Source organism: Flagellimonas taeanensis (assembly GCF_003584105.1).
Classification (GTDB): domain Bacteria; phylum Bacteroidota; class Bacteroidia; order Flavobacteriales; family Flavobacteriaceae; genus Flagellimonas; species Flagellimonas taeanensis.
The window spans coordinates 173,014-219,717 of record NZ_QXFO01000009.1 but is presented as its reverse complement, the minus strand read 5'-3'; the positions used below and the strand labels follow the sequence as shown (position 1 = coordinate 219,717).

Genomic DNA, 46,704 nt, shown 5'->3' with positions numbered 1-46,704 from the left:
TCATTGACCATTCCTGCCGGAACCGTGATCAAGGCCTCTGGAGGTACTGCCGCTTTCATCGGTGTTGAAAGAGGTGCCCAGATTTTCATCAATGGTACTGCTGAAGCTCCTGTGGTGATGACTTCTTCTAGCGAGACTCCTGCCCCTGGCGATTGGGGTGGATTGGTGATTGCAGGTGATGCCCCTACCAACAAAGGGGTGGACGTGACCACTGAGGTAGGTGACCTTACCTATGGTGGTGCCACTGCCGATGACGATTCTGGTTCCATCACCTACCTTCGTGTGGAATATACCGGGGCCACTTTCTCCAACGATAAGGAGTTCAACGGTGTATCCCTCTTCGGTGTTGGTTCAGGAACCACTTTCGAATATGTACAGTCTTTGAATGGTGGTGACGATGGTATCGAGTTCTTCGGAGGCACCGTAAGCGGTAACTACCTTGTATCCATAGGAAGCGGTGACGATTCCATCGACTTCGCAGATGGTTGGACCGGTAACGGAAGCTACTGGTACATCGCTGGTGGTGCAAAAGCAGGTATCGAAGGTTCCAACAACGGGGACAATGGCGATGCCACCCCTGTGACCACGACTACCTTGAGCAACATCACCGTGGTAGGTCCCACCAGTGATGAAGGTGCCCTTTTCTACAAAGAAGGTGGGGGCAGCTTTTCCATCGACAACTTTTATGTGAGCAATGCTATAGTCGGTATCAACGTAATTGCCAGTGACGCTGCGGCCGGAGTACGTATTGAAGCTGGTGATCTGGATATCACGAACATTCAATTCGCAAACAATCCAGTAGGATTCGTTATAACCAATTATACTGGTGCGAACCAAGCCTTCTATACCGAAGGTGTTGCAACAGGAGCCGGCAATGGTGCCGACCAACCTGATTGGGCCACTGGTTGGACCTCTGGTTTTTAATACGAAAACAGCTTATAATTAGCGAAGCCCCCGAATGATCGGGGGCTTCTTTTTTGCATTTTATCGAAAAGTAACCCCTTATTCATCAAACGGTTACTCAACCGCATCGCATTTTTTATATATTTGTGGCACAACCTTTGCCATAAATAGATTTATGAAACACTTTTACCTTGTTGCCTTTCTTTTTGTCTGTGCCCTTGGATTTTCTCAGGAAAATGCCAAAGGAAGTGCGGATATTGAAGGTTTCAAGCTGTATCCCAACCCCGTTACGCAAGGCAAAGTCTATATTGAAACCAAGCTGAACTCCCCCAAAAAAATCCTCGTATTTGACGTATTGGGCACCCAAGTCATTGAAACCACCCTTTTGGGCAAGGAACTCAATCTTTCCAATCTGGACAAAGGAGTGTACATCCTCAGGGTTTTTGAGAACAATAAAGTAGCTACCAGAAAGCTCATTGTCAAGTAGTTTCCCTCTTTTTTGGCCCATTGAGGCCACCCAAACCACAACTTTTCCCTTTTTACCTACACTATTGTCGCTTTCACAACATTTTGTAGCCCTTTCATAGGTGTTTATCTACTTTTATACTGCACATATACCCCAAATCAGCATTTATGAAGAAAATCTACTTTGTCTTTCTTATGGCCTTACCCTTACTAACTTACGGTCAAGAACTGGTCAGTGTGAATTCTGAGCCGGTCCAGGAACTCAAGGGATTCAAAATGTATCCCAACCCAGCGTATGGGGATGAAGTGTATATTACAACAGAATCCAACGGTACCAAACAAATCAAAGTCTATGATGTTTTTGGAGAGGTTGTGCTCACTGACAGGATCACCACCAATACCTTGGACATCTCACGGCTCGTTCCCGGTGTGTATGTGCTCCAAGTAACCGAAGAAAAGAAAACCATGACCCGAAAATTGGTCATCAAATAAAAAACACGGTCTTTCAAAGCCTCTTTTCAAAAGGGGCTTTTTATTTTTGGGTACTTTTGTGGCCCATGGACACCAACAATTTTCAACGGATTTTTTCCATTTCCAACGCTACTGAGTTTGAAGACATGGCATTGGATATCTTTAGGTTCCAGTATGCCAACAACCCAGTTTACAAGAGCTATTGCAACCATTTAGGGAAATCCCCTGCAACGGTGTACAGCCTTTTGGATATCCCCTTTTTGCCCATTTCTTTTTTTAAGACGCATCAAATAGTGTCCACCACAAAATCGCCAGAGACCGTTTTTGAGAGCAGTGGCACCACCCAGAGCACAACCAGTAAGCATTATGTGCCCTATCTCGATATGTACAACAAGAGTTTCTTGAAAGGATTTTCCACTTTCTACGGCGATGTCGAGGAATACTGCATCTTGGCATTGTTGCCCGCCTATCTGGAACGTGAAGGATCATCGCTCATCCATATGGTCAATGACCTGATTTTGCGCACGGGCCATCCGCATAGCGGGTTCTACCTCAACAATTTGGAAGAGCTCCACCAAAAACTTAGGGAACTGGAAGAGAAAGGGACCAAAACTTTGCTCATTGGGGTTTCCTTTGCCCTTTTGGACCTGGCCGAACACTATTCCCTTTCGCTAAAACATACCATCGTCATGGAAACCGGGGGGATGAAAGGCCGGAGAAAGGAACTGATTCGGGAAGAGCTACACTCCATATTGAAAGAAGCCTTTGGCATCCCCAAGATACATTCCGAATATGGGATGACGGAACTATTGTCGCAGGCCTATTCCGATGGTGACGGACTGTTCCGGACACCCCCTTGGATGAAAGTACTGGCACGTGACACCGAGGACCCCTTGAGCATGCAGCCCATTGGAAAGACAGGGGGCATCAATGTCATCGACCTTGCCAATGCATATTCCTGCTCCTTCATCGCCACCCAAGACCTTGGGAAAACATACCCTGATGGCTCTTTTGAGATTTTGGGCCGTTTTGATGATTCCGATATTCGGGGCTGTAATTTGATGGTCATCTGATCAATACCAAATATTATGTTATATTTATTTTTATATAAAAACCAGCCAACCCATGACCAAAAATTACGGATGTTTCCTGGCCCTTTTTTTAATTCTCTCCCAAGTATATTCCCAAAAGATTGAAAAGCTTCCTCCTCCGTACTGGGTGGAGCCTATCCAGGTTGAAAACCATGACAACAAATCAGAAAACGGGGCCTATAAGTACCTACTGCTGGATTTCCAATACAACATCGAAACCGAAGAAGCTTACGATCACTATGCCATACAGGTTTTCAATAGCGAAGGAATACAAGAATTCTCGGATATCAGCATTTCATATGACCCCACATACCAATCCTTGGTCTTTAACTCGATCAATGTACTGAGGAACGGACAAAAGATAGACAAACTCATAGAAAGCAACATCAATACCTTCCAAAGGGAAACCAATTTGGAGCGTTCTTTATATGACGGATCCATCACCGCCGTGGTCAACCTAACGGACATCCGAAAAAATGACATCATTGAATATTCATATACCGTTAAAGGTTTCAACCCCATCAACCAAGGAAACTTTTCCACGGTTTTTTACCAACAATATACTTCTCCGGTAGATAGGATATACAATCGGGCCATATCCCCTAAGAAAACCCCGATATACTACAAGTTGTTGAACAATGCCCCTGCTCCTACCATAAATGAATCGGCTACCCATATAGCTTATGTCTGGGATGTAGATGGAACGGATTATTTCCAATATGATATCAATGTACCCTATTGGGCCAACTACCAAAAACGGGCATCCATATCCACCTTTAAGGACTGGGAAACCCTTACAGAGCTGGTCCAGCCGCTCTATACCATAAGTTCTGAAAAATTGACCGGGCCCTGGGACAAGGGCTCCAACGAAGAAGAGACCATTTTGGATTTGATACGGTTTGTACAGGACGATGTAAGGTATCTCGGTTTTGAATCGGGAATAGGGGCCTACAAACCACATAACCCGTCCAAGGTGTTGCAACAACGCTATGGGGATTGCAAGGATAAATCCCTCTTATTGGTGAACCTATTGCAGAATGCCGGCATAACTTCGTATCCATTTTTGGTAAATACAGAATCGGGCGAATCTTTGGGCGACCTTCTTCCTGGTCTCAACCTATTCAATCACTGCATTGTTTACTTTGAGCATGGGAACAAATCGTACTATGTAGACCCAACAATGACCAACCAAGGTGGAGACCTTGACAATCTGACTTTGCCACAATACGGTGAAGGCCTATTATTGAAACCCGATAGCGACGCACTCACACGAATTCCCAAAAACCAGATTGTCCCAAAGGTGAAGGTGGAGGAGACCATCACCACTGATTCCATAGGGGGAAATGCCCTTTTTTTGTTGAAGACCACTTATACCGGTAGCAAGGCCGATTACATGCGGGACTATTTCAAATCGAATACCCAAGAAAGCATAAACAATGAATTTGTAAACTATTATAGCAGTATTTATCCAAGCATCCAATCCGCCCAACCCATAGTTTTTTCGGATGATGACCGCGGCAATCGCAATGAGGTCGTGATCGAGGAATATTACAACATTCCCGATTTTTGGATAAAGGACGAAGATACCGGGATTTTTACGTGTGAAACCCAGCCCTTAGTGCTCCAAAATCTTATCAATTACACAAATTCACCGCAGAGGACCATGCCCTACTACTTGGGTGAACCCTACAAATTTGAACAGGAAACTTCGATTGCCCTTCCCGATTATTGGAACATTTTGGACAGTGAATTTTCCAGTGAAAAGGAAAGCTATCGCTATTCAAAAAATGTTCGCGCTGTAGGCAGGACCATTGTAGTAAAACACAATTATCATCTTAAACAGAATTTTATAGACCCTTCACTTGTGACCACCTTCTTAAAGGACCATGAAAAAATAAACGACCAGATTGCATACCAATTGTCGCACACGGGAGATGCTTCGGCGGGTGAATCCGGGGTGAGCACAACCTCCATCATTATTTCACTGGTGCTATTGGCCCTATTTATTTTTGGCGCAAAAAAGATTCATGACAACTATAACCCCAAACCCCAATCGGACCAAAACCTGAACATTGGCGGCTGGCTTGTTCTACCAGGAATTGGTTTGGTCCTATCCCCTTTTCTTCTGCTTTTCCAAGTTGGTTCGCAAGGTTATTTTGATAAAGGGGTGTGGTCACTGTTCAAAAATGCAGGATACGAGAATGCCAATGCCCTGACATTGTTTCTTGGTTTTGAGCTGGCCATGAACATCGCCTTATTGGTGTTCGCCGCGTTGCTCATCATCCTTTATTTTAAAAAGCGCACAAGCCTACCCAAATTGATCATTATCATGTATGCCTCAAGTTTTGTTATTCCGATTTTGGACCTCGTCCTGTACAACGCCCTATTCCCAAAAGACTTGTTGGATGCAGCCGATGACCAGGAAACCTATACACAAATTTTCAGGGGTTTCATAAGTGCGGCCATATGGATTCCCTACTTTTTGGTTTCAGAAAGGGTAAAGAATACCTTTACAAAGGTTCGGGAAACAGAAATAGGGGAAGAAGTGGTGCAAGCATAGAAAAAAAGCCATCTATAGATGGCTTTTTGGTTATTCGACTACCAGTACAAAATAATTCTTCTTGCCCCGTTGGAGCAACACAAACTTATTGTTGATCAGGTCTTCCCCGGTAATAAGGTATTCTTCCCCTACCTTCTCCTTGTTTACTGAGATGGAGTTCTGCTTCAGTTCCCTACGGGCCTCTCCGTTGGACCCCAAAAAGTTGGTTTTGGCGGCCAAGGCACCGATCATGTCCAGACCTGGTTCAAGTTCGCTTCTGGAAATCTGTGCTTGGGGCACCCCTTCAAAGACATCCAAAAAAGTCTTCTCGTTCAATTTTTTTAAATCTTCGGAGGTCGATTTCCCAAAAAGGATATCACTTGCTTGAATGGCATTTTCCAGCTCCTCCTTGGAGTGGACCATGGTGGTGATCTCCTCGGCCAATCTCTTTTGGAGCGTCCTCAAGTGGGGAGCTTCCGTGTGGGCCGTAACGAGATCCTCTATTTCCTTTTGATCCAAAAAGGTGAATATCTTGATGTATTTTTCGGCATCCTCATCCGAAGTGTTCAACCAATATTGGTAAAACTTATAGGGCGATGTCCTCTCCGCGTCCAACCACACATTGCCGCCTTCAGTCTTTCCAAATTTGGTGCCGTCCGCCTTAGTGATCAATGGGCAGGTCATGGCAAATCCCTTTCCCCCACCAATTCTGCGGATCAGTTCCGTTCCCGTGGTGATGTTGCCCCATTGGTCACTCCCCCCCATCTGAAGGGTACAGTCGTGGTTTTGGTAGAGGTAGAGAAAATCATATCCTTGGACCAATTGATAAGTGAACTCGGTAAAGGACATCCCTTCCTTCGCGTCCGAAGAAAGTCGCTTCTTCACGGAATCCTTGGCCATCATATAGTTCACTGTGATGTGTTTCCCGACATCCCTGATAAAACCAAGGAACGAAAAGTCCTTCATCCAATCGTAATTGTTCACCAAAACGGCAGAATTGGGTGCTTCGCTCCCGAAATCGAGAAAACGGGCCAACTGGGCCTTGATTGCCTCTTGGTTGTGCCGAAGGGTCGCTTCGTCCAACAGATTGCGCTCAGCAGATTTTCCGGAAGGATCCCCGATCATTCCCGTCGCACCACCAACGAGTGCAAAGGGTTTGTGCCCTGCCAATTGAAAATGCCTCAACATCATCACGCTCACCAAATGACCAATGTGCAGGGAATCTGCCGTAGGGTCTATCCCCACATAAGCGGCCCGCATTCCTTCCATAAGATGCTCCTCGGCCCCGGGCATCACATCATGCACCATTCCCCTCCATTGCAGTTCTTGAACAAAATTCTTCTTCATCATTACTTTTTGAATAGGTGCAAATATAAAATGATGTTGCCAGTTCTCTGAATAAATCGGTTACAAATAGGTATTTTTACAACATGATATTGGTTACCGGAGGTACAGGGTTGATAGGTTCGCACCTACTGTTCCATTTGACAAAAAATGGGGAGCGGGCAAGGGCCAACTATAGGACAAAAGAATCCTTGGACAAAGTCTCCATGGTCTTTGCCTACTATACGGACGACCCATCCGCGTTGATGGACAAAATCGAATGGATAGAGGCCGACATCACCGATATAGGCCAGATGGAACGTCTTTTTGAGGGCATCAAAAAAGTGTACCACTGCGCGGCATTGATCTCTTTCGACCCAAAGGATTACAAGACCTTGGAAAAAGTCAATGTCGAGGGAACGGCCAATGTGGTCAATCTCTGCCTAAAACATGGCATCCAAAAACTCTGTTACATCAGTTCCATTGCCGCCATTGGCCCAGCTGCGAAGGGAAAGGAGAGCACAGAGGAGAACGAATGGTCGGACACCCACGTATCTGTCTATGGACTTACCAAGCGTGATGCCGAGCTCGAGGTATGGCGAGGGTCGCAAGAAGGTCTTTCTGTGGCCATAGTCAATCCCGGAGTGGTCATTGGGCCCGGTTTCTGGAGGTCGGGCAGCGGTTCCTTTTTCACTTATGCTGCAAAAGGAAAAAAACACTTTATACCCGGCGGAACGGGTTTTGTCACCGTGGACGATGTGGTGAATGCCTTGGTACAATTAATGGAATCGGATATCAAGGGCGAACAGTTTATCCTTGTGGGTGAAAATTTGACCTACGGACAACTCTTCCAAAAAATTGCAAAGGGACTGGGGGTGGAACCTCCATCAAAAAAAATAGCTTTCTCCGCTCTGGAATGGTTCTGGCGATTGGATTGGTTGCGGAGCAAGCTCTTGGGAAAAAGGAGAAGACTTCCAAAGGCCGTCGCCAAGGGGCTGTACCTTCAGGAACACTACAGCAGCGAAAAAATCAAGAACACCCTCAACTTTTCATTCAGCGATCTGGACCAGGCCATCCTTTTTTGCTGCTCCAAATTTAAGGCTCGGGTATAATACTGTCTTTTAGGATCTTTGCTGACCTTATCGAGTCGCTACGCTTTTCATTGGCCTTACGGATACTGTCATTTTTTTTCTCCGTTGCTTCCTCCATCGCTTTTTGCCGCTTATCGAGCCTAGTCTCCACTTCGGTATAAATGGCTTGGTATTCCAAGGGCAGGGAAGCGTAGTACAGATCGCTCTCCGAAAATTGGGTGCTGTCAATCTGGTATTTCTGGTAGAGAAACTCCATGATATCGATGCCCGATTCGTCCAATTTGGCACCTATTGTGGTCTTGGTGGCATTCAAGATGGCCAGGTCGTGGAGAATGTCGACCATTTTCTCCTTCGGGATAAGGTTATCCGGCTCTTCCACTACCTTTTCGGCACAGGAAACCACCATCAAAAAAACAAGAAGGAACAACAGCTTTTTCATTTCCTATCGATTAAAGGTGAGCCTTTTCGCATTTTTCTCCCCGGCAAAAACACCATCATCATACGCCAAGAGGCCATTCACAAAAGTTCGCACCACTTTGGAGCCAAAAGTAACACCTTCAAAGGGAGACCAGCCACATTTGTAGAGAATATTAGATCTTTTAACCTCGTTTTGGGAATTGCGGTCCACTTGGACGAGATCTGCGTAATATCCTTCCCTGACAAAGCCGCGACGGTCAATATCAAAAAGCTTGGCGGGGTTGTGGCTCATTTTCTCCACGATTTTTTCCAAGGAAATGACCCCTTCCGATTCCTTTTGGAGCATGGCCAATAGGGCGTGCTGTACCAACGGTCCACCGGACGGTGCCTTGGTGTACGGATTGTTCTTTTCTTCCAGAGTATGGGGTGCATGGTCCGTGGCCACCACATCGATACGGTCATCCAAAAGGGCCTCCCAGAGTTTCGCCCTATCCGTTTTGGTCTTCACGGCCGGGTTCCATTTGATGAACGTTCCCTTTTCGGCATAGTCCTCATCCGAAAACCACAAGTGGTGGATGCAGACCTCCGCAGTGATCTTTTTTTGTTCCAGCGGAACGGCATTGGTGAAAAGGTCCGTCTCCACTCCCGTGGAAACATGGAACACATGCAAACGGGCCCCGGTCCTTTTGGCCAAGGCAATGGCCTTGGAAGAGGACAGGTAACAGGCCTCCGCGCTGCGGATGATGGGGTGCATGCCTATGGGAATGTCTTCCCCGTACATGGCTTCATATTTGGCCATATTGGCCCTGATGGTGCCCTCGTCCTCGCAATGTGCCGAGATCACCATTTCCGTATTGCTAAAAATCTTTTCAAGCACCGCTTCGTCATCCACCAACATATTTCCCGTGGACGAGCCCAGGAACAGTTTCACTCCGGAGCAGGCATTCTTGTCCAAACGTTTCAGTTCTTCCAGATTGTCGTTGGTGCCCCCAAAAAGAAAGGAATAGTTGGCAAAGGAATCCTTGGCCGCAATGGCCATTTTTTCTTCCAGCTTTTCTATGGTTGTCGTCTGTGGATTGGTGTTGGGCTGCTCCATATAAGTGGTGATCCCACCAGCAATGGCTGCCCGGCTCTCCGTGGCAATGTTCCCCTTGTGGGTGAGCCCTGGTTCCCGAAAGTGCACCTGGTCATCGATGGCACCGGGCAACAAAAGGTCACCGTCCAAGTCAATCACCTTGGCATGGGCATCGGAAATATTGGGGTCGATTCGGGCAATGAAATCCCCATCGAGCAGTACATCCGTTTCAAAAATGCTGTTCTCATTGACAACCTTGGCATTCTTCAACAGTATTTTCGACATAACTAAAAGTTCTTTTTAAAGAATATGCTCCTGAATTTCATGGCGATGACCCCAAAAATAGCCTCGCGAATAATGGCGGAATTCATTTTGGACTTTCCATTGACCCTATCCGTAAATATGATGGAGACTTCCTCAATATTGAATTTTTTCAGATAGGCCCTATATTTCATTTCTATCTGGAAGGCATAACCAATGAACCTGACGTTATCCAGATTGATGGTCTCCAACACCTTCCGTCTATAGCACACAAAACCGGCAGTGGGGTCGTGCACCTTCATCCCGGTGATGATCTTCACATAAAATGATGCACCGTAGGAAAGCAAAATCCGGGCGAGTGGCCAGTTGACCACGTTCACTCCTTTTTTGTACCGTGACCCCACGGCCATATCGGCTCCGTTCACACAGGCCCTGTGCAGTCGGGAAAGGTCGGCAGGACGATGCGAAAAATCGGCATCCATTTCAAAAATGTACTCATAGCCATGCTTCAATGCCCATTTGAACCCGTGGATGTAGGCAGTGCCCAATCCAGATTTCTCTTTGCGCACCTCAAGGAACAACTGTTCGGGAAATGTTTTCTGCAGCTCCTGCACGCATGCTGCCGTCCCATCGGGAGAATTGTCGTCCACCACCAGGACATGAAAATCCTTCTTCAGGTCGAAGACCGTTTTCACAATGGCCTCGATGTTCTCGATTTCATTGAAAGTGGGTATGATCACCAAGCCGTCCGCCATTCACATTGGATTAGAATGTGTCAAAAATACGGTTTTCTGTCTTGCCTGTGCAAGTTGCCCCTAGCTTTACGTGGACCCTGTTTGCCAATATTTGTACCTTTGCGCCATCTAAAATCTATTTGATGTCTCAAAAGTTTCCCAGACTTTTTATTGTATTGCTGGCCGTTCTTTTTGTGCTGAACCTCGTACAGGCCTCGATCACGGAGCTCATCTATGATGAGGCCTATTATTGGTACTATGCGCAAAATATGGCGTGGGGGTATTTTGACCATCCACCCATGGTGGCCTTTCTCATCAAGTTGAGCAGTTTTCTGTTTGATGGGGAACTGGGGGTCAGGTTCATGAGCTGTGTCCTTTCCGCGGGCACCTATGTCCTGTTGTGGCTGCTCATCGACAACCCTAAGAAAAAGGACTACGTGGTGCACTTTTTTCTGTTGGTGTTCTCCTTTACATTGATGAACGCCTATGGTTTTTTGACGCTTCCCGATACGCCTTTGCTATTTTTCACGGCCCTGTTCCTCTGGCTCTACAAACATTTTTTGAAAGAACCATCCGCTTGGACCACCGTGCTCATGGGCATTGTGATGGCCTGTCTGATGTACAGCAAGTACCATGCGGTCTTAGTGATCTTGTTTGTCTTTCTCTCGAACGTGAAGCTCATAGCGAACAAAAAGGCTTGGCTGGCAGTGGCCATTGCATTGGTCTGTTATGTTCCACACTTTGTATGGCTCTACCAGAACGATTTTGTGTCCATCACTTTCCATTTGTATGAAAGGCCCAACCAGGCCTATTCTTTTGAGGGCTTTACCTTGGGCTACTTCCTGAACCTTATTGTCATCATCGGGCTTTTGTTCTATTGGGTCTATACCTCATTCTTTAAATTCAGGGCCACCGACCAATTCTCCAAGGCACTGGTGTATTTGGTGTATGGTGTACTCATCTTCTTTTTTGTTTCCAGTTTCAACAGAAGGGTGCAGGCACAATGGGCCATTGTGATCTCCATCCCATTGATCGTGATCGCTTTCAACCATCTTTTGGAGCATGCCAAGAGCAGGAAATGGATGTACCGCATCGGTATCGTGAGCTTGGTGCTACTTTTCTATGCAAGGGCCTGGTTGGTGTATTACCCCCTCTTCCCGAAAGTCTATGAGACCCATGGGAACAAGGAGTGGGTAAGCGACCTTCATTCCAAAGCGGGAGATGTACCCATCATTTTTGAAAATTCGTACCGCCGCGCGCCCATGTATGAGTTCTATTCGGGCATGCCTGCCATTTCGCTGAACAATTTCATGTACCGGAAAAACCAATATTCCATTGATGGTTCCGAGGAACGGGTTCGCGGAAAAAGGGTGCTCTACATTTCCCAATATCGAAAAAGCGGGGACATCAATTATATGCACTTGGACAGTACGCTCTTTTATGGCATTTTTATGGACGATTTCCAATCGTACCGATCGTTACAGTGCATTGTGGAAAAGCCACAGACCGGCATCCAGCATACCTTGAAAGTCTATAATCCATATCCCTTTGATGTTCCCTTGGAAGGTTTGAAATATACCATTTCCTACTCCAATGAGCACAAACAGGTGCAACAGATGCTCCCCTTAAAGGTGAACATGGACCCTATCCAAAGGACATTGAAATCCAAGGACACGGTGTATTATTCTTTTGAGCTACCGTTGCCGAAAATGGAAAATCCGACGTACTTTAGAATTGGAATTTCGGAGAACGGCCTGCCCCCTGGCCTCAACGGGAAACCTATCAAAATCCACGAATGAACCCGATAGCAAAAGTTGCGCCCTCCTTGGATTGGATGACCATTGTGCTGTTTGCCAGCCTTGTGGTGATGGCATTGGGAAAATACCTGTACCATGCCAGGTTCCTCAACTTTATCATCTTGCCGTTCAATGACAAATATGTGCTGTTGTACAACAAGAAGGGACAACTGCTGAACTGGTTCCATATCCTCTTGACCTTGTTCCAAGTGGTGAACCTTTCACTTTTTGTCTTCTTCGCCCTGAAAGCTTTTGGAGCACTGCCCGGGGAAGATCCCTTATGGATCTTTTTTATGGTCTTGGGCGGTTTGGTCCTTTTTCAGTTGGCCAAATTGGGACTCCAGTCCTTCACCGGGTTTGTTTTCAATGCGCAGGAACTCATTGTGGGGCTCATTTTCAGCAAAACCACCTATCTCAATTACAGCAGCATCATTTTGTTCGTTGCCAATGTGATTTTGACCTACATCCTGAAGGACTCCAAAACCGTAATTTATGGTGCTTTTATCTTAATTATCCTTATAAATGGTATCGGTGCCATAAAGCTGTTGAAGAACTATCAAAAAGCTATGTTTCCGTATTTTATGTATTTTATTTTGTACCTTTGCGCACTCGAAATTGCGCCCTTGGTGTTAATTGGAAGCTATCTAAAAGGTTGAAAACTTATGAAAGTAAAAACAATTTTGGTTTCCCAACCAGAACCCAAAGTCGAAAATTCCCCCTACTCACGTTTGATCGAGAAAGAAAAGATAAAAGTGGATTTTAGGCCTTTCATACATGTGGAGGGGGTTGAAGCCAAAAATGTTAGGCAGCAAAAAATCGATTTGAACAATTTTACGGCAATCATCCTGACCAGCAGAAATTCTGTGGACCATTTTTTCAGGATTGCCGAGGAGATGCGCTTTAAGGTTCCGGACACCATGAAATACTTTTGCCAGTCTGAGGCAGTGGCCTACTACCTGCAAAAGTATGTAGTGTACAGAAAACGAAAGATCTATGTGGGCAAAAGGACTTTCAATGAATTGATCCCGTTGATGAAAAAGTACAAGGACGAAAAATTCCTTCTACCTTCTTCGGACCAATTGAAACCTTCCGTTCCCGAAGCTTTGAACGAGCTTGGCGTAGATTGGAAACGAGGTATTTTCTACAAAACAGTGATCAGTGACCTGTCCGACCTTAGGAATGTTTACTATGACATATTGGTATTCTTCAGTCCTTCCGGGATAGAGTCCCTTTTGAAGAACTTTCCCGATTTTGAGCAGAACAATACCCGTATCGCCGTATTTGGTAACAGTACCGTAAAAGCGGCCACAGATGCTGGGCTCAGGATAGACATCCAAGCGCCCACTCCGGAGACTCCCTCCATGACCATGGCCCTTCAGAAGTACATTACCAGCGTAAACAAGTAAGAAAACTTATTGGAAAAAAGCAACGCCCCCGTTTGGGGGCGTTTTTTGTTTCTAGAAAGCATACCGTTGTGGTCCACCACGCCTGATTTCCTCGCTGGCGTAAGCTTCAAACTTTTTAAAGTTTTCCCTGAAGGCATTCGTCAACTTGAAAGCGGTCGTGTAATAGGCCTCATCATTGTTCCATGTGGCCCTTGGACTGAGAACCTCGGTAGGAACCCCTGGACATTCCCTAGGTTGTGCTACCCCAAATACGGAGTGAATATGGTATTTATCATAACAGTAAAGCCCAAGATCGCCCCGAAGTGCAGCACTGATCATGGCCCGAGTATATTTCAGTTTCATACGGGTCCCCACCCCATAAGGTCCTCCGGTCCACCCAGTATTGATCAACCATACATCCACGCCTGATTCCTTCATCTTCCGACTCAGCATTTCTGCATACTTGGCAGGGTGCAGCGGCATGAAGGGAGCTCCAAAACAGGCAGAGAAGGAAGGTTGTGGTTCCACTACGCCGGCTTCGGTGCCGGCCACTTTGGCCGTATAGCCCGAAATAAAGTGATAGGCCGCTTGGGCCGGGGTCAGTTTGGAGATTGGAGGCAATACCCCAAAGGCATCGGCCGTGAGGAAAAAGATGTTCTTCACATTCTTGCCTATGGAGGGCTCCTGTATATTTTCAATGTGCTCTATGGGATAGCTCACCCTGGTGTTCTGGGTAATGGAGGTATTTGCAAAATCCACCACACCGTTTCCGTCCATAATCACATTTTCCAGAATGGCCCCTCTCTTGATAGCTCCGTAGATCTCAGGCTCATTTTCTTCGGAAAGGTCAATGACCTTGGCATAGCAGCCTCCCTCAAAATTAAAAACGGTATTTGCCGCGGTCCATCCGTGCTCGTCGTCGCCGATCAGTTTTCTGTCCGGATCGGTGGAAAGCGTGGTCTTCCCTGTACCGGAAAGGCCAAAAAAGATGGCCGTGTCACCTTCTTCGCCCACATTGGCGGAACAGTGCATGGGCAAGGTGTTCTTATAAACGGGCAGGATGAAGTTCAATGCCGAGAAAATCCCTTTTTTGATCTCCCCTGTGTATCCAGTACCCCCGATCAGGGCAATTTTTCGCGTAAAATTGAGAATGGCAAAGTTGTGCTGGCGTGTTCCGTCCACTTCTGGAACGGCCTTGAATCCCGGTGCGTTCACCACGGTCCATTCCGGTTCAAAATCTTCCAGTTCCGCTTCTGTGGGCCGCAAGAACATGTTGTACGCAAACATATTGGACCAAGGGTATTCGTTGATGACCCTGATGTTCAACTTGTAATCTGGGTCTGCACAGGCATACGAATCCCTGACGAACAGTTCCTTTTCGTTCAGGTACTGGATGACTTTGTCATACAGTCTGTCAAACTTTTCACTGTCAAAAGGAATATTGATATCCCCCCACCAAACTTTATCTTCCGTAATGGCATCTTTCACGATAAAACGATCCTTGGGAGACCGTCCTGTAAACTCTCCCGTGTTCACGGCCAAGGCACCCGAGGAAGCCTCTTTTCCCATCCCTTTTTCCAAGGTGATGTCGTGGAGCTCATCCGGTGAAAGTTGATACTGGAAATTGTCATGCTTGATTCCGTAGGACCTTAACGAAATCGTTTTCGATGTTGAAGCAGAATCCTTCATCTGTTTGTTTTAATGTTAGTGCAAAGCTAGAAAATAATACTTTTTCGACCTTCTATTTGTCTTTGTATTTCCAATACTTTAAGATGAAATACCGTTAAATTATTTTTTCCATCAAAACTGTAGATGTTGATCAATAGTCGATTATTGACCCAATCTTGCCCATCCGTCAACCCAAACACATCATCCGTCAATTTACAGCGGTGCCATTTCGGTGCTATCCCTATATTTTGCCCCTAAAACTTTATCTATGAGAACATCAAAAAAAACATGTATCATCTATTTTCTTCTTGTGCTTGGGTATGGCTGCAATTCCACGCCCAACAAGAACACTGAACTGAATTCAGAAGCAACTTGGTCCGACGATTCAAAAACATCGGAAGAAACCGGCGCGGAGCCATATGCTACTTGCCTATGGCCAAAGGTTGGTTTACGTGACAACCCAGGCAGAAAAGATGCGAAGTACATCACTACCATTTATTTTGGGGAAAAAGTAGAGTTCCTTGACGAAAAACAAATTGCCGACGATGACAAGGAATATATAAAAGTGAAGCTGTCCGATGGAAACGAAGGCTGGGTCTATGAGCACTTATTTGCCATTGGTGGAAAGTTGGGTATTGTGAACGGGCAAAGGGAATTGTATAAAAGGCCGGATATCATGACCTACGTGGGCGAAAAGTTGGAGCCTATGGACATGGTGGTCATTTTTGACGGAGAACAGGAAGGGTGGAATGAAGTCGTGAGTTTAAAGAAAGAGAAAAAAGGTTGGGTCCAGGGAGAAACGAACATCATCCAAAATGAACTCGATGTGAAGTTGGGGATACTATATTGGCGTGCCATGGAAGAAGGAGGTGACAAGAAATATGAACTGCTTGAAAATATCATGGACAATCCCAACTTTAAAAAGTCCAAGCTCATTGAAGAGGTGAGTAAGGCATTGTATGGGAATCCGGGTTCAGAAGAAGCTTTCTATATTGATGAGTTGGATCAGTTCCAAAATCTACCTTCCAATAAACTGGGCATCACTTCCAAAACTGTTAACGTCGTGGATGAGCCTAGCACAAGTTCTGAAGAAGTCCTATTTCAAGTCGAAAAAGGGGACATCTGTGACATCATTGAACAAAGCTCTTCTTTGGAAGAAGTCAACGGTAACACTGATCGTTGGTATAAAATCAATTTTAATGGAAAGGTAGGTTGGGTTTTTGGCCATCATACTTCCAAAAAAAGAAGCTGACCCTTTTTATTCAACCTCTTTCATTCCTTTCGCTTTCAACACAAAATATCCCAAAAACACCCATCCCAAAATCAGGAAAACTCCCCCAATCGGCGTCAAAAATCCTATGCTTTTAAAGTCGAACGAGGTCAAACTGTTCAGGGCCAATAGATAGATGGAGAACGAGAACAGCACGACTCCCACGACAATCAAGGTAAAGACCCTTTTTTTATGGGCCTCTGCCAAGTTTGGCCAAATTCCCAAAAAAAGAAGAAAAAGGGCATGGTACATCTGGTAGCGGACCCCCACCTCAAAGGTCTCAATGGAGGACGCATCCACCAACTTCTCCAGTCCATGTGCCCCAAAAGCACCCAAAATAATGGCCAAAGCTCCCAATAGGATACCAATCAACACAATTGTTCTGTTCATAACTTTATATGCTAATTTTTTTAAAAATATAACAATTTGATACCTTAGTATCCATCTAACAAAAGTAAGCAAAACCTATGGTCCGTACTATTTTGGTCATTGGCGCTGGAAAGTCAACCTCATACCTTTTGGATTATATCTTGAAGAAATCCAAAGAAGAAAACCTTCATCTGAAAATCGGTGATCTTCATCCAGAACATATTCCCAAAGAATTCACCTCACATCCCAATTGCACTGCATTTACATTGGATATCTTTAATGATGGGGAACGCAAAAAGGCGGTCTCCGAAGCATCCATTGTGATTTCGATGCTGCCCGCCAGTCTGCACATCAAGGTCGCAGAGGATTGTATCCAGTACAAAAAGCATTTGATCACGGCCTCCTATGTGAGCAAGGAACTGGAAGCCCTTGATGGCGAGGCCAAGAAAAATGGGCTGGTCTTTATGAACGAAATTGGTTTGGACCCGGGCATAGATCACATGAGTGCCATGGAGGTGATAGACCGTATTCGCGACAAAGGCGGTAAAATGCTTCTTTTCGAGTCCTTTACCGGGGGACTGGTGGCGCCGGAGAGCGATTCCAACCTCTGGAACTATAAGTTTACGTGGAACCCCCGCAACGTGGTCCTGGCCGGGCAGGGCGGAGTGGCCAAGTTCATTCAGGAGGGCACCTATAAATATATCCCCTACCAAAAACTTTTTAGAAGGACGGAATTCATGAACATTGAAGGTTATGGCACCTTTGAGGCCTACGCCAATCGGGATTCCTTGAAATATCGGGAAGCCTACGGTCTGCAAGATGTGCTGACACTTTATCGAGGTACCATGCGGAGGGTCGGGTTTTCGAAGGCTTGGCAAATGTTCGTGATCCTTGGCATGACGGATGACAGCTACACCATTGAAAATTCGGAGGGCATGTCCTATCGCGAATTTGTAAACCTGTTCCTGCCCTATTCGCCCACCGATTCCGTGGAGCTGAAACTGAGGCACTACCTCAAAATAGACCAGGACGATATCATGTGGGGAAAATTGCTGGAGCTGAACCTTTTTGATCGTCATAAAAAAATTCCCCTGAAAAATGCTTCCCCCGCGCAGGTGCTGCAATACATCCTCGAGGATAATTGGACCTTGAAGGAGCATGAAAAGGACATGATCGTGATGTACCACAAATTTGGCTACGAACTGAATGGCGAAAAAAAACAGATTGATGCCAATATGGTCGTCATTGGGGAGAACCGCACCTACACGGCCATGTCCAAGACGGTGGGGCTACCTGTGGCCATGGCCACGCTCCAGATCCTGAATGGAAAGATTAACACACCGGGCGTACAGATTCCCATCAAAAAGGAAGTATATGCCCCGATACTTTCAGAGTTGAAGTCGCATGGGATACATTTTAAGGAATATGAAGTGCCCTATTTGGGCTATAATCCCGATTCGGTGGCAAGTTAAATTTTGATGGATTTTGAATATCTTTAGCTACAATTTCAAACTGTTGATGTGAAAAACAATAACAATTCGGTGAAAATTGATGGTATAGACAAGAAAATCTTAAGATTTTTGATGGAGGATGCCCGCAGACCCATCCTTGAAATAGCCCGCAGCATAGGCATTTCTGGGGCGGCCATACACCAAAGATTGCGCAAATTGGAAAGCGCAGGACTCCTCACAGGCTCCAAATTCATCATAAATCCACGGGTTTTAGGCTACACCACCATGGCCTACATCGGCATCTTTCTGGACAAGGCCATGTCCAACCCCATGGCCGTGAAAGAACTGGAAAAGATTCCTGAAGTCCTGGAATGCCATTATACCACGGGTAACTGGTCCATCCTCATCAAAGTGCTTTGCCGGGACAACGAACACCTTATGCAGGTACTCAACAAAAAAATCCAACAAATTGAAGGAGTGTCCCGTACCGAAACCTTCATTTCCCTGAACCAACAAATTGATCGACAAATACAGATCTGATATTTGTATTCAATCTAAATAAATATTACATTTGGACCATGAATGTAATAGTTCAATCCACATATTACACCCTATACCAAGACACCCAGCAACGGTGCTTCTTTGTCGATTTTGGCCAGAAAATGGTCCGTATGTCCCTTTGCCAGTTGTTATCGCTCCGGCAGAAGGTCATGTCCATTTCCATTGAGAGCCATTTCGATAGCGACCTGAACAAGCACGGGTTTGAAGTACTGATGCTCTGCAACAAGGAACATCTTTTTATCCTGAACACTTTTGAGATCTTGGACCTTAAAAAAATGGTAGAGCAGGGTTTTGTGGCCATGGGCCTATCCGCGGAAGGCGAGCTTGTCAGCGCCTGATCCGACCTTTTTTCCTTATTTTTATTCAGTCTTAAATTGGCTTAAAATTAAATACTTAGCCTTCGTATGCCGTGAAAATTCAGTATTTTTACACTATACACAACTTCAAAAAATCAATTATGAAAGATATAGCTAGACAAAGCATGAGCATCAAAGTGGAATCCATGGATATGCTCAATGCCCAGATAAAAATGGAAGCCCATGCCTCCGCCACCTATTTGGCGATGGCATCTTGGTGCGAACAAAACGGATTTTTTACCAGTGCCAAGTTTTTCTTCAAACAAACAGAGGAAGAACGTGCGCACATGATGAAGATATTCAACTTTTTGGTGGACACTGGAGGTAGCCCTGTTTCCCCAGAAGTGACGGACATCAACCACGATTATTCCTCCATTGTGGATGTGTTCGAAAGCACGCTGGAACATGAGGTGGCCGTGACCAAGTCCATCCACAACATCGTGAAAAAAGCGAGGGAGATAGGTGACATTGCCACGGAGCGGTTCTTGGATTGGTTCGTTATGGAGCAGGTCGAGGAAGAAAACACTATCAGGGACATTTTGGATATGATCGAAATCACAGGCACGGAAGGTGTAGGTCTTCAAATGATCGACAACCAAGTTGCCAAATGGATCGATTAATTTTTCATCCAACTATAAAATAAAAAAGGGGCCTAAAGGCCCCTTTTTTTGTTGATATACTATTTTTTAATCCCTACTTCCAAAGACCTGAAGCGCCCAGTAAAGCAAGGATGCCAATGCACCGATTGCGGCCACCAAATAGGTCCGTGCCGCCCATTTCAGGGCATCTTCCGCCCCGGCATATTCCTGTTGGCTCACCATGTTCTTTTGCTTCAACCACACCAATGCCCTTTTACTGGCATCGTATTCCACGGGAAGGGTGATGAAACTGAACAAGGTGGCAAAACCCATCATGATCAATCCGGCCACAGCAATGTAAAATCCAATACCACCAGCCACTCCTGTCGCGGCCATCAAGGCGATACCCCCGAACACCACCCAAGTGGACATCCCAGAGGTCACGCTCACCACGGGCACCAATTTGGACCGCATGGTCAGCCACTCATACGCTTGGGCATGCTGTACGGCATGCCCGCATTCGTGGGCGGCCACCGCTGCTGCGGCTGCATTCCTTTGATTATAGACCCCTTCGCTCAGGTTGACCGTCCTGTTCTTTGGATTGTAATGATCCGTCAACATTCCTGGAGTGGAAATGACCTTGACATCCCTGATTCCATGGTCGTCCAACATTTTTTGGGCAATCTCGGCACCGCTCATCCCATTGCGCAGGTGCACTTGTGAATATTTCTTGAACTTGCTCTTCAATTGATTGCTGACCAACCAGCTGACCAGTGCGATGGCACCTATCAATATATAATATGTCATCATAGCTTTTCTATTTTGGTATCATAAATATACCATATTAAAGCAAAAACCCCGCCAATATTTGACGGGGCCTTTTATCTGACAAAATGTAAGTTTCAGGCCAAGACCGGCTCCCATTGGAACGCCTTGGCTATCTCTTTGTAAACGATATCGCCTTCCACAATGTTCAATCCCTTGCCCAGGGACTTGTCCAGTTTGCAGGCGGTTCGCCATCCTGTATTGGCCAGTTTTAGCACATAGGGCAGTGTTACATTCGTCAAGGCAACTGTAGAAGTATAAGGCACTGCCCCTGGCATATTGGCTACACAGTAATGGACCACATCATCAACGATATAGGTAGGGTTCTCGTGGGTGGTAGGCCTGGTGGTCTCCACACAACCTCCTTGGTCCACGGCAACATCAACGATCACCGTGCCCGGACGCATGTCCTTGAGCATATCCCTGGTGATCAGGTTGGGTGCTTTGGCCCCTTTCAGGAGAACTCCGCCTATAATCAAGTCGTGGGTCTTTATATGTTTTCTGATATTGAATTCGTTCGAAAATTCGGTGACTACGTGTGGTGGCATAATGTCGTTCACATGGCGTAGGCGTTTCATGTTGACATCCAATATGGTCACATGGGCCCCAAGTCCCGCTGCCATTTTAGCAGCCTGAATGCCCACTACACCTGCTCCGAGTACCAAAACACGCCCTGGCGCCACACCGGGTACCCCGCCCAAGAGCACTCCGCGCCCCTTTACAGGTTTTTCGAGGTATTTGGCCCCTTGTTGAATGGCCATCCTTCCGGCAACTTCGGACATGGGGGTGAGCAGTGGAAGGGTCCCATCCTCATCTTCCACCGTTTCGTAGGCAATACAAATGGATTTACTCTCGATCATGGCCTTGGTGAGGGCCTCGCTGGATGCAAAATGGAAGTAGGTAAACACGATCTGCCCTTTTTGGATGAGTGCATATTCCTCGGCGATGGGCTCCTTGACCTTTACGATCATATCGCTCATGGCATACACCTGACCGATGGTATCCAAAATAGTGGCCCCGGCCCGCTGGTAATCGTGATTGAAAAAACCACTCCCTTCGCCCGCTCCGGACTGTACATATACGGTGTGGTTGTTCTTTACCAATTCAAAAACCCCGGCTGGTGTCATCCCAACCCGACTTTCGTTGTTCTTGATTTCCTTTGGTACCCCTACTATCATTTTGATATGTTTTGTAGTTAATGCCCCAAAGGTGATATAAAAAACAGAATCCAAGAAATAAAATCGACAAAAAGTAGGGGTCAACAGTCATAAATGATGTTTTTTTAACTTTATACCCTATTTTTTATAGGGGTTATTTTATTTTTTACTGTTTTTAAATTGAATTACCCTGTATTTTTTTGGGGTTAAACGGATATGAAATAAAAATGCACGCCGAAAAGCGTGCATTTTTAAGGACTGTCCTTATTTATGGAAAGGCTAAATTTTTCGTCAACCTGAACTTGTTTCAGGTTCTCATTAAACTATTTATAGATATGGATGAGATTCCGAAATAAATTCGGAATGACGACAAAAAGATTCTCCAAAAATCCATTTTATAGCTATCCTACTATATTGACGATCTTGCCCGGTACCACGATCACCTTTTTGGGAGCTCGGCCCTGCAACTGTTCCTGCGTCTTTTCATGGGCCAACACGGCGGCTTCGATCGCCATGCTGTCCATGTCCGTTGGAAATTCAAGTTTGAACCGCATTTTGCCATTAAAGGAAATAGGATATTCCTTGCTGCTCTCCACCAAGTACTTTCCTTCGAACTTGGGGAAAGGCACCTCGGCAATGGACTTGGTATGGCCCAATCGCTCCCAAAGCTCTTCGGCAATGTGCGGCGCATAGGGCGACACCAAGACGGCCAAGGGTTCCAAAATGGCCCTGCTGGTACATTTTTGTGCCGTGAGTTCGTTTACACAGATCATAAAGGTGGACACCGAAGTATTAAACGAAAAGTGCTCGATATCCTCCTCCACCTTTTTGATGGTCTTGTGCAGGGTTTTTAGGTTGTCGGCGGTGGGTTCCGCTTCGGTGACGCTTCGACTACGCTCAGCGTCCGAATCGAAAAAGGGCGTATAGAGCTTCCAAAGTTTCTTCAAAAAGGAAGATACTCCGGTGATACCTGCCGTGTTCCAAGGTTTGGATTGCTCCAACGGGCCCAAGAACATTTCATACAAGCGAAGGGAATCCGCTCCATACTCCTCACAAATGGCATCAGGGTTAACGACATTGTATTTGGATTTGGACATTTTTTCGACTTCCCGACCTACAATATATTTTCCATCTTCAAGAATGAAAGTAGCATCCTTAAATTCTGGAATCCAACTTTTGTATGCCTCTATATTCAATTCATCGGCAGAATTAATCATAGAAACTTCAGCATGTAGCGCTTGAATTTTATACATCAAATCCCGCTCTTCAGGATTATCAAATTCAATTTGCACCAACTTTTCTAATTCATAACCATACAAAGCATTCTTTTCATGGTCAAAAAGGTTTTTAGAAACGAAATAGGCTTTTCTGTTTAATGTATGTATTCTATAAACAAAAGCACTCGTCCCCGTGATCATCCCTTGGTTGATCAGCTTTTTAGCATATTCCGCTTTGGGCACATAGCCCCTATCGAACATAAAGTGCTGCCAAAAACGGGAATACAACAAGTGGCCCGTGGCGTGCTCGCTACCACCAATATAGAGATCCACATCTTGCCAATAGTCAATGGCTTCCTTGGAGAAAATGGCCTCGTTGTTTCGGGGATCCATATACCTATTAAAGTATTGGGAACTTCCCGCCCAACCCGGCATGGTGTTCAATTCCAAAGGATAGATCCCGTCATGCTGAACTTGATTCAGCATCCCATCCCCCTTGTCCGACCCTTCGACTGCGCTCAGGGTGACAAGGTCATTGGAAACTACTTTTTTGTTCTTAGCGTCCCAGGCCCAATGGGTGGCATTGCCCAAGGGTGGTTCGCCTGTTTCAGTGGGAAGGTATTTTTCCACTTCGGGCAATTCCAACGGCAAATGTTCCAAGTCGATCATCTGCGGCATCCCGTCCACATAATATACAGGGAAAGGTTCTCCCCAATACCGCTGACGGCTGAACACCGCATCCCGAAGGCGATAATTCACCTTGCCCTTGCCGTGACCTATTTTTTCCAGTTCTGCAATTGCTTTTTTGGTAGCTTCTTTATAGGAAAGTCCATTCAAAAAGTCTGAATTGGCAATAATCGTACTTTCCTTGTCGGCAAATGCCTCTTCTGAAATATCCACACCCTCAAAAATATTGGGGATGGGTATGTTGTAGTGTTTCGCAAAATCATAGTCGCGCTGGTCGCCACACGGAACGGCCATCACGGCACCTGTTCCATAGCTGGCCAACACGTAGTCCCCTATCCAGATCGGAATAGGCTCCTTGGTAAATGGATGCTCTGCATAGGCTCCGGTAAAGACACCAGAAACGGTTTTCACATCGGCCATACGGTCCCGCTCGGAACGCTTGGCAGTGGCTTCCACATAGGCTTCGACCTCAGCTTTTTGTTCGGGTGTCGTAATTTTGGCCACCAATTCATGTTCCGGGGCCAAGGTCATAAAACTCACCCCAAAAATGGTATCGGGGCGGGTGGTGAAGACTTCTATTTGGTAGGGGTGATTGAGCGGAGTCGAAATCACCTCTTTTTGAGATTTCTCGACTGCGCTCGAAGTGATATTGTCACCCGAAATCACATTGTTGTCGCTTCGACTACGCTCAGCGTCCAATACATTAAAAGTAACTGATGCCCCTTCAGAGCGACCGATCCAGTTGGTTTGGGAATCCTTCAAGGGTTGTGGCCAGTCGATGTTGTCCAGTCCGTCCAACAAACGCTGGGCATAGGCGGTGATACGCATGCTCCACTGCGTCATTTTTTTACGGATCACAGGGTGGCCCCCGCGTTCCGAAACGCCGTTAACGATCTCATCATTGGCCAAAACGGTGCCCAAAGCCGGACACCAGTTCACTTCGGTATCCGCCAAATAGGTCAACCTGTATTTTAAAAGGAGCTCTTGTTTTGTCTTTGCTGAAAAGCCATTCCAGTCTTCCGCAGAAAAAATAGGGGTGTCCTCGTCACAGGCAGCCTGGACATTCGCATTGCCCTCTTTTTCAAATACGGAAACCAAGGTTTCAATATTTTCTGCCTTATCGGATGTTTTATTGTACCATGAATTGAACAATTGGATAAAAATCCACTGTGTCCATTTGTAATAGTGTGGGTTGGAAGTACGCACCTCACGGCTCCAGTCGAAGGAAAAGCCCAATTGATCTAACTGCTCCCGATATCTTTTAATGTTGTTCTCGGTCGTTATCGCAGGATGCTGTCCAGTTTGGATGGCATACTGTTCCGCAGGCAATCCGAAGGAATCGTAACCCATGGGGTGCAGCACGTTGAACCCTTTGTGCCTTTTGTAGCGCGAATAGATATCCGTGGCAATATAACCCAGTGGGTGCCCTACATGCAGTCCCGCCCCAGATGGATAGGGAAACATGGACAGCGCATAGAACTTGGGTTTGTCGGAGTGGTTGGAAGCCTTAAAGGTTTCATTCTCTGCCCAATACTTCTGCCACTTGGCTTCAATTTCACGGAAATCGTAGTTCATCATACTTCTTTAGGTAATTTGTCACATCGAGCCCATCGACTACGCTCAGGGCAAACTCTGGTCGAGATGTCTCAAACATATTGGAAGAGATTTCTCGCCCTAAATTATCAGGACTCGAAATGACAATAAACTGTATCTCTTTTCGAGTTGCAAAAATAGGTTTAATCCCCTAAATACAATTTACTTTTCTATTTTTACATATTGATTCCACTCTATGAGCCAATATATTGAAAGATATCAGCGAAGAAAACTGATCTCCTCCTACTTTTCCGTGGTACTGAGCATTGGACTTGTGTTGTTCCTTCTCGGTGCGCTTGGTCTTTTGGTGCTGAACACCAAGAAGCTGGTCGACCATTTCAAGGAGCAGATCACCATTTCCGTATTCCTGAAGGACAGTGCCAAGCCCGTAGAGATCGATCAATTGCAAAAAAGTCTGGCCTTGGCCGAATACACCAAATCCGCCGAATATATTTCAAAAGAGGATGCCGCGGAACAGTACAGTGAGGACATTGGTGAGAATTTTGTGGAGTTTTTGGGATACAATCCCCTTAAAAATTCCATCGATGTGCACTTGAAAGCGGATTTTGTGTCCCCGGAACAGATCACCGAGATTGCCGAAGGGATAGCGGAAAAAACCTATGTGGACGAAGTGAGCTACGACAAGCCCTTGATAGAACTGCTCAATGACAACGCCCGAAAAATAGGGCTTTGGATCTTGGTGGCCAGTATCATTTTCACCGTCATTGCGGTTTTGCTCATCAACAGCTCCATACGCTTGTCCATTTACTCCAAGCGATTCATTATCAAGACAATGCAAATGGTCGGGGCGACCAAAAAATTTATCCGAAGGCCGTTCATCTGGACCAATATCAAACTGGGCATGATCGGGGCCTTGGTGGCCCTCATTTCCCTAGGCATTTTACTGTACTACCTCAACAAAAATTTCCCGGAACTGAACCTCTTGGATGACTACCCCATCCTTATCCTCCTATTTGTGGGCGTGTTCGGATTGGGGGTTGCCATCTCATGGGCCAGCACCCATTTTGCGACCCAACGTTTCCTCAATCTGAGGACGGACCATCTGTACTATTAGACAAAAGATATTGGGCCGCTCCGCTGAAAGATGCGAGACTCCTTTCTCCACTGGATTGATTTTGCACTTATTATGGGAAAGTTTTGATTAAATTTGTGCCATGAGCAAGAAAAACAACAACGATCAAAAACCCAACAAGGAGTTTGTTTTCCAAAAGAAAAATTACCTCTTTCTTTTTATCGGCATTGCCTTCATTGCCCTGGGTTTTATTTTGATGAGTGGTGGCGGGAGCGATGATCCCAATGTCTTCAACCCAGAGATCTACAATTTTAGACGGATCCGTTTGGCCCCCACTTTGGTATTGATCGGCCTCGGCATCCAAGTATATGCCATTTTGTTGAACCCCAATAAAAACAAGCACTGATTTGGAGTTGATAGATGCGATCATCCTTGGTATCATTCAAGGATTGACAGAATTCCTGCCCGTGTCTTCCAGCGGCCATTTGGAATTGGGAAAAGCCATATTGGGAGCGAATGCCCTTCCCGAAGAAAGTCTTTTGTTCACGGTGATCCTGCACTTTGCCACGGCATTGAGCACCATTGTGGTGTTTCGAAAGGATATTCTCGAAATTTTTAAGGGTCTTTTCCAATTCAAATGGAACGAACAGACCCAATTTTCCCTCAAAATCATCATTTCCATGATTCCCGCGGCATTGGTCGGGCTCTTCTTAAATGATTTTATTGAAGTATTTTTTGATGGTGCCATTATCATTGTAGGGATCATGCTCATCATCACTGCCATTTTGCTCTATTTGGCCGACATGGCCAAGACCACGGACAAAGGGGTGTCTTTCCGGAGTTCCTTTGCCATCGGTATGGCCCAGGCCGTAGCCATCCTGCCCGGCATTTCCCGAAGTGGGGCCACGATTTCCGCGGCCGTGCTATTGGGCGTTGACAAGACCAAATCCGCTCGTTTTTCGTTTTTGATGGTGGTTCCGTTGATCTTGGGCAAAGTGGCCAAAGACCTTATGGGGGGCGAGATCAATTTTCATGGGGACCAGGCCGTGGCCATGGGCGCAGGGTTCATCGCTGCCTTCATTGCCGGATTGGCCGCCTGTACCTGGATGATCAAACTGGTTCGCCAAAGCAAGCTTACCTATTTTGCCATCTATTGTTTCATCGTTGGGCTTATTGCCGTGGCTTGGAGCATTTGGGGATAGATCAGTACCTTTGTCAAAACCCAAAGCTTAGCTTTTGAAGACCAAAGAAGATTTTTTGAACGGTCAGATCCTTCTGATCGATAAACCTTTGGAATGGAGTTCGTTCCAAGCCGTAAATGCCTTAAAGTGGGCCATCCGGAAAAAATTCAATCTCAAGAAGATAAAGATTGGCCATGCCGGCACCTTGGATCCATTGGCCACCGGTCTGCTGGTCATCTGTACCGGAAAGTACACCAAGAAAATCCCTGAACTCCAAGGCCAAGTAAAGGAATATACGGGTACGTTCACCCTAGGCTCCACTACGCCTTCCTATGACCTGGAAACCGAGGTGGACCAGACTTTCCCCACCGAACATATCACCGAGACGGCCATTAAAGAGACCGCAAATCAATTTTTGGGGGAGATAGCACAGGTCCCCCCGGTATTCTCCGCATTGAAAAAAGACGGCAAACGGCTCTATGAACTGGCGCGGGAAGGCAAAGAAGTGGACATAAAACCAAGAAAAATAACACTCTTGGAATTTGAAATTACCAGAATCGCCCTCCCCGAGGTCGATTTCAGGGTGATTTGCAGCAAAGGGACCTACATCCGCTCCCTGGCCCATGATTTTGGCAAGGCATTGGGCTCAGGTGCCTATCTTTCAGCCCTCAGAAGAACCAAAATAGGGGATTTCAACGTAAATAATGCTACCAGCCCTTTAACTTTCAAAGAAAGTCTGGAGTAAAATATTTTTTGAAAAATGCGGTTATAGTATGACCATGAACCTGAACAGAAGCCAATTATCACTCTTGATCACCTTCTTTTCCATGGCCATTGTGATCCTGTTGTTGTTCAACATTCACTTGGGCGGGATGAAAGAGGATGAATACGTCATTGAAATGAGCTTGGCCGATGAGGACATAGAAAAGTTGCTCGAAGAGGAAGAAAAAAAGTTGGAGGAGCTAGCTGCCAACAGTGACCCCATCAAAAGCCACATGGCCCTGAACGAAACGGCAAAACCTACCGTCGGGAACCCCGAACCCCTGAAAACCTTGGAAGAACTTATCGAAGAAAGGGCTCTGAGCAGTGAGACTGGGGAATATTCCGGAGACGACAGTTTTTCGAGCCAGTTGAAGCAGCTCCGGCAGCAACGGGACGAAAAAAAACAAAAATTGGGCGAGCGTGATGCCCAAAAAGAAGAGTTCACCAACTATTTAAAGGATAAACGTACCTCCATTTCCTACTCCCTTGTGGAAAGAAATGCCTACTCGTTGCCACCGCCCATTTATACCTGTATCGAAGGCGGAAAGGTGGTCATCAACATCAACGTGGATTCCAATGGCTATGTCACGGATGCCAGTTTTAACGACAAAAGTTCCACGACCAGCAACGGCTGTTTGGTGGACAACGCCATCAACTATGCACTAAAGGCGCGTTTCAGCCCCGATTCCAAAAGTTCGCAAATCGGGACCATCACCTATTTATTCCAGAGCAAGTAGTTGTAGGATATCGCCGAGGATATTTTTGCCCTTGTCCTTGTTGTACCAAACTTGGAGGTCCTGTTTGAATCCATCGGTCAGTTTGCCATGCGCTGCCTTGAACGCCTCTACCATTTCCGTGGCGACACTGGGTCTAGGGCCCCACTCTCCCACAATTTGCTCCTTGTTCTTGTCCAAAACGATGAGCTTGGGAATGGAACGGCTCCCTTTGGTCAAAAAGGCATCCATAAGCTCTAGGTTTTCATCCCGGAGAACAATCTTTAGTTCTATATTTTTAGCTTTCCTGGCTATTTGGTCCATGATGGGCAAGCTGGCAGCGGCATCCCCGCACCAACTCTCCGTCAACACCAAGAAGACCAGTTTTGAATCCAATTTGGAAAGCTTTTCGTGTACATCTTCCGGCATCTTAAAAGTTTTCTCCCATCGGCGCATACGTTGGTCGTTGAGTTGGGTAAAATTGATACGGGCCTCTGACTGTTCCGGTCCCGTGGTCTTGCCCTCCTCGGCCAATCTATGTACCCGTTCACGATATTCTTGATAATCCTTTCCTTTGGAAAGGGCTTCTTCAGCCAATGACAACCTATCTTTTTCGATGACTTCCATACAGATTTATTTTTTCAAAAATACAATGGGCCAATGGCCCATTTTGTGACTTTTGTCATTGGTAGCCCTTTTTATGAAAACCTTGCAAACCAAGTAAAATAATTCTTGTTCCATTCTGTATTTGTGAATAATCCAGCCGTCCATCTCAATTTTATAGTCACTATCTTTATGGTCAAATTTTTTCTATGGAAAAACACAGGTGTGGGTGGTGCGTTGGCGACCCCTTGTATGAAGCATATCATGATACGGAATGGGGTGTTCCAGTAAAAGACGATGACCTTCTCTTCGAATTTTTGACCTTGGAGACCTTCCAGGCGGGACTGAGTTGGATCACCGTACTAAGGAAACGCGATAATTTCCGCAAGGCCTTTGACCAGTTCGATTATAAAAAAATTGCAACCTACAAACAGCCCAAGATCGATGCCCTTTTGGAAGACCCGGGCATCATCCGCAACAAATTGAAAGTACACGCCACCGTGTCGAATGCAGTTGCGTTTATGGAAATCCAAAAAGAGTTTGGAAGTTTCAGCAACTATATCTGGGGATTCGTGGACGGCAGTCCCATCAAAAATACACTGGAAAATTACAGGCATGCTCCTGCAACGACCCCTATTTCCGATGCCATCAGCAAAGACCTGAAAAAACGCGGCTTCAAGTTTGTGGGAAGTACCGTGGTCTATGCCCACATGCAGGCCACTGGTATGGTGAACGATCATGAAATCCATTGTTTTAGATATCATGAAGTGTAGGGCTGGTCTATTATTGCTGCTCTTTCTACCCTTTTGGGCAATGTCCCAAGAAAAGCGCGAACAAGAATTTAGGATTGACAGGACGCAATTCCCTGATGTGGCATTTTCCCAAATCGAGGAATATCTGACAAATGCCAAAAGAATACGCTTCTACCAAGAAATGGACAGCACCAAAAAAAGCTACGAGGCCAAGTTCAAGAAAGGGAGGCTGCACTATAGTGTGGAGTTCAGTGAACAAGGGAAATTGGAAGATGTGGAATTTATCATCAAGGAAAGGGACATGCCCAAAGATTCCTGGAATGCGATTATGGACCACCTCCATATGGAATATCCCAAGTTCCATATCAAAAAAATCCAACAGCAATATCCGCTGAACGACCGTGATCCCCAAAAAATGTTGCACGAGGCCTTCCAAAACCTGATTTTGCCCTACATCAATTATGAATTTGTTTTTTCTGCCAAAAAAGACAAAGGGTTCCAAACCTATGAGGCCCTGTTCAACGCCGAAGGTACCCTGATCCATATCCGTAAATCACTCCCCCCAAGCTACGATCATGTCCTATATTGAAAAATGGCCTTCCCTTCTTTTCTTCTTTTTGTTCTTCGGCGCCATCCATGCCCAAGACAACCTCACTGGTTATTGGCAACCTCAATTTGCACTGAATTATGATGTCACCGGGATCTATTCGCATAATTTTTCGGTGGCCAACCGAAATTATATCATTGAGGACAGCGAAGTATTGTTGAAAATAAGACAGATTGATCTGGTCCATTTTTCAACACTCAAGATAAAAGACAATCAAAGCATAGCTTTGGGCATACAGTATCGGTTCAGGAACAATTTTGATGGTGGCGATAACGAACTTCGACTCACTCAGCAGTACAACGTGACCAGCAAGCCTCTGTCCGTCCGTTATGGTCATCGGTTCCGGTCGGAGCAGCGCATCACCGAATCACTCACCACCCACAGGTTCCGATACCGTTTCGCAGTGGATTTTCCATTGATGGGCGAAAAGTTGGACCTTGGGGAGCCTTACTTTGTGGGCAGTTTTGAAAACTTGCTCAGTGTGGCCAAAGGCACTTCTTCCCAATACGATGCCAGGCTGAGCGGACAGATAGGGTGGCAACTGGACGGCGGGCTAAAGCTTCAGGCCGGTGTGGAATACCGTATGGAGGAATTCACGTCAGGGCAGCCCCAAAATGTGGTATTTTTACTCACCAGTGCCCAATTGTCCCTGTAAAATTTCCATAAACCTATTTCTTGGGATCAATTCGGCACCAAGGCTTTCCAAATGATCGGTATGAACTTGGCAATCAATGAGCTTGTAACTTTTTTTCTCCAGTTCCTGTGCCATTTTGATAAAGGCGTATTTGGAGGCATTGGGCCTTAAACTGAACATGCTTTCCCCACAGAATACATGGCCCAGGTCCACGCCATAGAGTCCTCCCACCAGTTGGTCTTCCTCCCAAACCTCGTAGGATCGGGCAATTTTCTTATTGTGTAGATCAAAATAGGCCGTTTTCATCTCTGGGGTAATCCATGTCCCATGCTGTCCTTTCCGTTCCACCTGGGCGCAGTGCTCCATCACTTTTTCAAAACAGGTGTTTTGGGTGAGCCTGAACTTGTCGCTCCGCAACTCCTTTCGCATGCTCTTGGATATTTTTATTTTATCCGGGAAAAGCACCATTCTGGGATCCGGACTCCACCAGAGGATAAGGGCATCGTCATTGAACCAAGGAAAAATACCGCTTTTATAGGCCAAAAGAAGTCTTTCGGGCGACAGGTCACCGCCCACAGCGAGAAGGCCATCCTCATTGGCCATCTCTACTGGGGGAAACTCCAACCGTTTCCCTAAAAAATGTAGCGGAAATTTGCTCCCGTAGTTTTCCACAATACTGTTTTATCCTAAAAATAAGCAATGGAACAGAAAAGAGAAAGCCCTTCCTCTTTCTCAGGTTGGGCTTTTATGAAAAATGTTGTTTCCTTAAAAGGAAAGATGGTTGGCTTTTTTAGAACGGAAGGTCGTCGTGATCCTCCTCATTGAGGTCGTCCGCAGGCTCAAAGGCTTCCATGGGAGGAACAGGGGGCATGTTACTGTTGCCGGTCTCAGCCTGTAGGTTCTCGATGCGCCATCCCTGGATGGAGTTGAAATATTTGGTTTCTCCCTGAGGGTTCACCCATTCCCTGCCCCTAAGGTTGATGCTTATCTTCACGGCTTGGCCCACATTATAGCTATCCAACAAATCACATTTGTCCTGTACAAACTCCACCAAAATATGCTGGGGATATTGCTCTTCCGTGGTCACCACAACCTCTCTTTTCCTAAAACCATTGCTTCCGAAGGTTTTGGTATCATCGATCATCTTGATTTTTCCCTGAACTTCCATTATGTTAATTTTTGTTGAATTTCAAAAGTACATAAAATGAATCCTATTGAAAACCCGTTATGCTAACTAACTATCAACATGTTTTCCATTTTCCGCTATCTTTAAAACACAATTCCGCCAACAATGAACTTCAGCCCCCAAAGGAAAGCTTCCAATATTACCTTGTTGATATCTGCATTCATCATTGTGAGCTTGATTTTGTGGAACACCAACAGTTTTTTCAGAAAGTTCAAGGAAGAAGAGCGTTTGAAAATGGAAATATGGGCCACGGCCCAGTTGGAGCTCATCCAGTCCCCGGTGGACCAAGAACTGGGCAACCTCACCTTGAAGGTGATGGCCAACAATACGTCCACTCCCATGATCTTGGTCAATGAGGAGGGGTCCTATAAAACGCACAACATTGCCAAAGATAAGATTGCCGATAGCATCTATATCCAACAAAAAATAGAGCAGTTCAAGAACGAGAACGAGCCCATACAGATCATCCAGGAAGATGAACTGCTGGAAACACTCTACTACGGAAACTCCGAGGTACTCAACAAATTGAAGTACTACCCCCTTGCGCTACTGCTCATCATATGTCTGTTCGGCACGGTCATTTTCTTTTTCTTCAAGACCAATAAGGCCTCGGAACAGAACAAGCTTTGGGCAGGAATGGCCAAGGAGACCGCACACCAGATCGGCACCCCGCTGACATCTCTCATGGGTTGGAACGAGCTGTTGAAGACCGAGGACATCAACCCGGATGTGACCAAGGAAATTGCGAAGGACATTGACCGCCTGCAGACCATTACGGAGCGTTTTTCCAAAATAGGCTCCATCCCGGAACTGCATGTACACGACATTGTGGAGGAAACCAAAAAGGCCTACGACTACTTGAAACAAAGGAGCTCCAAGCTGGTACACTTCTCTTTCAGCAGCAATGTGGAGGAAGCCCCTGTACTGCTGAATCCCCCGTTGTACAACTGGAGCATTGAAAACTTGGTAAAAAATGGAATCGATGCCATGAAGGGCAAAGGGAACATCGCCATACAGATCGAGAAAAAGGGACAGACGGTCAACATTTTGGTTTCGGATACAGGTCATGGAATCGCAAAAAGTGACTTCCAGAACATTTTTAATCCTGGGGTGACCACCAAGAAAAGAGGTTGGGGATTAGGACTTTCACTGGTAAAAAGAATCGTGGAAGAATACCATAAAGGAAAAATTAAAGTATTTTCGTCTAGTAAAGAAGGAACAATCATGCAAATTTCCCTAAGAGCAAATGAAAAATGAAATGAGCCATGGCAAAGGAAAAAAAACTCGTAATAAAGGAAGCTGAGATTACCAATAACTGCCCCGAATGTTATAATCAGGAACTAAAGCTTACCTTCTATCAAAAACACACCTATGGTGCTCTCTACCACAGAACGACCAATGAGGTGACCCACGAGCTCAAGTGCAACAAGTGCAATTCCATCATTTATCCGGTGAACTGGACCCCAGACATAGAAAGGGTCTATGAGTATTACAACAAACTGGTGGCCCCTGACCGAAAGTCGGTGCGCTTTACCACCTTGTTCTTCATCATTGTGGCATTGCTGCTCTGCCTAGTGGCGGGAGCTGCATACTTTTTTATTCAGGGTACAATTTAGAGGTGGGACCGAATGGCTTCGGCCACGGCCTCAAATTCTTCTGTGGTCAATTTTTCCTTGTGCTGAAAGGTTGCGTTCGCCATGCTCTGCAAGGGAATAAGATGCACGTGCACATGGGGCACTTCGAGACCAATGACGGTCATGCCGACCCGCTTGCAGGGAACGGCTTTTTCCAGGGCAATGGCCACTTTTCGTGAAAACGACATGAGTTTGTTATAGGACTCCTCGTCCAAGTCCCATATTTTGTCCACTTCCTTTTTGGGGACACATAGGGTATGCCCTTTGGAATTTGGGTTGATGTCCAAAAAGGCGAAGTTGTCCTCGTCTTCGACTATTTTATGGCTGGGAATCTCCCCATTGATGATCTTGGCAAAAATACTGGCCATCTTGATTTGGTTTTTAACTAAAAATCCCGTCGTGGGACGGGATTAAATATACAGATTTTAATCGTTGTCACTCCCTGGTAATCTCCAAAACTTCTAGTTTCAAGGTTCCATTCGGCACCTTGATCTCTGCCATGTCGCCCACTGATTTTCCCAACAACCCTTTTCCTATCGGGGAGGTAACGGATATCTTTCCGGTCTTTAGATCGGCCTCGCTTTCGGCCACCAAGGTATATTTCATGACCATACCATTGGCCTGGTTTTTCAACTTTACGGTCGACAGCACCAGTATCTTTGAGTTGTCCAATTGTGATTCATCGATCAATCGGGCATTGGCCAAGGTTTCCTCCATTTTGGAAATCTTCATTTCCAAGAGGCCCTGTGCTTCCTTTGCAGCATCATATTCGGCATTCTCGGAGAGATCTCCTTTGTCCCTGGCCTCTGCAATGGCCTGGGATGCCTTGGGACGCTCCACATCCTTTAGCTGGTTCAGCTCGTCCCTCAACTTCTTTAGTCCTTCAGCGGTATAATAAGATATCTTGCTCATATCGTGATGTTTTAATGCAAAGGGACATCGAAGAAAATCAAAAAAATTTCCCCAATGGTCTCTTTCTTTACAAATACAAAAAATCCTCAACGATTCCCATGACCTGCATGGTTTTTGCGAGGATTTAACGCAAATATAGGTAATTTTTGTTCAACTTTGCTGAAGGAGCCCATTGAAAATACAGCTATGAAATACTTCTGGAGCCTTTGTCTTCTTTTTTTGCTATTATCCTGTAGTTCAGATAGTACCAACCGAAATCCCTATTTACAGGAGGTAAATTTCCGGTTTGAACTGAACCTCAACCTGCCCTTGTACAGCAATCTCAATACCATAGGCAATCCTGTGTATGTGGGAAACAGCGGTGTGGGCACCCGCGGTGCTTTTGTGATCAAATCCAGCTTGGACAGCTACTATGCCTTTGAGGCCAGTTGCCCCAACCATACCCCCAATGATTGCTCCACCATGACCATTGATGGGCAGAATGTGGTGTGCAGCTGTGAAGGCTATACCTATAACCTATTCACGGGACAGCAATTGGACAGGCCGAACGACGGCAAAAGATATCATGACCTACTATATTACAGGGCCACACAGAGTGGGAATGTGGTGGTCATCTCCAACTGATCAGCTGTTTCCCAAAATCCGGTCCATGACCCAACTGGTGTGCAATCCCGTTTTTCCGGTGGATGGGTGGATTGTTCTTCCCAACAGGTGTTCCCTGATGTTTTCCACATGAAATTGTTGCACATGATCTGGATGGGGGATTTCGAGGAACTGTTGCCCTGAATCATTTTCCAAGATCAAAGGGGCCTCGTCCAAAACCGCAAAGCTGATTTTTCCTCCAGAACCCAAAATCTCCACGTTATCGACCCTTTGAAAAGAGCCAAAGTTCCAGAAACCGGTTCCGGTGATACCCCCTTCGTGCAGCCAAGTCCCAGAAACCGTATCGTGAGCGGAATATAGCCCTTGTTGGTTCAATGCAATCCCGTGGGCCGTTTGAATGTCCCCCAACAGAAAGGTGAACAGATCCAGCCCGTGGCTCGCCAAATCATCAAAATACCCTCCGGGTGCCACTTTACTGTCCGTGCGCCAATTGTGTTCGCCACTCAGATCTAAATCACTGGGTGGCTTCGTCTTTTGCCAATGAATGTGCCGTACTTTCCCGATCAGGCCTTCATCCAGCCATTGCTTCACCTTAAGGAACCTGGGAAGCGAACGACGGTAATAGGCCACAAATAGTGGAATGTCCTTTGCCCGGAATGCATCATAAATGGCAAGACTGTCTGCATAATTGGGCGCCAAGGGCTTTTCGATGCAGCACGGTTTCCCAGCAGCGGCCACTTTAAGGGCATAAAATTTATGGGAGTCGGGTGGTGTGGCTATGTAGATGGCATCTATCTCCGGATGGGCAATTACCTCATCCGCATTGGTGGTCCATTGGGCTATTTTGTGCCTCCGGGCATAGTCCTTTGCCTTCTCCGCATTGCGGCGCATGACCATTCGTACTTCAAAATCAGGAGTGTTCACATAGGCTGGAACACTCTTTTTTTCGGCCACACTGCCACAACCAATGATGCCCCAGCGAAGGGGTCTGCTTTCAGGAAAAAGAAAATGGGATTCTGCCATATTATAAAAGTACAGAATCCCATTCACTAGGTTTTAAAAAACAATGGTGGCCCCCAACAAAAAGTTGATTCCTGCCTGAGGATAATACCTGGCTTCCTCGATGGTGGTGATGGTTCCTGGGTTGGAAAAATCATCATCATAAGTGTAAAAATATCCGTTGGAAACAATATCGGCATCGAAAATGTTGTTCACCAGACCAGACAACACAATGCTCTTAAAAAAGGAGTTGGCCCTGATGACATATTGCACATTGAAATCGGTCTGGGTATAACTGTCCAAAGTGGAATTTTCCGAATCAATATTGCCCATGTACTGCTTGCCCACAAATTTGGACAGTAGGGACAACTGTAGGTTTTGATTGGGCTGAAAGGCCAGAATATTGCCTGCCACGATCTTTGGGGAATAGGCTATGTTGGTATTCCCCAAATCCTGTAGTTCCCCGTCCCTTTGGAAATAAAAGTCGAGGTTTCGATTGTCGCTAAGGGCGATATTGGGCCTGAGCATGAACTTTTGGCCCAGTTTGATGTTGGCATCCATTTCCAGACCCAAGCGATAACTGTCCCCCACGTTGGACCTCAAGGGCGCCCCCACATCGTTGAGCTCTCCGGTTAACACCAACTGGTCCTTGTACCTCATATAGTATACATTGGTATTCAATTGGAAATTGGGGGAAACATAGCGCCATCCCAATTCAAAATCGTTCAGATGCTCAGGTTTTGGGCTCCCACTTTCGTAATCGTTACGGTTGGGCTCCCTGCTGGCCCTGGCATAGGAAAGATAGAAATTGTTGTTTCGATCCAAATCAAAAGTGACGCCGGCCTTGGGGTTGAAAAAATCAAAGGTATCATCGACCAATCCGGTATCCTCCCCATTGGCCTCATAGCCAACCCCTCGGTATTGCAGATCGCCAAAAACAGACCATTTGCTGTTGAGCTGATAGTTGGCCTTGGCATACACATTAAGATCGGTCTTGGTGGAGCTGTCGTCATAATATCGGTCCCGAATATCACTGTTGCTGGCAAAACGTGCCCAAATGATCTCCCCAAAATGATCACCTTTATACTCGTTATACCCTCCCCCCAAGATCACTCGGAGTGCGTTTTTGTGGTAAGTGGCCGAGAAGACGGTCCCGTAAAAATCATTTTCCAACCAACGCCTACGGATCAAATCTGTGGTGCTGACCTCTTCCCCGTCCACAGTGATGGGCTCCAATCCATAATCGGCAAAATCATCCTCATCGCGGTACTGTTCAAAAAAACCTCGTCCACGTGTATAGTGGAAGGCCAGATTGGTGCTCCACTCATCACTCAAAGTCTCACTCCAGTGCAGTTGAAAATGATCTTGCTTGTAATTGTCCTCTTCGTTGTCATGGAACCTGGTCTGTCCGTTGGCATCGGTGTACTCCCCCACAGGATTGAACGTTCGGTCCTCCTCCAATTGTTGGGCGGTGACCCCGTCCCAAGCTTGATAGGTAATCTCGTGCCCTCCAAAGAGCAGTGCCTTTATAAGGGTGTTTTCGTCCTTATAAACCCCTTGCAGGAAATAGGCGTCCAGTTCAGAAGCCGCCCTGTCCACATACCCATCGGAAGTGATCCGGGACAACCTTCCCGAAAATTCAAAATGATCGTTCAAGATACCGGTGCTGAACTTCACATTGTTCCGCAGCGTGTTGAAACTCCCCACGGATGATGAGACCTTGGCATAGGCTTCCTCGGAAAACGCATCGGTGAGGACGTTGAGGCTTGCACCGAAAGCCCCTGCCCCGTTGGTAGAGGTCCCCACACCCCTTTGCAATTGAAGACTTTGGGTGGAAGAGGCAAAATCGGGCATGTTCACCCAAAACGTACCCTGCGATTCGGCATCGTTATAGGGCACGCCATTGATGGTCACGTTTACCCGTGTGGCATCACTACCCCGGACTCGGATGCTGGTGTATCCCACCCCAGCTCCTGCATCGGAAGTGGTCACTACCGCAGGCATAAAGTTCATCAGAATGGGCACATCCTGTCCTAGGTTCCTGGAAGCCATTTCCTCCTGGTTCAAGTTGGAAAAGGTGATGGGAAATTCCTTGGTCACCCTAATGGCCTGTACCAAGACCTCATCCAGCACGACTTTTTTTCCTTCCAGGGAATCGGTCTGCGCTTCCTGTGCGCCCATGGTGGATGCGAATCCGGAAAGGGCCAATGTTGCCACTAAGGTTTTGATGTTGCTCCCGTGGTTCTTTGTCGGTCGCGTTGGACCGCATTCCAACCCAGCGGTCATGGGCTTACTGATTGAATAAAGCAGTTTCATTCGTAAAAAATGTTACGAATAAAAGGGGTCATTATTCTTGTTGATAAATTGATTTTTGTTTCAAAAGAAACATAGAAATTCCAAGATGCGCCTTGCGCAATCCCTTGGCGGCATTACCCGCCCAGGTTCATTGGGTATAATCTCAGCCTTTCGTGAAAAAAGCACCCCTTTGAGATGGGGCAAATGTAGTGTGCCGAGTCCACTTTTCATAAAAATAAATCGGGAAAATTTAACTTTTACTAACAACCGAGGCCCTGATGTGCCAGCGTATATATGGGTATGCATCCTAAATCCAAAAAAAGGTTTACGTTCAAGATCATTTCCAGTTACGTGGCTCTTGGCGTATTAGCCGTGCTTGCTTCCTTTTTTATCTACAGTGAGTTCAAGACTTATATTTCCGCCAAGAGCAAGGAGGAAGACAACGTCAAGTTATTGAAGACCAATAGGCTGCTCACTGATCTGTACGAAGCGGAAAACTTATCCAAGTTGGCACTTCAGACCAAAAAACCGGACGACCTCCAGGCCTATGCACAAAAGGTGGATTCCATCAATACCATCATAGATTCTCTTAAGCCACTTGCCAACAATGACCCCAATGCCCCTATTTCACAATTGGACAGTGTGCAGGAACTACTCAAACAAAAGGTCTTCAACAGTGCCGAGCTGCGCAAACTTAGGGTGAAGAACGAAAACAGGACCTCTTACGATTCCGTGCTGGATGCTTTCCATAAAATGGAAGTGGGCATGGGACGCATCACCCCAGAGACCTTTGCGCCCAACTTTAAACAGTTGCCCGCATCCACACAAAATTCCATTCGGGAATATGTGGCCCTTCTCAACAAAAACATTCCCAGTTCCAATGGGGATGTTGATGCGAACAACATCGATTCCATTCTCCATTTGTCCAAATCCATATTGAACAAGGCCAAAATGGAAACCGCGGCCATTGAACGTTCCATGATCCAAAAAGAGCTGCAGATCTATAGGACCGACATTGAGCTTTCCCAAAAAATACGGAACATTATCGCTGGCTTTGAAAAAGAAATGGCCCAAAATGCCTATTTGGACAGCCTCAACCAACAACAGGCATTGGAAAGGACCACCCGATTGGCCGGTGGTGCCATTTTATTGGGACTATTGATCGTTGTTTTCTTCACCTTATTGATTTCCAGAGACTTTTGGAAAGTCCAACGCTATAGGGAACAACTGGAAGAAGAGAAAAAATACTCTGAATTTCTATTGAAGAGTAGGGAGCAACTGATCACTACGGTGAGCCACGACCTGAGGACACCCTTGAACACCATCAGCGGATATTCCGAATTGATGGAACACAGCGGATTAAACGGCAAGCAACTGAACTATCTGAAAAATGTCAGGTCCGCATCGGGCTATGTGGAAAACTTGGTGAACGACCTTTTGGATTATTCAAAATTGGAAGCGGGGAGAATGAACCTCGAACAGATGCCCTTTATCCTCTCCAACCTTATCCAGGAAACCTCGTTGCACTTCAAGGACGTAAATTCCAAAAAGGAGGTGGAACTCCAATTGGAAATCGACGAAAACCTGGAAAAACCTATTGTGAGCGACCCATTCCGCATACGGCAGATATTGACCAACCTTGTGGGGAATGCCTTTAAATTCACCCAAAAGGGCTATGTGAAAATAAGCGCCCTCTTGGAAGAAAAAGGGAATGAACAATGGGTCAGGATCAGGGTAAAGGATACGGGAATCGGTATAAAAACTGAACAACAAGAGTTGATATTCCAAGAGTTTGCCCAAGCCAGTGATTCGACCGAGAAAAAATATGGGGGGTATGGTCTGGGACTGACCATTTCGAAAAAACTGACCGAACTTCTCAACGGAACGATATATTTGGAAAGCCATGAGAATGAAGGAAGTACATTTACGGTTCGGATTCCTGTGGCGTTTGGTGAAATGCCCATTGCGGAAGACCCTCCACAAGAAAAAAAACTTGATGGCCCCTTGACTCTCTGTGCAATCGATGATGATGCCAACATGCTCAAGCTCTTGGAAGACATCTGCCAAGTCAATGCTATCCCTATAAAGACCTACACCAATTTCGAGGAAATTGAAAAACAGGGGAACATTTCATGTGATGTTGTACTGACCGATATACAGATGCCCGGGATCGATGGGTTTGCCGTTCTGAAAAGACTTCGGGACATGGGCTATGAAAATCCAGTAATAGCAATGACGGGGCAAAAAATATCGGACAAATCGGCCTATACGGTGGCGGGGTTCACCGATGTACTGCAAAAACCATTTTCCAATACCTCATTCCTTAACATTTTGGGCATGATGGGTCATTCGATCAATGGGAGAAACACAGCGACCACTTCTGTTCCTGATTCACAATCGGCACATTTCAGTGTCGGGAACATTGCCCCGTTCCTAGATAGCCCACAGGCCGTTCTGGAAGTACTGGAAGTCTTTTTGGAAAACACGGAAAAAAATTTGGGACTGCTCTTTTCACACATTGGGAGCACCAATTTTTCGGAAATAAGAGCCATTTCACACAAAATGCTGCCCATGTTCAGGCAATTGGAGGTACACAAGGCCATCCCCTTGTTGGAGGAACTGGAACATCTTTCTGATGATGCCAAGGCGAAAAAAGTATTCGGGACATTGACACAGCTTCAAAAAGTGGTCCACCACCTGAATGTTGCCATCAAAGATTATCTGGTCAGACTTCCAGTTGATATTGATTGATCTTGTTGTAAAGGGTCTTACGGGTTATCTGGAGTAATTTGGCCGCCTTGCTCTTGTTGAAATTGGTCTGTTTGAGAGCATCCAAGATCCTTTCCTTTTCATATTCGGACTTGGAAAAGACGGGAGTATTATTGCCTTTGGTCCCATTGACGACCTCTTCTGAAAGAGAACTGGGCAGAACAGTATTGCCTTCCGTAAAGAGCACGGCCCGCTTGATCATGTTCTTCATCTCCCTGAGGTTTCCCGGCCATGGATAGTCCATCAATATCTGTTTGGCCTCGGCTGAAAATTCCAACACCTCTTTCTCCAATTCGGCATTGGCCCTATCCAAAAAATAGTTGGCGAACAAAAGAATGTCTTCCCTTCTTTCTCGCAATGAGGGAACCTCAATGGAAAATTCGTTCAGCCGATGGTAAAGGTCTTCCCTGAAACTGCCTTCTTCAACGGCCTCCTGCAGGTTTTCGTTGGTAGCGGCAATGATCCGAAGGTCCAGTTGTATCTCTTTGGTGCTCCCTACCCGTTTTATCTTGCGTTCCTGAATGGCCCTGAGCAACTGTACTTGGTGTTCGTAGGAAAGATTGCCCACCTCATCCAAAAATAGGGTGCCGCCATTGGCCGCTTCAAAATGCCCTTTCTTGTCCTCTATCGCCCCTGTGAAACTCCCCTTGACGTGGCCGAAAAACTCACTGGTGGCGATTTCCTTTGGAATGGCGCCGCAGTCCACAGCCACAAAACTTTGCCCTTTTCTTTTACTGGCATGATGGATGGCATTTGCAGTGACCTCCTTGCCCGTACCGCTTTCCCCCGTCAATAAGACCGACATATTGGTGGGCGCAACCAGATTTATGTATTGCTGGAGTTTTTTTGACCGTTCACTTTCCCCGACCAAAAAACTAGCTTGCTCTAGCTTTTTGGGGCTGGGCGACGGTTTCTTAGGAGTTTCTTCCTTGGTATGGGCCACATTGAGGGCGTTGTTGATCACCGTCAAGATTTCCTCGGGAGTAAAGGGTTTCGAGATATAATCGAAAGCTCCCTTTTTCATGGCATTGACCGCGGTCTTCACTTCAGCATAACCTGTCATCAAAATGACTTGGGTAGTGGGCGATTCCCTTTTGACCTGTGGGAGCAAGGTGACCCCGTTCCCTTTTGGAAGCCGTACGTCCGACAAGATGATATCAAAAATGGAAGTGCTTAACTGTTCTTCCGCTTCCTTGATGGAGTAGCTTGTGGAAACGGCAAAACCATGTTTGGTCAAAAACTTTTGCAGCATTTGACAAAAAGCAGTGTCGTCTTCAATGATCAAGATTTTGGGCATATCTCAGTCAACTAATATACGATACCGTCACTTGATCACATGCCGGGCGAACTATAAATTTATCACAAAAAAGAAAGGGACCGCTCTCGCGGCCCCTCACTAACCAAACCAACTAACCTAACGTGGTTTCGAAAACTATGATCTACATCTCAATCCAGTTCCCTTCAGCATCGGCATATACAGATCCTGTGGTACCATCTTCAAGGATAAGATCCAACTTGTACTGGTCCTGATCGTTTTTATATGCCTTGGCAACCTTGGCAGTGGGGTAATCTTTTGCCACGGCTGCTGTTACTGCTTCTGGTACATCAGAAACACTGATTTCTTCAAAATCTTGCGCTACAACAACGGCTGTGTCGTCCATTTTCAATTCTGGGGATTCAACATTGGCCATAGCCGTAAGTCCTACAAATGATAGTGCGGTTGCAAAAATTAATTTTTTCATGGTATATGATTTTATGTTATGAATTAAACTCGCTTATCTATATGAAAAACTGGTGCCAATCCTGAAAGGCGTCCCAAATTTACCTCATCTTACTGTTTGTGAGGTGTTTATAAATTGTGCCGTTTTTCGAGTGTTGTGTAAAACTGTGTAGAGTGCGGGTCAAGATGTATAGTTTTTACACAAGAAAGGCTGCCGAAGCAGCCTTTCCTTACGCCAAAATCATAATCCCAAGGAAAAAGACTATGAATCAGATTGGCAGCAATGGACAATACATGGATAGTGTTTATATAGCATCATCCTGATTCTTTTTTTCATTTTTCTTTTTTCGGCCCTTCACATAAGAGTATAAAATGTACATGGCAATCCCAAGGGAGACCATATTGAGTAACAGTACTATTTTTAAAAACATCTTTTTTCATTCACATTTGCAGTTTCCATACCAAGGTTAAAAGAAAGCCGTACTGGATGTACGGCTCTCTAACCAAATCAACCAACCTAAATCCTAACAATCCAAAAGGACTGCGAATACTTTGCCTTGAGACGTAAATCAACATCCCAATAGGTTGTACATTTCTATGACACCTTTTATGAATCCAAGTCACACGAATGGCCAAAAAAAATCCGCCATCAAAATTGATGGCGGACATACTGTTCTGTTCTTGTGTTGTTTAGGCCTGGTGTGTAGGCTTTAAAAGATCGTTCACGGTCTTTACTGGGTTAAAGGTCACCAACGGTACCTCCACGAAGATGGTGTTCCAAAATGCCATGCCACCATTCCAAAGCCCAGGCAGTTCCAAGGCCTTGAGTTCTTTTCCCTCCATGGTTTTGCCAGTGATGAAGCCTTGCTTCTCATCCACAAAATTCAAGAGATCATATTTTTCCCCTTTATAATTTCGCACTCCGCACACCAAATCCACAGGATTGAAATGGGTCGAATTGTTAAGGATGTTTGCCTGTTCTGGATTGTCCAAATCTATTTGGGCGGATTCTATGATCTGAAGCGAAATGTTCCCTTGGGAGTCTTGGACCCAAAATGGCCCTCCACCTGGCTCACCTTCGTTCTTGACCATGCCACATATGCGGATGGGCCTGTTTATGCTATTTTTCAGCACAGTTTGTTGTTCGCTTATGTCCAGTTCATCATAATCGTTGGGCATGCGTACATTGAGGCTCTTCTCTAGAAACGTCTTTATTTCGTCCGCTTTTTCCACGGAAATATTTTCCTTGTCCAGAAGTTTCGCATAGGCAAATGCCTTGTCCTGAACCTTTTTGAGTGCGCCCGCCAACATTTTTTTACTGTTGGCCACTTCCTCCAAGTTCTTATCGATCACCACATTGTCAATGTTCTTGATGAAAATGATATCCGCATCCTGGTCGTTCAGGTTTTCGATAAGGGCACCATGCCCCCCCGGCCTGAACAGGATAGATCCGTCCCCGTTTTTGAAGGGCCTGTTCTCCATATCCACCGCAATGGTATCCGTTGATGGTTTTTGGTTGGAGTATGAAATTTCAAACTGGGTATCCGTGCTTTTCGAGATTTTCGGGCCTACCTTGGCCTCTTCCTCTTTGAACATTTCGTCGTGTTGTTCCGAAACCGTAAAATGAAGATGGGCCTTCCCCTCCGTTTTCGCATATAGGGCCGCTTCCTTCAAGTGTTCCTCAAAAGGGGTGGCGCTACCGGATGCATAACTGTGGAAGGGCAGAAGTCCTTTGGGATAAAATCCGTAGTTGAGCCCTTCCTCCGCAAGCATTTCCTTGGCAAAGAGATAGACCTCTTCATCCTTACTGCCTGCTTTTCCCTTGATCCGCTCCATGATCTTGTCATAAAAGGGAAACTTGGCCATTTGGTCGGCGAAGGCTTTCACATCCTTGTCCCCTGTCCGATCAATATACTCCGAGAGGCTTTCCTTGGAAGGATCGTAGGCGTCCAAAAAGTTGAACATGGCTTTGAACATCCGTGAAGCGGCGCCCGAAGCGGGAACAAATTTCAACAGGTCCAGAGTACCCCTGTGGTCTTCAAAATACTGGATAAGCTCTTTTTGTTCCTTTTCGGAAAACCTCAGGATACCGTTGCCCACCACTGCGGCCTTTTTGAGTTGCACAAATGGGATTCCCTCAATAAAGGTTTTGATCTGACGGATGACTTTTTCATTTGAAATTCCTTTGGAATCCAATTGTTCCAAGTCTTTCGGACTCAATTTTATCATGCTTTAGAGAAGTTTGTCAATATACTTTATGGCTGTTGAAAGCCGAGTTGCCTTATCTCCTCTTAAGGTAATAAAATTTCGGTCATATTTTTCCAATGATTCCTTGAAATACAAAAACATTCGTTCACGCTCGTCCGGTTTGTCCCTTAGGTCATCCGCCACCCATGGCGTGTCAATGTAGGTCAACAAATAAAGATCATATGTGTTTTTGAGCGCATATTCCTCCAAAAGGGGGTCGCAAGTTCCGGTATAGTAGGTTTCGGAATAGACCTTGGTCTCCAAAAGATCGGTGTCACAGATCAGGACCTTGTTGGCAGATTTTGCCAATAAGTTTTCCAAGCGCATCTGTCCATAAGCAATGGGCAATAGGTCTTTGGGCTCACAGGTCTTATGCTCCCTGTCCCATTTTTCCTGAAGGTATTCGCGGGCATATTCGGGCACCCATTCGGTGCGATAATGTTGTGCCAATTGTTCGGCCAATGTGGTCTTTCCTGTGGATTCCGGTCCAAAAAGGACTACTTTGATGAGGTTTGAGGGCTCTTGCCCAAGTGTTTCTTCCATGTTAGATATCCCTGAATGGACAATACTGTAAAGATGAGGTACTGCAATGAAAACATGCCCCACCCCCTATGAGCATACAAAGGTACGGTTATTAAATCCCCGATGATCCATAGGGTCCAGCTTTCCAATTTTTTGTTGGCCATGTACCACATTGCCGTGAAAAAAATACCCGAGGTGACGATGTCCACATAATTGCTTGCCTTTATCTCTGCCCCAAATGCCACGTAC

At 45.9% G+C, this 46,704-nt stretch carries 47 protein-coding genes (1 of these 47 only partly in view); 26 read left to right on the top strand and 21 right to left on the bottom strand.

What is annotated here, in order from left to right:
• The 5 genes from D2V93_RS18600 to D2V93_RS04285 form a co-directional block, all read left to right on the top strand.
• Positions 1–924: hypothetical protein (locus tag D2V93_RS18600; RefSeq protein WP_182849938.1), on the top strand; the 924-nt coding region annotated here is incomplete at its 5' end.
• Positions 925–1,078: 154 nt separating this feature from the next.
• Entirely contained in the window at positions 1,079–1,390 is a 312-nt protein-coding gene (locus tag D2V93_RS04300; protein WP_119618526.1) for a T9SS type A sorting domain-containing protein, read from the top strand.
• Positions 1,391–1,536: 146 nt separating this feature from the next.
• Positions 1,537–1,860, top strand: coding sequence for a T9SS type A sorting domain-containing protein (locus tag D2V93_RS04295; RefSeq protein WP_072875923.1), 324 nt, complete (start codon positions 1,537–1,539; stop codon positions 1,858–1,860).
• Between the two features lie 65 nt (positions 1,861–1,925).
• Complete coding sequence (locus D2V93_RS04290; RefSeq protein WP_119618525.1) at positions 1,926–2,912, top strand: long-chain-fatty-acid--protein ligase; 987 nt, start codon at positions 1,926–1,928, stop codon at positions 2,910–2,912.
• Between the two features lie 52 nt (positions 2,913–2,964).
• Positions 2,965–5,490, top strand: a complete 2,526-nt coding sequence (locus D2V93_RS04285; protein ID WP_119618524.1) for a DUF3857 domain-containing protein — start codon at positions 2,965–2,967, stop codon at positions 5,488–5,490.
• Positions 5,491–5,520: 30 nt separating this feature from the next.
• On the opposite strand, the gene tyrS is transcribed toward D2V93_RS04285, so the two are convergent.
• Positions 5,521–6,816 (bottom strand): tyrosine--tRNA ligase, encoded by a 1,296-nt coding sequence (tyrS, locus tag D2V93_RS04280; protein WP_119618523.1) that lies wholly within the window; start codon positions 6,814–6,816, stop codon positions 5,521–5,523.
• 83 nt (positions 6,817–6,899) lie between these two features.
• On the opposite strand from tyrS, the gene D2V93_RS04275 reads away from it, so the two are divergent.
• Positions 6,900–7,904, top strand: a complete 1,005-nt coding sequence (locus D2V93_RS04275; RefSeq protein WP_119618522.1) for an NAD-dependent epimerase/dehydratase family protein — start codon at positions 6,900–6,902, stop codon at positions 7,902–7,904.
• On the opposite strand, the gene D2V93_RS04270 is transcribed toward D2V93_RS04275, so the two are convergent.
• From D2V93_RS04270 to D2V93_RS04260, 3 genes are read right to left on the bottom strand one after another with little or no spacing between them, the layout of a single operon-like run.
• Positions 7,888–8,322, bottom strand: a complete 435-nt coding sequence (locus D2V93_RS04270; RefSeq protein ID WP_119618521.1) for a DUF4296 domain-containing protein — start codon at positions 8,320–8,322, stop codon at positions 7,888–7,890. The genes D2V93_RS04275 and D2V93_RS04270 overlap by 17 nt on opposite strands.
• 3 nt (positions 8,323–8,325) lie before the next feature.
• On the bottom strand, positions 8,326–9,660 hold the full coding sequence (locus D2V93_RS04265) for a dihydroorotase (RefSeq protein ID WP_119618520.1): 1,335 nt from the start codon (positions 9,658–9,660) through the stop codon (positions 8,326–8,328).
• A 2-nt stretch (positions 9,661–9,662) separates the two neighbouring features.
• Positions 9,663–10,391: a polyprenol monophosphomannose synthase gene (locus tag D2V93_RS04260; RefSeq protein ID WP_072875942.1), complete on the bottom strand. Its 729-nt coding sequence runs from the start codon at positions 10,389–10,391 to the stop codon at positions 9,663–9,665.
• Between the two features lie 122 nt (positions 10,392–10,513).
• Between D2V93_RS04260 and D2V93_RS04255 the strand changes: the two genes are divergently transcribed.
• Genes D2V93_RS04255 through D2V93_RS04245 form a run of 3 tightly spaced genes read left to right on the top strand, consistent with a single transcriptional unit; the run spans position 10,514 to position 13,572 of the window.
• Positions 10,514–12,169: a glycosyltransferase family 39 protein gene (locus tag D2V93_RS04255; RefSeq protein ID WP_119618519.1), complete on the top strand. Its 1,656-nt coding sequence runs from the start codon at positions 10,514–10,516 to the stop codon at positions 12,167–12,169.
• Positions 12,166–12,822, top strand: a complete 657-nt coding sequence (locus D2V93_RS04250) for a DUF4271 domain-containing protein (RefSeq protein WP_119618518.1) — start codon at positions 12,166–12,168, stop codon at positions 12,820–12,822. The genes D2V93_RS04255 and D2V93_RS04250 overlap by 4 nt, the downstream gene beginning before the upstream one ends.
• 6 nt (positions 12,823–12,828) lie before the next feature.
• Entirely contained in the window at positions 12,829–13,572 is a 744-nt protein-coding gene (locus D2V93_RS04245; protein ID WP_072875948.1) for a uroporphyrinogen-III synthase, read from the top strand.
• 51 nt (positions 13,573–13,623) lie between these two features.
• Here the strand turns inward: D2V93_RS04245 and pckA are convergent, their stop codons facing one another.
• Positions 13,624–15,240, bottom strand: a complete 1,617-nt coding sequence (gene pckA / locus D2V93_RS04240) for a phosphoenolpyruvate carboxykinase (ATP) (RefSeq protein ID WP_119618517.1) — start codon at positions 15,238–15,240, stop codon at positions 13,624–13,626.
• A gap of 247 nt (positions 15,241–15,487) precedes the next feature.
• On the opposite strand from pckA, the gene D2V93_RS04235 reads away from it, so the two are divergent.
• Entirely contained in the window at positions 15,488–16,471 is a 984-nt protein-coding gene (locus D2V93_RS04235; RefSeq protein WP_119618516.1) for an SH3 domain-containing protein, read from the top strand.
• A gap of 6 nt (positions 16,472–16,477) precedes the next feature.
• Here the strand turns inward: D2V93_RS04235 and D2V93_RS04230 are convergent, their stop codons facing one another.
• Complete coding sequence (locus tag D2V93_RS04230; RefSeq protein ID WP_119618515.1) at positions 16,478–16,879, bottom strand: DUF423 domain-containing protein; 402 nt, start codon at positions 16,877–16,879, stop codon at positions 16,478–16,480.
• 77 nt (positions 16,880–16,956) lie between these two features.
• On the opposite strand from D2V93_RS04230, the gene D2V93_RS04225 reads away from it, so the two are divergent.
• The 4 genes from D2V93_RS04225 (at position 16,957) to D2V93_RS04210 (ending at position 19,846) form a co-directional block, all read left to right on the top strand.
• The gene (locus D2V93_RS04225; RefSeq protein ID WP_119618514.1) at positions 16,957–18,330 is read left to right on the top strand and encodes a saccharopine dehydrogenase family protein; all 1,374 of its coding nucleotides are present in this window, start codon (positions 16,957–16,959) and stop codon (positions 18,328–18,330) included.
• Between the two features lie 48 nt (positions 18,331–18,378).
• Entirely contained in the window at positions 18,379–18,849 is a 471-nt protein-coding gene (locus D2V93_RS04220; protein WP_119618513.1) for an Lrp/AsnC ligand binding domain-containing protein, read from the top strand.
• Positions 18,850–18,887: 38 nt separating this feature from the next.
• Complete coding sequence (locus D2V93_RS04215) at positions 18,888–19,208, top strand: hypothetical protein (protein ID WP_119618512.1); 321 nt, start codon at positions 18,888–18,890, stop codon at positions 19,206–19,208.
• 119 nt (positions 19,209–19,327) lie between these two features.
• Positions 19,328–19,846: a ferritin gene (locus D2V93_RS04210; protein ID WP_119618511.1), complete on the top strand. Its 519-nt coding sequence runs from the start codon at positions 19,328–19,330 to the stop codon at positions 19,844–19,846.
• Between the two features lie 66 nt (positions 19,847–19,912).
• On the opposite strand, the gene D2V93_RS04205 is transcribed toward D2V93_RS04210, so the two are convergent.
• The 3 genes from D2V93_RS04205 to D2V93_RS04195 all read right to left on the bottom strand — a co-directional run bounded on the left by D2V93_RS04205 (position 19,913) and on the right by D2V93_RS04195 (position 25,265).
• On the bottom strand, positions 19,913–20,614 hold the full coding sequence (locus D2V93_RS04205) for a zinc metallopeptidase (protein ID WP_119618510.1): 702 nt from the start codon (positions 20,612–20,614) through the stop codon (positions 19,913–19,915).
• 92 nt (positions 20,615–20,706) lie between these two features.
• Positions 20,707–21,807: an alanine dehydrogenase gene (gene ald / locus D2V93_RS04200; protein WP_119618540.1), complete on the bottom strand. Its 1,101-nt coding sequence runs from the start codon at positions 21,805–21,807 to the stop codon at positions 20,707–20,709.
• Positions 21,808–22,187: 380 nt separating this feature from the next.
• Positions 22,188–25,265 carry a leucine--tRNA ligase gene (locus D2V93_RS04195; protein ID WP_119618509.1) on the bottom strand — a complete coding sequence of 1,026 codons (3,078 nt, stop codon included), beginning with the start codon at positions 25,263–25,265 and terminating at the stop codon, positions 22,188–22,190.
• Between the two features lie 214 nt (positions 25,266–25,479).
• On the opposite strand from D2V93_RS04195, the gene D2V93_RS04190 reads away from it, so the two are divergent.
• The 5 genes from D2V93_RS04190 (at position 25,480) to D2V93_RS04170 (ending at position 28,996) form a co-directional block, all read left to right on the top strand.
• Positions 25,480–26,358, top strand: a complete 879-nt coding sequence (locus tag D2V93_RS04190; RefSeq protein WP_119618508.1) for a cell division protein FtsX — start codon at positions 25,480–25,482, stop codon at positions 26,356–26,358.
• Positions 26,359–26,458: 100 nt separating this feature from the next.
• Positions 26,459–26,722, top strand: coding sequence for a DUF3098 domain-containing protein (locus D2V93_RS04185; RefSeq protein ID WP_119618507.1), 264 nt, complete (start codon positions 26,459–26,461; stop codon positions 26,720–26,722).
• A 1-nt stretch (position 26,723) separates the two neighbouring features.
• Entirely contained in the window at positions 26,724–27,518 is a 795-nt protein-coding gene (locus D2V93_RS04180; protein WP_119618506.1) for an undecaprenyl-diphosphate phosphatase, read from the top strand.
• Between the two features lie 34 nt (positions 27,519–27,552).
• Positions 27,553–28,242 carry a tRNA pseudouridine(55) synthase TruB gene (truB, locus tag D2V93_RS04175; protein WP_119618505.1) on the top strand — a complete coding sequence of 230 codons (690 nt, stop codon included), beginning with the start codon at positions 27,553–27,555 and terminating at the stop codon, positions 28,240–28,242.
• Positions 28,243–28,270: 28 nt separating this feature from the next.
• Positions 28,271–28,996, top strand: coding sequence for a hypothetical protein (locus D2V93_RS04170; protein ID WP_313791103.1), 726 nt, complete (start codon positions 28,271–28,273; stop codon positions 28,994–28,996).
• On the opposite strand, the gene D2V93_RS04165 is transcribed toward D2V93_RS04170, so the two are convergent.
• Positions 28,979–29,599, bottom strand: coding sequence for a thioredoxin family protein (locus D2V93_RS04165; RefSeq protein WP_119618504.1), 621 nt, complete (start codon positions 29,597–29,599; stop codon positions 28,979–28,981). The two genes, D2V93_RS04170 and D2V93_RS04165, sit on opposite strands and share 18 nt — an antisense overlap.
• Before the next feature lie 185 nt (positions 29,600–29,784).
• Here D2V93_RS04165 and D2V93_RS04160 point away from each other — a divergent pair, with 185 nt between their 5' ends.
• From D2V93_RS04160 to D2V93_RS04150, 3 genes are read left to right on the top strand one after another with little or no spacing between them, the layout of a single operon-like run.
• Complete coding sequence (locus D2V93_RS04160) at positions 29,785–30,348, top strand: DNA-3-methyladenine glycosylase I (protein WP_119618503.1); 564 nt, start codon at positions 29,785–29,787, stop codon at positions 30,346–30,348.
• A 40-nt stretch (positions 30,349–30,388) separates the two neighbouring features.
• Entirely contained in the window at positions 30,389–30,916 is a 528-nt protein-coding gene (locus D2V93_RS04155; protein WP_245978090.1) for a hypothetical protein, read from the top strand.
• Positions 30,903–31,589 carry a DUF2490 domain-containing protein gene (locus D2V93_RS04150; RefSeq protein WP_119618501.1) on the top strand — a complete coding sequence of 229 codons (687 nt, stop codon included), beginning with the start codon at positions 30,903–30,905 and terminating at the stop codon, positions 31,587–31,589. The genes D2V93_RS04155 and D2V93_RS04150 overlap by 14 nt, the downstream gene beginning before the upstream one ends.
• On the opposite strand, the gene aat is transcribed toward D2V93_RS04150, so the two are convergent.
• Entirely contained in the window at positions 31,560–32,171 is a 612-nt protein-coding gene (gene aat / locus D2V93_RS04145; RefSeq protein WP_083569554.1) for a leucyl/phenylalanyl-tRNA--protein transferase, read from the bottom strand. The two genes, D2V93_RS04150 and aat, sit on opposite strands and share 30 nt — an antisense overlap.
• 187 nt (positions 32,172–32,358) lie before the next feature.
• Positions 32,359–32,736 (bottom strand): DUF3127 domain-containing protein, encoded by a 378-nt coding sequence (locus tag D2V93_RS04140; RefSeq protein ID WP_072875986.1) that lies wholly within the window; start codon positions 32,734–32,736, stop codon positions 32,359–32,361.
• Positions 32,737–32,859: 123 nt separating this feature from the next.
• Between D2V93_RS04140 and D2V93_RS04135 the strand changes: the two genes are divergently transcribed.
• Positions 32,860–34,011 carry a sensor histidine kinase gene (locus D2V93_RS04135; RefSeq protein ID WP_119618500.1) on the top strand — a complete coding sequence of 384 codons (1,152 nt, stop codon included), beginning with the start codon at positions 32,860–32,862 and terminating at the stop codon, positions 34,009–34,011.
• Positions 34,012–34,019: 8 nt separating this feature from the next.
• Positions 34,020–34,370, top strand: coding sequence for a hypothetical protein (locus D2V93_RS04130; protein WP_072875990.1), 351 nt, complete (start codon positions 34,020–34,022; stop codon positions 34,368–34,370).
• Here D2V93_RS04130 and D2V93_RS04125 read toward each other — a convergent pair.
• Both D2V93_RS04125 and greA read right to left on the bottom strand, forming a co-directional pair.
• Complete coding sequence (locus D2V93_RS04125; RefSeq protein WP_072875992.1) at positions 34,367–34,756, bottom strand: HIT family protein; 390 nt, start codon at positions 34,754–34,756, stop codon at positions 34,367–34,369. The two genes, D2V93_RS04130 and D2V93_RS04125, sit on opposite strands and share 4 nt — an antisense overlap.
• A 67-nt stretch (positions 34,757–34,823) precedes the next feature.
• Positions 34,824–35,300, bottom strand: coding sequence for a transcription elongation factor GreA (gene greA, locus D2V93_RS04120; RefSeq protein WP_072875994.1), 477 nt, complete (start codon positions 35,298–35,300; stop codon positions 34,824–34,826).
• A 186-nt stretch (positions 35,301–35,486) separates the two neighbouring features.
• Here greA and D2V93_RS04115 point away from each other — a divergent pair, with 186 nt between their 5' ends.
• Positions 35,487–35,924, top strand: coding sequence for a Rieske (2Fe-2S) protein (locus tag D2V93_RS04115; RefSeq protein WP_072876830.1), 438 nt, complete (start codon positions 35,487–35,489; stop codon positions 35,922–35,924).
• Here the strand turns inward: D2V93_RS04115 and D2V93_RS04110 are convergent, their stop codons facing one another.
• Positions 35,925–36,926: a Gfo/Idh/MocA family protein gene (locus tag D2V93_RS04110; RefSeq protein WP_119618499.1), complete on the bottom strand. Its 1,002-nt coding sequence runs from the start codon at positions 36,924–36,926 to the stop codon at positions 35,925–35,927.
• A gap of 33 nt (positions 36,927–36,959) precedes the next feature.
• Complete coding sequence (locus D2V93_RS04105) at positions 36,960–39,083, bottom strand: TonB-dependent receptor (protein WP_245978091.1); 2,124 nt, start codon at positions 39,081–39,083, stop codon at positions 36,960–36,962.
• A gap of 414 nt (positions 39,084–39,497) precedes the next feature.
• Between D2V93_RS04105 and D2V93_RS04100 the strand changes: the two genes are divergently transcribed.
• Positions 39,498–41,948: a hybrid sensor histidine kinase/response regulator gene (locus D2V93_RS04100; RefSeq protein ID WP_182849937.1), complete on the top strand. Its 2,451-nt coding sequence runs from the start codon at positions 39,498–39,500 to the stop codon at positions 41,946–41,948.
• On the opposite strand, the gene D2V93_RS04095 is transcribed toward D2V93_RS04100, so the two are convergent.
• From D2V93_RS04095 to pnuC, 5 genes are all read right to left on the bottom strand, one after another.
• Positions 41,923–43,263, bottom strand: coding sequence for a sigma-54-dependent transcriptional regulator (locus D2V93_RS04095; RefSeq protein ID WP_119618497.1), 1,341 nt, complete (start codon positions 43,261–43,263; stop codon positions 41,923–41,925). The two genes, D2V93_RS04100 and D2V93_RS04095, sit on opposite strands and share 26 nt — an antisense overlap.
• A gap of 142 nt (positions 43,264–43,405) precedes the next feature.
• Positions 43,406–43,708, bottom strand: a complete 303-nt coding sequence (locus D2V93_RS04090; RefSeq protein WP_119618496.1) for a hypothetical protein — start codon at positions 43,706–43,708, stop codon at positions 43,406–43,408.
• A 668-nt stretch (positions 43,709–44,376) separates the two neighbouring features.
• The gene (locus tag D2V93_RS04085) at positions 44,377–45,915 is read right to left on the bottom strand and encodes a DUF4301 family protein (protein ID WP_119618495.1); all 1,539 of its coding nucleotides are present in this window, start codon (positions 45,913–45,915) and stop codon (positions 44,377–44,379) included.
• Positions 45,916–45,918: 3 nt separating this feature from the next.
• A complete protein-coding gene (locus D2V93_RS04080) occupies positions 45,919–46,476 on the bottom strand; it encodes an AAA family ATPase (RefSeq protein WP_119618494.1) in 558 nt (185 codons plus the stop codon).
• On the bottom strand, positions 46,431–46,704 hold the end of the coding sequence (gene pnuC, locus D2V93_RS04075) for a nicotinamide riboside transporter PnuC (RefSeq protein ID WP_083569535.1). Its footprint extends 368 nt past the window's final position; 274 of the gene's 642 nt are visible here — the last part of the coding sequence; its start codon lies off the right edge, out of view — the gene reads right to left on this strand; it ends in the stop codon at positions 46,431–46,433. The genes D2V93_RS04080 and pnuC overlap by 46 nt, the downstream gene beginning before the upstream one ends.

Coding starts and splice junctions, on each gene's coding strand:
- D2V93_RS04190 (WP_119618508.1), top strand. CDS start 25,480: ATGAGCCAATATATTGAAAGATATCAGCGAAGAAAACTGATCTCCTCC.
- D2V93_RS04185 (WP_119618507.1), top strand. CDS start 26,459: ATGAGCAAGAAAAACAACAACGATCAAAAACCCAACAAGGAGTTTGTT.
- D2V93_RS04090 (WP_119618496.1), bottom strand. CDS start 43,708: ATGAAAAAATTAATTTTTGCAACCGCACTATCATTTGTAGGACTTACG.
- D2V93_RS04235 (WP_119618516.1), top strand. CDS start 15,488: ATGAGAACATCAAAAAAAACATGTATCATCTATTTTCTTCTTGTGCTT.
- D2V93_RS04165 (WP_119618504.1), bottom strand. CDS start 29,599: ATGGAAGTCATCGAAAAAGATAGGTTGTCATTGGCTGAAGAAGCCCTT.
- D2V93_RS04085 (WP_119618495.1), bottom strand. CDS start 45,915: ATGATAAAATTGAGTCCGAAAGACTTGGAACAATTGGATTCCAAAGGA.
- D2V93_RS04155 (WP_245978090.1), top strand. CDS start 30,389: ATGTCCCAAGAAAAGCGCGAACAAGAATTTAGGATTGACAGGACGCAA.
- D2V93_RS04095 (WP_119618497.1), bottom strand. CDS start 43,263: ATGCCCAAAATCTTGATCATTGAAGACGACACTGCTTTTTGTCAAATG.
- D2V93_RS04295 (WP_072875923.1), top strand. CDS start 1,537: ATGAAGAAAATCTACTTTGTCTTTCTTATGGCCTTACCCTTACTAACT.
- D2V93_RS04125 (WP_072875992.1), bottom strand. CDS start 34,756: ATGGCCAGTATTTTTGCCAAGATCATCAATGGGGAGATTCCCAGCCAT.
- D2V93_RS04205 (WP_119618510.1), bottom strand. CDS start 20,614: ATGATGACATATTATATATTGATAGGTGCCATCGCACTGGTCAGCTGG.
- D2V93_RS04110 (WP_119618499.1), bottom strand. CDS start 36,926: ATGGCAGAATCCCATTTTCTTTTTCCTGAAAGCAGACCCCTTCGCTGG.
- D2V93_RS04260 (WP_072875942.1), bottom strand. CDS start 10,391: ATGGCGGACGGCTTGGTGATCATACCCACTTTCAATGAAATCGAGAAC.
- D2V93_RS04245 (WP_072875948.1), top strand. CDS start 12,829: ATGAAAGTAAAAACAATTTTGGTTTCCCAACCAGAACCCAAAGTCGAA.
- D2V93_RS04285 (WP_119618524.1), top strand. CDS start 2,965: ATGACCAAAAATTACGGATGTTTCCTGGCCCTTTTTTTAATTCTCTCC.
- D2V93_RS04255 (WP_119618519.1), top strand. CDS start 10,514: ATGTCTCAAAAGTTTCCCAGACTTTTTATTGTATTGCTGGCCGTTCTT.
- aat (WP_083569554.1), bottom strand. CDS start 32,171: ATGGCCAATGAGGATGGCCTTCTCGCTGTGGGCGGTGACCTGTCGCCC.
- D2V93_RS04130 (WP_072875990.1), top strand. CDS start 34,020: ATGGCAAAGGAAAAAAAACTCGTAATAAAGGAAGCTGAGATTACCAAT.
- D2V93_RS04210 (WP_119618511.1), top strand. CDS start 19,328: ATGAAAGATATAGCTAGACAAAGCATGAGCATCAAAGTGGAATCCATG.
- tyrS (WP_119618523.1), bottom strand. CDS start 6,816: ATGAAGAAGAATTTTGTTCAAGAACTGCAATGGAGGGGAATGGTGCAT.
- D2V93_RS04225 (WP_119618514.1), top strand. CDS start 16,957: ATGGTCCGTACTATTTTGGTCATTGGCGCTGGAAAGTCAACCTCATAC.
- D2V93_RS04140 (WP_072875986.1), bottom strand. CDS start 32,736: ATGGAAGTTCAGGGAAAAATCAAGATGATCGATGATACCAAAACCTTC.
- D2V93_RS04195 (WP_119618509.1), bottom strand. CDS start 25,265: ATGAACTACGATTTCCGTGAAATTGAAGCCAAGTGGCAGAAGTATTGG.
- D2V93_RS04265 (WP_119618520.1), bottom strand. CDS start 9,660: ATGTCGAAAATACTGTTGAAGAATGCCAAGGTTGTCAATGAGAACAGC.
- pckA (WP_119618517.1), bottom strand. CDS start 15,240: ATGAAGGATTCTGCTTCAACATCGAAAACGATTTCGTTAAGGTCCTAC.
- D2V93_RS04230 (WP_119618515.1), bottom strand. CDS start 16,879: ATGAACAGAACAATTGTGTTGATTGGTATCCTATTGGGAGCTTTGGCC.
- D2V93_RS04100 (WP_182849937.1), top strand. CDS start 39,498: ATGCATCCTAAATCCAAAAAAAGGTTTACGTTCAAGATCATTTCCAGT.
- D2V93_RS04215 (WP_119618512.1), top strand. CDS start 18,888: ATGAATGTAATAGTTCAATCCACATATTACACCCTATACCAAGACACC.
- ald (WP_119618540.1), bottom strand. CDS start 21,807: ATGATAGTAGGGGTACCAAAGGAAATCAAGAACAACGAAAGTCGGGTT.
- D2V93_RS04150 (WP_119618501.1), top strand. CDS start 30,903: ATGTCCTATATTGAAAAATGGCCTTCCCTTCTTTTCTTCTTTTTGTTC.
- D2V93_RS04160 (WP_119618503.1), top strand. CDS start 29,785: ATGGAAAAACACAGGTGTGGGTGGTGCGTTGGCGACCCCTTGTATGAA.
- D2V93_RS04115 (WP_072876830.1), top strand. CDS start 35,487: ATGAAATACTTCTGGAGCCTTTGTCTTCTTTTTTTGCTATTATCCTGT.
- D2V93_RS04270 (WP_119618521.1), bottom strand. CDS start 8,322: ATGAAAAAGCTGTTGTTCCTTCTTGTTTTTTTGATGGTGGTTTCCTGT.
- D2V93_RS04170 (WP_313791103.1), top strand. CDS start 28,271: ATGACCATGAACCTGAACAGAAGCCAATTATCACTCTTGATCACCTTC.
- D2V93_RS04080 (WP_119618494.1), bottom strand. CDS start 46,476: ATGGAAGAAACACTTGGGCAAGAGCCCTCAAACCTCATCAAAGTAGTC.
- D2V93_RS04275 (WP_119618522.1), top strand. CDS start 6,900: ATGATATTGGTTACCGGAGGTACAGGGTTGATAGGTTCGCACCTACTG.
- D2V93_RS04250 (WP_119618518.1), top strand. CDS start 12,166: ATGAACCCGATAGCAAAAGTTGCGCCCTCCTTGGATTGGATGACCATT.
- D2V93_RS04135 (WP_119618500.1), top strand. CDS start 32,860: ATGAACTTCAGCCCCCAAAGGAAAGCTTCCAATATTACCTTGTTGATA.
- greA (WP_072875994.1), bottom strand. CDS start 35,300: ATGAGCAAGATATCTTATTATACCGCTGAAGGACTAAAGAAGTTGAGG.
- D2V93_RS04290 (WP_119618525.1), top strand. CDS start 1,926: ATGGACACCAACAATTTTCAACGGATTTTTTCCATTTCCAACGCTACT.
- D2V93_RS04105 (WP_245978091.1), bottom strand. CDS start 39,083: ATGGGCGCACAGGAAGCGCAGACCGATTCCCTGGAAGGAAAAAAAGTC.
- D2V93_RS04300 (WP_119618526.1), top strand. CDS start 1,079: ATGAAACACTTTTACCTTGTTGCCTTTCTTTTTGTCTGTGCCCTTGGA.